This is a genomic window from Dysgonomonas sp. UBA7710 (assembly GCF_002482385.1).
GTDB lineage: Bacteria > Bacteroidota > Bacteroidia > Bacteroidales > Dysgonomonadaceae > Dysgonomonas.
On sequence record NZ_DLFW01000001.1, the window covers coordinates 1 to 57,671 of the forward strand.

51 protein-coding genes, 3 tRNA genes and 1 riboswitch (1 of these 55 running past the window's edge) are annotated in these 57,671 nt (G+C 41.0%); of the genes, 35 read left to right on the top strand and 19 right to left on the bottom strand.

Annotated features, from left to right (window positions below):
- The first annotated feature begins 247 nt into the window (after nucleotides 1-247).
- The 19 genes from B3317_RS00005 to B3317_RS00095 all read left to right on the top strand — a co-directional run bounded on the left by B3317_RS00005 (nucleotide 248) and on the right by B3317_RS00095 (nucleotide 21,114).
- On the top strand, nucleotides 248-700 hold the full coding sequence (locus B3317_RS00005) for a GNAT family N-acetyltransferase (RefSeq protein ID WP_291107033.1): 453 nt from the start codon (nucleotides 248-250) through the stop codon (nucleotides 698-700).
- Nucleotides 701-947: 247 nt separating this feature from the next.
- On the top strand, nucleotides 948-1,139 hold the full coding sequence (gene rpsU, locus B3317_RS00010) for a 30S ribosomal protein S21 (RefSeq protein WP_006800211.1): 192 nt from the start codon (nucleotides 948-950) through the stop codon (nucleotides 1,137-1,139).
- 63 nt (nucleotides 1,140-1,202) lie between these two features.
- Entirely contained in the window at nucleotides 1,203-2,090 is an 888-nt protein-coding gene (locus B3317_RS00015; RefSeq protein ID WP_291107040.1) for a tyrosine-type recombinase/integrase, read from the top strand.
- Between the two features lie 19 nt (nucleotides 2,091-2,109).
- Nucleotides 2,110-2,409 (top strand): ribosome hibernation-promoting factor, HPF/YfiA family, encoded by a 300-nt coding sequence (hpf, locus tag B3317_RS00020; RefSeq protein WP_291107043.1) that lies wholly within the window; start codon nucleotides 2,110-2,112, stop codon nucleotides 2,407-2,409.
- A 170-nt stretch (nucleotides 2,410-2,579) separates the two neighbouring features.
- Nucleotides 2,580-2,653, top strand: a tRNA-Thr gene (locus tag B3317_RS00025).
- Between the two features lie 138 nt (nucleotides 2,654-2,791).
- Nucleotides 2,792-2,863 (top strand) — tRNA-Thr (locus B3317_RS00030).
- Between the two features lie 72 nt (nucleotides 2,864-2,935).
- Nucleotides 2,936-4,123 carry an elongation factor Tu gene (tuf, locus tag B3317_RS00035; protein WP_291107046.1) on the top strand — a complete coding sequence of 396 codons (1,188 nt, stop codon included), beginning with the start codon at nucleotides 2,936-2,938 and terminating at the stop codon, nucleotides 4,121-4,123.
- 52 nt (nucleotides 4,124-4,175) lie between these two features.
- Nucleotides 4,176-4,247 (top strand) — tRNA-Trp (locus B3317_RS00040).
- A 21-nt stretch (nucleotides 4,248-4,268) separates the two neighbouring features.
- Complete coding sequence (secE, locus tag B3317_RS00045) at nucleotides 4,269-4,457, top strand: preprotein translocase subunit SecE (protein ID WP_006800207.1); 189 nt, start codon at nucleotides 4,269-4,271, stop codon at nucleotides 4,455-4,457.
- A 15-nt stretch (nucleotides 4,458-4,472) separates the two neighbouring features.
- Entirely contained in the window at nucleotides 4,473-5,018 is a 546-nt protein-coding gene (gene nusG, locus B3317_RS00050; protein ID WP_006800206.1) for a transcription termination/antitermination protein NusG, read from the top strand.
- 66 nt (nucleotides 5,019-5,084) lie between these two features.
- A complete protein-coding gene (gene rplK / locus B3317_RS00055) occupies nucleotides 5,085-5,528 on the top strand; it encodes a 50S ribosomal protein L11 (protein WP_291107051.1) in 444 nt (147 codons plus the stop codon).
- Between the two features lie 18 nt (nucleotides 5,529-5,546).
- Complete coding sequence (gene rplA, locus B3317_RS00060) at nucleotides 5,547-6,242, top strand: 50S ribosomal protein L1 (protein WP_006800204.1); 696 nt, start codon at nucleotides 5,547-5,549, stop codon at nucleotides 6,240-6,242.
- 20 nt (nucleotides 6,243-6,262) lie between these two features.
- Nucleotides 6,263-6,775 carry a 50S ribosomal protein L10 gene (gene rplJ, locus B3317_RS00065; RefSeq protein WP_291107053.1) on the top strand — a complete coding sequence of 171 codons (513 nt, stop codon included), beginning with the start codon at nucleotides 6,263-6,265 and terminating at the stop codon, nucleotides 6,773-6,775.
- Nucleotides 6,776-6,817: 42 nt separating this feature from the next.
- Nucleotides 6,818-7,192 (top strand): 50S ribosomal protein L7/L12, encoded by a 375-nt coding sequence (gene rplL, locus B3317_RS00070; protein WP_006800202.1) that lies wholly within the window; start codon nucleotides 6,818-6,820, stop codon nucleotides 7,190-7,192.
- 101 nt (nucleotides 7,193-7,293) lie between these two features.
- Entirely contained in the window at nucleotides 7,294-11,103 is a 3,810-nt protein-coding gene (rpoB, locus tag B3317_RS00075) for a DNA-directed RNA polymerase subunit beta (RefSeq protein WP_291107056.1), read from the top strand.
- A 117-nt stretch (nucleotides 11,104-11,220) separates the two neighbouring features.
- A complete protein-coding gene (rpoC, locus tag B3317_RS00080) occupies nucleotides 11,221-15,504 on the top strand; it encodes a DNA-directed RNA polymerase subunit beta' (protein WP_291107059.1) in 4,284 nt (1,427 codons plus the stop codon).
- A 388-nt stretch (nucleotides 15,505-15,892) separates the two neighbouring features.
- Nucleotides 15,893-19,078, top strand: coding sequence for a SusC/RagA family TonB-linked outer membrane protein (locus B3317_RS00085; protein ID WP_291107062.1), 3,186 nt, complete (start codon nucleotides 15,893-15,895; stop codon nucleotides 19,076-19,078).
- Between the two features lie 39 nt (nucleotides 19,079-19,117).
- Nucleotides 19,118-20,752 carry a SusD/RagB family nutrient-binding outer membrane lipoprotein gene (locus tag B3317_RS00090; RefSeq protein ID WP_291107065.1) on the top strand — a complete coding sequence of 545 codons (1,635 nt, stop codon included), beginning with the start codon at nucleotides 19,118-19,120 and terminating at the stop codon, nucleotides 20,750-20,752.
- A 224-nt stretch (nucleotides 20,753-20,976) separates the two neighbouring features.
- Nucleotides 20,977-21,114: a hypothetical protein gene (locus B3317_RS00095; RefSeq protein WP_291107067.1), complete on the top strand. Its 138-nt coding sequence runs from the start codon at nucleotides 20,977-20,979 to the stop codon at nucleotides 21,112-21,114.
- Between the two features lie 70 nt (nucleotides 21,115-21,184).
- On the opposite strand, the gene pdxB is transcribed toward B3317_RS00095, so the two are convergent.
- From pdxB to B3317_RS00110, 3 genes are all read right to left on the bottom strand, one after another.
- Complete coding sequence (gene pdxB, locus B3317_RS00100) at nucleotides 21,185-22,300, bottom strand: 4-phosphoerythronate dehydrogenase PdxB (protein ID WP_291107070.1); 1,116 nt, start codon at nucleotides 22,298-22,300, stop codon at nucleotides 21,185-21,187.
- Nucleotides 22,284-22,976 (bottom strand): ABC transporter ATP-binding protein, encoded by a 693-nt coding sequence (locus B3317_RS00105; protein ID WP_291107073.1) that lies wholly within the window; start codon nucleotides 22,974-22,976, stop codon nucleotides 22,284-22,286. Before B3317_RS00105 ends, pdxB begins: the two co-directional genes overlap by 17 nt.
- A gap of 90 nt (nucleotides 22,977-23,066) precedes the next feature.
- Entirely contained in the window at nucleotides 23,067-23,555 is a 489-nt protein-coding gene (locus tag B3317_RS00110) for a ferritin (protein WP_291107075.1), read from the bottom strand.
- A gap of 301 nt (nucleotides 23,556-23,856) precedes the next feature.
- Between B3317_RS00110 and B3317_RS00115 the strand changes: the two genes are divergently transcribed.
- From B3317_RS00115 to B3317_RS00125, 3 genes are all read left to right on the top strand, one after another.
- Nucleotides 23,857-25,581, top strand: a complete 1,725-nt coding sequence (locus B3317_RS00115) for an ABC transporter ATP-binding protein (protein WP_291107078.1) — start codon at nucleotides 23,857-23,859, stop codon at nucleotides 25,579-25,581.
- Nucleotides 25,582-25,584: 3 nt separating this feature from the next.
- Nucleotides 25,585-27,357 (top strand): ABC transporter ATP-binding protein, encoded by a 1,773-nt coding sequence (locus B3317_RS00120; RefSeq protein ID WP_291107081.1) that lies wholly within the window; start codon nucleotides 25,585-25,587, stop codon nucleotides 27,355-27,357.
- 307 nt (nucleotides 27,358-27,664) lie between these two features.
- Nucleotides 27,665-29,641 carry a KUP/HAK/KT family potassium transporter gene (locus B3317_RS00125; RefSeq protein ID WP_291107084.1) on the top strand — a complete coding sequence of 659 codons (1,977 nt, stop codon included), beginning with the start codon at nucleotides 27,665-27,667 and terminating at the stop codon, nucleotides 29,639-29,641.
- Here the strand turns inward: B3317_RS00125 and B3317_RS00130 are convergent.
- From B3317_RS00130 to B3317_RS00165, 8 genes are all read right to left on the bottom strand, one after another.
- Nucleotides 29,630-30,697, bottom strand: a complete 1,068-nt coding sequence (locus B3317_RS00130; RefSeq protein WP_291107087.1) for a M20 family metallo-hydrolase — start codon at nucleotides 30,695-30,697, stop codon at nucleotides 29,630-29,632. The two genes, B3317_RS00125 and B3317_RS00130, sit on opposite strands and share 12 nt — an antisense overlap.
- Nucleotides 30,698-30,719: 22 nt before the next feature.
- Nucleotides 30,720-31,280, bottom strand: a complete 561-nt coding sequence (locus tag B3317_RS00135) for a hypothetical protein (RefSeq protein ID WP_291107090.1) — start codon at nucleotides 31,278-31,280, stop codon at nucleotides 30,720-30,722.
- A 29-nt stretch (nucleotides 31,281-31,309) separates the two neighbouring features.
- A complete protein-coding gene (locus B3317_RS00140) occupies nucleotides 31,310-31,981 on the bottom strand; it encodes a 2-C-methyl-D-erythritol 4-phosphate cytidylyltransferase (RefSeq protein WP_291107093.1) in 672 nt (223 codons plus the stop codon).
- The gene (gene xseB / locus B3317_RS00145) at nucleotides 31,978-32,175 is read right to left on the bottom strand and encodes an exodeoxyribonuclease VII small subunit (protein WP_194224434.1); all 198 of its coding nucleotides are present in this window, start codon (nucleotides 32,173-32,175) and stop codon (nucleotides 31,978-31,980) included. Before xseB ends, B3317_RS00140 begins: the two co-directional genes overlap by 4 nt.
- Nucleotides 32,176-32,194: 19 nt before the next feature.
- Complete coding sequence (locus tag B3317_RS00150) at nucleotides 32,195-33,247, bottom strand: WG repeat-containing protein (RefSeq protein ID WP_291107099.1); 1,053 nt, start codon at nucleotides 33,245-33,247, stop codon at nucleotides 32,195-32,197.
- 25 nt (nucleotides 33,248-33,272) lie between these two features.
- Entirely contained in the window at nucleotides 33,273-34,640 is a 1,368-nt protein-coding gene (xseA, locus tag B3317_RS00155; RefSeq protein ID WP_291107102.1) for an exodeoxyribonuclease VII large subunit, read from the bottom strand.
- Nucleotides 34,637-36,058: a S8 family peptidase gene (locus tag B3317_RS00160; protein ID WP_291107105.1), complete on the bottom strand. Its 1,422-nt coding sequence runs from the start codon at nucleotides 36,056-36,058 to the stop codon at nucleotides 34,637-34,639. Before B3317_RS00160 ends, xseA begins: the two co-directional genes overlap by 4 nt.
- Before the next feature lie 332 nt (nucleotides 36,059-36,390).
- Nucleotides 36,391-36,540 carry a hypothetical protein gene (locus tag B3317_RS00165; protein WP_291107107.1) on the bottom strand — a complete coding sequence of 50 codons (150 nt, stop codon included), beginning with the start codon at nucleotides 36,538-36,540 and terminating at the stop codon, nucleotides 36,391-36,393.
- A gap of 772 nt (nucleotides 36,541-37,312) precedes the next feature.
- Here B3317_RS00165 and clpB point away from each other — a divergent pair.
- Nucleotides 37,313-39,904, top strand: coding sequence for an ATP-dependent chaperone ClpB (clpB, locus tag B3317_RS00170; protein ID WP_291107110.1), 2,592 nt, complete (start codon nucleotides 37,313-37,315; stop codon nucleotides 39,902-39,904).
- 183 nt (nucleotides 39,905-40,087) lie between these two features.
- The gene (locus B3317_RS00175) at nucleotides 40,088-42,022 is read left to right on the top strand and encodes a S9 family peptidase (protein WP_291107113.1); all 1,935 of its coding nucleotides are present in this window, start codon (nucleotides 40,088-40,090) and stop codon (nucleotides 42,020-42,022) included.
- 68 nt (nucleotides 42,023-42,090) lie between these two features.
- Here the strand turns inward: B3317_RS00175 and B3317_RS00180 are convergent, their stop codons facing one another.
- The 5 genes from B3317_RS00180 to B3317_RS00200 all read right to left on the bottom strand — a co-directional run bounded on the left by B3317_RS00180 (nucleotide 42,091) and on the right by B3317_RS00200 (nucleotide 44,652).
- The gene (locus B3317_RS00180; RefSeq protein WP_291107116.1) at nucleotides 42,091-42,315 is read right to left on the bottom strand and encodes a hypothetical protein; all 225 of its coding nucleotides are present in this window, start codon (nucleotides 42,313-42,315) and stop codon (nucleotides 42,091-42,093) included.
- Between the two features lie 28 nt (nucleotides 42,316-42,343).
- A complete protein-coding gene (locus B3317_RS00185; RefSeq protein ID WP_291107119.1) occupies nucleotides 42,344-42,592 on the bottom strand; it encodes a GlsB/YeaQ/YmgE family stress response membrane protein in 249 nt (82 codons plus the stop codon).
- A gap of 200 nt (nucleotides 42,593-42,792) precedes the next feature.
- Nucleotides 42,793-43,467, bottom strand: a complete 675-nt coding sequence (locus B3317_RS00190; RefSeq protein WP_291107122.1) for an OmpA family protein — start codon at nucleotides 43,465-43,467, stop codon at nucleotides 42,793-42,795.
- Nucleotides 43,468-43,520: 53 nt separating this feature from the next.
- Nucleotides 43,521-43,850: a hypothetical protein gene (locus B3317_RS00195; protein WP_291107125.1), complete on the bottom strand. Its 330-nt coding sequence runs from the start codon at nucleotides 43,848-43,850 to the stop codon at nucleotides 43,521-43,523.
- A gap of 145 nt (nucleotides 43,851-43,995) precedes the next feature.
- The gene (locus tag B3317_RS00200) at nucleotides 43,996-44,652 is read right to left on the bottom strand and encodes a rhomboid family intramembrane serine protease (protein ID WP_291107128.1); all 657 of its coding nucleotides are present in this window, start codon (nucleotides 44,650-44,652) and stop codon (nucleotides 43,996-43,998) included.
- A 158-nt stretch (nucleotides 44,653-44,810) separates the two neighbouring features.
- Here B3317_RS00200 and B3317_RS00205 point away from each other — a divergent pair, with 158 nt between their 5' ends.
- The 8 genes from B3317_RS00205 (at nucleotide 44,811) to pyk (ending at nucleotide 53,157) form a co-directional block, all read left to right on the top strand.
- A complete protein-coding gene (locus tag B3317_RS00205; RefSeq protein ID WP_291107131.1) occupies nucleotides 44,811-46,052 on the top strand; it encodes a carboxypeptidase-like regulatory domain-containing protein in 1,242 nt (413 codons plus the stop codon).
- Nucleotides 46,053-46,536: 484 nt separating this feature from the next.
- Nucleotides 46,537-46,636, top strand: a riboswitch (TPP riboswitch).
- Between the two features lie 79 nt (nucleotides 46,637-46,715).
- Nucleotides 46,716-47,513 carry a hydroxyethylthiazole kinase gene (gene thiM / locus B3317_RS00210; protein ID WP_291107134.1) on the top strand — a complete coding sequence of 266 codons (798 nt, stop codon included), beginning with the start codon at nucleotides 46,716-46,718 and terminating at the stop codon, nucleotides 47,511-47,513.
- A gap of 2 nt (nucleotides 47,514-47,515) precedes the next feature.
- Nucleotides 47,516-48,160, top strand: a complete 645-nt coding sequence (gene thiE, locus B3317_RS00215) for a thiamine phosphate synthase (RefSeq protein WP_291107137.1) — start codon at nucleotides 47,516-47,518, stop codon at nucleotides 48,158-48,160.
- Nucleotides 48,157-48,810 carry a thiaminase II gene (gene tenA, locus B3317_RS00220; RefSeq protein ID WP_291107140.1) on the top strand — a complete coding sequence of 218 codons (654 nt, stop codon included), beginning with the start codon at nucleotides 48,157-48,159 and terminating at the stop codon, nucleotides 48,808-48,810. The genes thiE and tenA overlap by 4 nt, the downstream gene beginning before the upstream one ends.
- A 103-nt stretch (nucleotides 48,811-48,913) precedes the next feature.
- Nucleotides 48,914-49,723, top strand: coding sequence for a bifunctional hydroxymethylpyrimidine kinase/phosphomethylpyrimidine kinase (thiD, locus tag B3317_RS00225; RefSeq protein ID WP_291107143.1), 810 nt, complete (start codon nucleotides 48,914-48,916; stop codon nucleotides 49,721-49,723).
- A 111-nt stretch (nucleotides 49,724-49,834) separates the two neighbouring features.
- Entirely contained in the window at nucleotides 49,835-51,097 is a 1,263-nt protein-coding gene (locus B3317_RS00230) for a PLP-dependent transferase (RefSeq protein WP_291107146.1), read from the top strand.
- Between the two features lie 115 nt (nucleotides 51,098-51,212).
- Entirely contained in the window at nucleotides 51,213-51,641 is a 429-nt protein-coding gene (gene aroQ / locus B3317_RS00235; protein ID WP_291107149.1) for a type II 3-dehydroquinate dehydratase, read from the top strand.
- 49 nt (nucleotides 51,642-51,690) lie between these two features.
- Entirely contained in the window at nucleotides 51,691-53,157 is a 1,467-nt protein-coding gene (gene pyk, locus B3317_RS00240; protein ID WP_291107152.1) for a pyruvate kinase, read from the top strand.
- A gap of 96 nt (nucleotides 53,158-53,253) precedes the next feature.
- Here pyk and B3317_RS00245 read toward each other — a convergent pair whose 3' ends face one another.
- The gene (locus tag B3317_RS00245; RefSeq protein WP_291107155.1) at nucleotides 53,254-53,607 is read right to left on the bottom strand and encodes a cupin domain-containing protein; all 354 of its coding nucleotides are present in this window, start codon (nucleotides 53,605-53,607) and stop codon (nucleotides 53,254-53,256) included.
- 133 nt (nucleotides 53,608-53,740) lie between these two features.
- On the opposite strand from B3317_RS00245, the gene B3317_RS00250 reads away from it, so the two are divergent.
- Nucleotides 53,741-54,385 (top strand): O-methyltransferase, encoded by a 645-nt coding sequence (locus tag B3317_RS00250; protein ID WP_291107158.1) that lies wholly within the window; start codon nucleotides 53,741-53,743, stop codon nucleotides 54,383-54,385.
- Between the two features lie 163 nt (nucleotides 54,386-54,548).
- On the opposite strand, the gene B3317_RS00255 is transcribed toward B3317_RS00250, so the two are convergent.
- Entirely contained in the window at nucleotides 54,549-55,202 is a 654-nt protein-coding gene (locus tag B3317_RS00255; RefSeq protein ID WP_291107161.1) for a hypothetical protein, read from the bottom strand.
- A 437-nt stretch (nucleotides 55,203-55,639) separates the two neighbouring features.
- On the opposite strand from B3317_RS00255, the gene rbfA reads away from it, so the two are divergent.
- Both rbfA and B3317_RS00265 read left to right on the top strand, forming a co-directional pair.
- Nucleotides 55,640-55,984, top strand: coding sequence for a 30S ribosome-binding factor RbfA (gene rbfA / locus B3317_RS00260; protein ID WP_291107164.1), 345 nt, complete (start codon nucleotides 55,640-55,642; stop codon nucleotides 55,982-55,984).
- Nucleotides 55,985-56,086: 102 nt separating this feature from the next.
- A complete protein-coding gene (locus B3317_RS00265) occupies nucleotides 56,087-57,352 on the top strand; it encodes an FtsX-like permease family protein (protein WP_291107167.1) in 1,266 nt (421 codons plus the stop codon).
- Here the strand turns inward: B3317_RS00265 and B3317_RS00270 are convergent.
- Nucleotides 57,347-57,671, bottom strand: partial view of a GNAT family N-acetyltransferase gene (locus B3317_RS00270; protein WP_291107169.1) — the 3' portion only. 161 nt of this gene lie beyond the right edge of the window; only the last 325 of its 486 coding nucleotides appear in the window; the start codon falls outside the window, past its right edge — the gene reads right to left on this strand; its stop codon occupies nucleotides 57,347-57,349. The genes B3317_RS00265 and B3317_RS00270 overlap by 6 nt on opposite strands.

Genomic DNA, 57,671 nt, shown 5'->3' on the forward strand with positions numbered 1-57,671 from the left:
ATCTCGTTTCTCAGGTTCGGGATACTTCGTTCCCTCAGGATGACAGCAGAAAATAACAGAACAAAGTAGAGAACTTAACAGCCCTGCCCCTTGGGGTGGTTGGAGGGGCCAATCAATACTTCAAAGAACTACAAGCTAACAGCTAAAGGCTAATAGCTTACTATTACATAGATAAACTATTTCAAAAAAATTAAATTTCGAGGGTTTACCCTAAAAAGGAATTATATTTGCACCCAAATTAAAATCTATGAAAAAAGATATACTTTGGAAAGTGAACCGTTTCGACGAGTTTACGATAAACGAATTATATGATATATTACATTTGCGGTGCAAGATATTCGTCGTGGAGCAAGATGCCCCTTACCTCGATCTGGACTATAAAGACCAGAAAGCTCTGCATTTGCACGGCTACGTCGATAATAAGCTGGCTGCCTATTGCCGTATATTCAAAGCAGGTGATTATTTTGACGAAGCCAGTATCGGACGTGTAATTGTAGCAGAGGAATACAGAAAATACGGTTATGGAAATGACCTGATGAAAAAAGCTATCGAATTGGAAGAGTCTGTATTCGGTGAGACAAGAATTACAATATCCGGGCAATTATATCTGAAAAAGTTCTATGAAAGCCTTGGTTTCAGGCAAACGAGTGAGATGTATCTCGAAGATGGCATACCGCATATAGAAATGAAGAAAGAATAAAATCCTTGCGAAAAATATTGGAATTTAAGATTTTATCCCTAAATTTGCAGCCCGAAAACAGAAAGGAGGTTTAATGATCTTTTGAACAGAACATAATTAGTTTATAGTCAGATACTGCTTGCAGAGCAGTGTTCAGAAGATTATTATACAAAAACCGCCTATTATAAAAACGAATGAGGAAAGCATGCCTCACTAATTAAATTGCATTAAACAAAACAAAAAATAAATAAAAAATAAAACGACAATTATGATCATTGTTCCATTAAAAGAAGGCGAAAACATTGAAAAAGCCTTGAAGAAATTTAAAAGAAAATACGAAAAAACAGGTGTAGTAAAAGAACTTAGAAGACGTCAGGAGTTCCGTAAGCCATCAGTGGTGAAAAGAGAACAAAGATTGCACGCCGTATACGTTCAGGCGATGCACCGTTCGGAAGAATAAAATACTATTGTCTTTTTCGCATAAAATTATTAACTTCGTCATTCAGGATTGAAATTCGGATAGATGATGTTACTAATCGACAAATATAGCAGATATCTCCGTTATGAAAAGAACTTCTCTTTACATACGGAGATTTCTTATTCTACAGACCTTCATCAGTTTGCCGGATTCCTGCAAGAACATTTCCCGGACGTAGATCTAAAAAGCGTAGACAGCGACATAGTCCGCATGTGGATTGTATCGCTTATGGAGGCAAAGATTGCTGCGCGGTCAGTAAACCGTAAGTTGAGTACGCTTAAATCGTTCTACAAATATTTGTTGCGGATAGGTGAAGTTCCGGCAAACCCGGTAAAGAAAATTACAGGGCCCAAAACACCAAAACCCATTCCTTCGTTTGTGAACAATGGAGATATGGAGAAAGTGTTGGAAGAATCAAACTTCGACAACACATTCGAATCTCTCCGCAACCATATGATGATCGAACTGTTTTATGTTACGGGGATTCGCCGGGCGGAGCTGATCGGACTAAAGGATACCGATGTGGATTTTAGCGCCGAAACAATACAAGTGACAGGAAAGCGAAATAAACAACGCCTTATCCCGTTCAGCGACGGAATGAAGGCAATGCTCGGACAATATCTGAAAGCAAGGAACGAAGAAATAGGGAACTTATCCGGATATTTATTTGTTAAGAATGATGGGGAGCAACTCTACCCAATGCTTGTACACAGAATTGTGACGGAGAATCTGAAGCAGATACCGACTCTTTCAAAATCGAGTCCCCACGTCCTCCGTCATTCATTTGCAACAAGCATGCTAAACAATGGTGCGGATATAAATGCGGTAAAAGAATTATTGGGACATTCAAGCCTTGCGGCTACAGAAATATACACACACACTTCGTTCGAAGAATTAAAGAAGATTTATAACAAGGCTCATCCAAGGGCCTAAAAGTAAAGGAGGAAACATTATGAATATTGCAATTCAGTCAGTGCACTTTGATGCAAGCACTCAATTAAAAGAGTTTATAGAAAAGAAATTGTCTAAACTGGATAAATTTTCTGACCTGATTGTAGACGCCGAAGTAATACTTAAAGTAGTAAAACCGGAAGTTGCGAATAACAAAGAAGCATCAGTAAAACTAAATATCAAAAGCGGAGAACTCTTTGCAAATAAGACTGCCGATTCGTTCGAAGAGGCTGTTATGCAAAACATAGAAGCCCTCGAAAAACAGATACTCAAAGTCAAGGAGAAAACGCAAGCCAAATAATAACAAACATTTATGCATCCGCTTTCTATTCAACGGATAGAGGAATATGTACCAAAAGAAAGAACTCCGGAAAAATAAATACATAAAGTATTGTTATTCTAAAAAATAATTTCTAATTTTGTCGCCGTTTCGCTATTAAAAGTCGTAATGGCGGCAAAATTTGTTGTTATGCCTCTTTAGCTCAGCTGGCCAGAGCACGTGATTTGTAATCTCGGGGTCGTTGGTTCGAATCCGACAAGAGGCTCAAGGTATAGAAAAAAGAAGTTATTGTAAACTTGAAATAGCTTAAAAGTTTATAGACAAAGCTTCCCGATTCTCTTCAATATAAGATCAACACCTTAATATATAAGGTAGATTGAAGAGAAAATTCTTTACTGTTTATGCCAATGTAGCTCAGTGGTAGAGCACTTCCTTGGTAAGGAAGAGGTCACGGGTTCAAGTCCCGTCATGGGCTCTGATTTATTTTAGTGAATTTATTCAAATAGAATTAAATATATACATTTAACTAAATAATAGAAGATTAATTATGGCAAAAGAACATTTTAACCGGGCGAAACCGCACGTAAATATCGGTACAATCGGTCACGTTGACCACGGTAAAACTACTTTGACTGCTGCTATCACTAAAGTATTGGCTGACAAAGGTCTTTCTCAAGCTCGTTCATTCGATTCAATCGATAACGCTCCTGAAGAAAAAGAACGTGGTATTACTATCAACACTTCACACGTTGAATATGAAACAGCTAACCGTCACTACGCTCACGTTGACTGTCCTGGACACGCCGACTACGTAAAGAACATGGTTACTGGTGCTGCTCAGATGGACGGTGCTATCATCGTAGTTGCTGCTACTGATGGTCCGATGCCTCAAACTCGCGAACACATCCTTCTTGCACGTCAGGTAAACGTACCAAGACTGGTTGTTTTCATGAACAAATGCGATATCGTTGAAGACGAAGAAATGCTAGAACTAGTTGAACTTGAAATGAGAGAACTTCTTTCATTCTATGAGTTCGACGGCGACAATACTCCGGTTATCCGCGGATCTGCTCTAGGTGCACTTAACGGTGTTGAGCCTTGGGTTAGCCAGGTAATGGAACTGATGAACGCTGTGGATACTTGGATTCCACTTCCTCCACGCGACGTTGATAAACCATTCTTGATGCCGGTTGAAGACGTGTTCTCTATCACAGGTCGTGGTACAGTAGCAACAGGTCGTATCGAAACTGGTAAAATCAAAACCGGTGAAGAAGTTCAGATCATCGGACTTGGTGCTGAAAATAAAAAATCAGTTGTTACAGGAGTAGAAATGTTCCGTAAGATTCTTGACGACGGACAAGCCGGAGATAACGTAGGTCTATTGCTTCGTGGTATCGACAAAGACGAAATCAAACGTGGTATGGTAATTTGCCACCCGGGTAAAATTACCCCTCACACTAACTTCAAAGCTGAGGTTTATATCCTTAAGAAAGAAGAAGGTGGACGTCACACTCCATTCCACAACAAATATCGTCCTCAGTTCTATCTGCGTACTCTTGACGTTACTGGTGAAATCACTCTTCCTGAAGGAACAGACATGGTTATGCCTGGTGACAACGTGACTATCAACGTAGAACTTATCTACCCGGTTGCTTGTAACGTAGGTCTTCGTTTCGCTATCCGCGAAGGAGGTCGTACAGTAGGTGCTGGTCAGATTACTGAAATTACTGCATAAGAAATTTCAACATAATAATAGAGTCGGTTTGCGATATAACCGACTTTAATTTACGGGCGTAGTTCAGTGGTAGAGCGTTGGTCTCCAAAACCAAATGTCGGGAGTTCGAATCTCTCCGCCCGTGCTAAAAAACTCAAGAAGAGTAATGAAAAAAATAATTAATTACATTAAAGATTCTTATAACGAGCTTGTATACAAGGTTTCTTGGCCTACTCGTGCAGAACTGACCAACAGTGCGGTGATTGTCATGATTGCTTCCATTATAATGGCATTGATCGTTTGGGGTATTGATTCTGCATTTGAGTCAATTGTCAAGTTTTTCTATAGTCTTTAATCCTTATCAAAAGCTATGACTGAAATCGAAAAAAAATGGTACGTTCTGCGTGCTGTTAGTGGAAAAGAAAATAAAGTCAAAGAGTATCTTGAAGCTGAGATAAAGAAATCAGACTTAGGAAAGTATATCTCTCAAGTTCTTATCCCTACAGAGAAGACCTATATCATGCGTAACGGAAAGAAGGTTCTGAAAGAAAGAGCTTATCTTCCCGGCTACATATTGATAGAAGCCGCCCTTATTGGGGAAGTTATCCATGAACTGCGTAACATAAATTACGTGGCCGGTTTTTTACCGAATACAACCAACCCTCAGCCATTGAGTCAGTCTGAAGTAAACAGGATACTGGGTACTATGGACGAACTGGATGAACAGGAAGTAGGCATGGATGTTCAATACATTGTCGGAGAAAATGTAAAAGTGACCAATGGTCCTTTCTCAGGATTTTCGGGAATCATTGAAGAAGTGAACACTGAGAAAAAGAAACTGAAAGTAATGGTAAAGATATTCGGACGGAAAACTCCACTCGAATTGAATTACATGCAAGTCGAAAAAGAGCAGTAAGATTGGTTACGCAACTCTGTATGCTTTAATCTTAAGTTTTAACAAAACTAAAAATTAGAAACAAAAATGGCTAAAGAAATTGCTGGACAATTAAAATTACAAATTAAAGGCGGTGCAGCAAATCCATCTCCTCCTGTAGGACCTGCTTTAGGTTCTAAAGGTATTAACATCATGGATTTCTGTAAGCAATTTAATGCCAGAACTCAAGACAAGGCAGGTAAAATATTACCAGTGGTAATTACTTACTATGTTGATAAGTCTTTTGATTTTGTTGTAAAACAACCACCGGTGGCAATCCAATTGTTGGAAGCCTCTAAGCTGAAAAGCGGATCGGCAGAACCTAATCGTAAGAAAGTGGCTGAAGTTACCTGGGATCAGGTAAAAGCTATTGCTGAAGATAAGATGGTCGACCTTAACTGTTTTACAATCGAATCAGCCATGAGAATGGTTGCTGGTACAGCAAGAAGTATGGGTATTACTGTAAAAGGGGCTTTCCCTGATGTTCAATAATTAAACTTCAATTGAGAAATGGGTAAACTTACTAAAAATCAAAAGTTAGCTTTCAGCAAGATTGAAGCAGGGAAACTATATACATTAACCGAAGCGTCAGCTCTTGTAAAAGAGGTTACGACAACTAAATTCGACGCTTCTGTCGATTTGGATGTACGCCTAGGTGTAGACCCACGTAAAGCTAACCAGATGGTGAGAGGCGTAGTGTCTCTTCCTCATGGAACAGGAAAACAAGTTAGAGTTTTGGTATTATGTTCTCCGGATGCTGAGGCTGCTGCTAAAGAAGCAGGTGCCGACTATGTTGGATTGGACGAGTATATCGAAAAAATAAAGGGTGGTTGGACTGATATTGATGTTATCATCACTCAGCCCGCTATCATGGGTAAAGTTGGTGCTCTGGGACGTGTTCTGGGACCTCGTGGTCTGATGCCTAACCCTAAGAGCGGAACTGTGACTGTAGATGTTGCAAAAGCTGTAACAGAGGTTAAATCGGGTAAGATCGACTTCAAGGTGGATAAAGCTGGTATCATCCATGCTTCTATCGGAAAAGTATCTTTTACTCCTGAGCAAATCAAAGATAACGCAAAAGAATTTATTGCTACGCTTATCAAATTGAAACCAACTGCAGCAAAAGGAACTTATGTGAAGAGTGTTTGTCTTTCAAGTACTATGAGCCCGGGTGTAAAAATAGACCCTAAATCAGTAGAAAATTAATCAAAAATTGACTGAAAATTATGAGAAAGGAAGATAAAAGCACTATCATAGAAACTATAGCAGCAACAATCAAAGGATACGATCATTTCTACCTTACCGACATTGCTACTCTTAATTCTGCTAAAACAAGCGATTTGAGAAGAGAATGTGCTAAGCAGGAGATCAAACTGATGGTTGTTAAGAACACTTTGTTGCAGAAAGCTCTGGAAAGCCTGGAAGGCGACTACTCGGAGTTGAATGCTTCATTGAAGGGAAACACTGCTATCATGTTTTCTAATTCGGCTAATGCTCCGGCTAAGCTGATTGCTAAATACAAAAAAGAAGGTATCCCTTCGCTTAAAGCAGCATATGTTCAGGAAAGTTTCTATGTGGGTTCGGAAAATCTGGGTGCACTGGAAAATATCAAGAGCAAAAACGAGCTTATCGGCGATGTTATTGCAGCCCTTCAATCCCCTGCCAAGAATGTTATTTCTGCCCTTCAATCGGGAGGAAACACTATTCATGGCGTCTTAGAAACACTATCTAAGAGATAATATTAAACAAAAGAATAATAAACAATTTTAATTTATACAAAAATGGCAGATATCAAAGCTATTGCAGAACAACTAGTAAATTTGACAGTAAAAGAAGTAAGCGAATTAGCTGAAATTCTAAAAACTGAATATGGTATTGAACCGGCCGCTGCTGCTGTTGCAGTTGCTGCAGGACCAGCTGCTGCTGCTGAAGTAGTAGAAGAAAAAACATCTTTCGATGTAATCTTGAAATCAGCAGGTGCTAACAAGCTACAAGTTGTTAAAGCTGTAAAAGAACTTACAGGACTTGGTTTGAAAGAGGCTAAAGATCTAGTAGATGGTGCTCCTGGTGAACTTAAAAAAGGAGTTACTAAAGATGAAGCTGACGCATTGAAAAAACAATTAGAAGAAGCTGGAGCCGAAGTTGAACTTAAGTAAAGATAAGTCCTGAGAAAGGATATTTGGTTAGGAACCTTCCTCGAAGAAGGTTCTTAACCTTTTTGCGTCAAAAGTAATAAGTTCAATAAAATAGGTTATCCATGTCTTCAACAACAAATCAAAGAGTCAATTTCGCTTCAATCAAAAATCCGCTTCCTTACCCGGATTTTCTTGAAGTACAGTTAAAGTCATTCCGCGACTTTCTGCAACTTGATACCCCTCCTGAAAGAAGGAAAAACGAAGGCCTATACAAAGTTTTTGCTGAAAACTTTCCTATAGCCGATACACGAAACAACTTTGTATTAGAGTTTTTGGACTACTTCATCGACCCTCCGCGCTATACCATTGATGAGTGTATAGACAGAGGATTGACATATAGTGTTCCTTTGAAAGCAAAGCTAAAACTTTATTGTACAGACCCTGACCACGAAGATTTTGATACAGTTATCCAGGATGTATATCTGGGACTGATTCCATATATGACTGAGAAAGGTACCTTTGTCATCAACGGAGCAGAACGTGTCGTAGTGTCCCAGTTGCACCGTTCACCCGGTGTGTTCTTCGGACAAACGATGCACGCCAATGGTACAAAGCTTTATTCAGCCCGTATAATTCCGTTCAAAGGTTCTTGGATCGAATTTGCTACCGACATCAATAATGTCATGTATGCATACATCGACCGTAAGAAAAAATTACCGGTAACTACATTGCTTCGCGCTATCGGGTTCGAAAGTGACAGGGACATCCTTGAAATTTTCGATCTGGCCGAAGAAGTAAAAGTTACAAAACAAAATATCAAGAAGGTACTCGGCCGTAAGCTTGCAGCCAGAATACTGAGAACATGGATGGAAGACTTCGTGGATGAAGATACCGGCGAGGTCACTTCAATCGAACGTAATGAAGTTATTCTGGAGCGCGAAACAGTTCTGGATAAAGATCATCTTGATCTGATTATAGATTCGAACATTGCTTCTATTTTATTGCATAAGGATACACAAAATATTTCAGATTTTGCCATTATCTACAATACATTGCAAAAAGACCCGAGTAACTCGGAAATAGATGCAGTCCGTCATATATACAGACAGCTCCGTAGCGCTGAGCCGGCTGATGATACCAGTGCACGCGAGGTTATCAACAACTTGTTCTTCTCCGAGAAACGCTACGACTTAGGTGAAGTGGGCCGTTACAGGCTGAACAAGAAATTGGGCTTGACAACAAGTACTGATATTCGCGTATTAACGAAAGAAGATATTATTGAAATAATCAAGTTCCTTATCGAGCTGATTAATTCAAAAGCTATCGTTGACGATATCGACCACTTGAGCAACCGTCGTGTCCGTACAGTTGGCGAGCAACTTTTCAACCAGTTTGGAGTTGGGCTTAACCGTATGGCACGTATCATTCGTGAAAGAATGAATGTACGCGACAATGAAGTGTTTACGCCGATCGACCTGATTAACGCGAAAACAATCTCATCTGTAGTAAATACATTCTTCGGAACAAATGCACTGTCTCAATTCATGGATCAAACCAATCCATTGGCCGAGATTACTCACAAACGCCGTATGTCGGCTCTGGGACCGGGTGGTCTTTCACGTGAAAGAGCTGGTTTCGAGGTGCGTGACGTTCACTATACTCACTACGGACGCCTTTGTCCTATCGAGACTCCGGAAGGTCCGAATATCGGTTTGATTTCTTCCCTTTGCGTATATGCTAAGATTAACGATCTTGGATTTATCGAAACTCCATATCGTAAAGTAGCGGACAGCAAAGTAGACTTGTCTTCTAACGGTATTGTTTATCTTGCCGCTGAAGAGGAGGAAGATAAGCTTATAGCACAGGGTAATGCTCCGTTGAATGACGATGGAACATTTATCCTTAAACGTGTAAAAGCTCGTCAGGATGCCGATTATCCGGTTATTGCCCCGGAAGAGGTGGAATTGATGGATGTATCGCCGACACAAATCGCTTCTATTGCTGCTTCATTGATTCCGTTCCTAGAACATGACGACGCCAACCGCGCACTGATGGGATCGAACATGATGCGCCAGGCTGTACCACTTATGCGTACCGAAGCCCCTATCGTGGGAACTGGTATAGAAGGACAGCTTATCCGCGACTCGCGTACACAGATTGTGGCAGAGGGTGCGGGAGAAGTAGTATATGTGGATGCAAGTACCATCAAAATTAAATATGACCGTACTGCTGACGAAGATTTTGTAAACTTCGACGATGCCGTAAAAACATATAATATACCTAAATTCAGGAAAACAAACCAGAATACAACAATTGACCTTCGTCCTATTTGCCGTAAGGGGGACAGGGTTGTTCTGGGGCAAATCCTGACAGAAGGATATTCAACCGAACAGGGTGAACTGGCTATCGGTAAGAACCTGAAAGTGGCATTCATGCCATGGAAGGGATATAATTTCGAGGATGCTATCGTACTTAACGAGCGTATCGTCCGCGAAGATATATTTACTTCTGTACACGTAGAGGAATTCGTACTCGAAGTACGTGATACCAAACGTGGAGTAGAAGAGCTGACTTCCGATATTCCTAATGTAAGCGAAGAGGCAACAAAAGACCTGGACGAAAGAGGTATTATCCGTATCGGTGCCCGTGTAAGTCCGGGAGATATCCTGATAGGTAAGATCACTCCGAAAGGAGAATCCGATCCTTCACCTGAAGAGAAACTACTCCGCGCCATCTTTGGTGATAAAGCCGGTGATGTAAAAGACGCTTCATTGAAAGCCTCTCCATCTCTGAAAGGAGTTGTTGTAGGTACAAACCTATTCTCCAAGGCATCAAAGAAAGGTAAAACAAAACTTTCGAGCAAGGCCCTGCTTCCTAAGCTGGATGAAGAATATGAAGAAAAAATAGCGAAAGTGAAATCTGTACTGGTTGACAAGCTATTGATCTTAACAGATGGTAAAACATCTCAGGGAGTAAAAGATTATCTTAATGTAGATATCATTGCCAAGGGTTCCAAATTTACGAAGAGTGCGCTGGACAATATCGATTATGAATCAATACAGGTGAGCAACTGGACAGCAGATGAGCACAAAAATGAATTAATAAAAGATGTAATCGTAAACTTCCTGCGTAAATACAAAGAACTGGATGCTGAGTTGAAACGTAAACGTTTCGACCTGACTATCGGGGATGAACTTCCTTCCGGTATTGTTCAGATTGCAAAAGTTTATGTGGCTAAGAAACGTAAAGTTCAGGTAGGTGATAAGATGGCAGGACGCCACGGTAACAAAGGTATCGTGTCGCGTATCGTTCGTCAGGAAGATATGCCTTTCTTACCGGACGGAACACCGGTTGATATTGTCTTGAATCCGCTGGGGGTGCCTTCACGTATGAACCTTGGTCAGATATTCGAAACAGTATTGGGTTGGGCCGGAAAAGAGCTTGGTGTGAAATTCGCCACTCCTATTTTCGACGGAGCAAGCCTCGACGATATGAATTCATGGACAGACAAAGCCGGAGTTCCACGTTATGGTAAAGTTCGCTTATTTGATGGCGGTACAGGAGACCAGTTCGACCAGCATGCAACAGTAGGTATTATCTATATGCTTAAACTGGGGCACATGGTTGAAGACAAGATGCACGCCCGTTCTATCGGACCTTACTCTCTTATTACGCAACAGCCTCTTGGAGGTAAAGCTCAATTCGGGGGTCAACGTTTCGGAGAAATGGAGGTTTGGGCACTTGAAGCATTCGGTGCGGCTTATATCCTGAGAGAAATCCTGACTATCAAGTCCGATGACGTTGTCGGCCGTTCCAAAGCTTATGAAGCTATTGTGAAAGGTGAGCCGATGCCACAACCGGGAATACCTGAATCCCTGAACGTATTGTTACATGAAATGCGTGGTCTGGGATTAAGCGTATCGCTTGATTAAACAATATTAGCCGTTAGCTTTTGGCTTATAGCCTTTAGCTAACGGATTCTAAATACTCTAACAAACAGCTATTGGCTAATAGCTAGTAGCTAACAGCTTTTAAAGGAAAAAAGTAATATGGCTTTTAGAAAAGAAAATAAAGTAAAGAGTAGCTTTTCAAAAATAACCGTAAGCCTTGCCTCTCCCGAAGAAATTCTGGAAGCATCGAGCGGGGAAGTTTTGAAACCCGAAACTATCAATTACCGTACATACAAACCGGAACGTGACGGGCTTTTCTGCGAACGCATATTCGGTCCTGTAAAGGATTACGAATGTCATTGCGGTAAATACAAAAGAATCCGTTATAAAGGTATCGTCTGCGACCGTTGCGGTGTTGAAGTAACAGAAAAGAAAGTTCGCCGCGAACGCACAGGTCACATCCACCTTGTAGTTCCGGTAGCTCATATCTGGTATTTCCGTTCTCTGCCTAACAAGATGGGCTATCTGTTGGGTATCCCTACTAAAAAACTGGACTCAATCATTTACTACGAACGTTATGTAGTGATTCAATCCGGAATCGCGGTAGAAGAAGGAGTAGCAGAAAAAGACCTTCTTACAGAAGATGAATACCTGAACATACTGGATAAACTTCCTAAAGAAAATCAACTGTTGGACGATACCGATCCTAACAAGTTTATTGCTAAAATGGGAGCAGAGGCCGTTTACGATTTGTTGTCGCGTATCAATCTTGATTCGTTGGCAAACAATCTGCGCCACAAAGCCAGTACAGATACATCTCAGCAACGTAAGAACGAAGCGTTGAAACAACTTCAGGTTGTAGAAGCATTCCGCGGATCGAAAGGTAAGAATAAACCGGAATGGATGATTGTTAAGATTGTTCCTGTTATTCCGCCGGAACTTCGTCCGCTTGTTCCGTTAGATGGTGGCCGTTTTGCCACATCCGACCTGAATGACCTGTATCGTCGTGTTATTATCCGTAACAACCGCCTGAAAAGGCTTATCGATATCAAAGCACCGGAAGTAATCCTGCGTAATGAGAAACGTATGCTTCAGGAAGCTGTAGATTCATTGTTCGATAACTCACGTAAGTCGAGCGCGGTTAAGACAGATGCCAACCGCCCGTTGAAATCGCTTTCCGATAGTTTGAAAGGTAAACAGGGACGTTTCCGTCAGAACTTGTTGGGTAAACGTGTTGACTATTCGGCCCGTTCGGTAATTGTCGTTGGTCCTGAATTGAAGATGCACGAGTGTGGTATTCCTCAGGATATGGCGGCCGAACTATACAAACCGTTTATTATCCGTAAACTGATCGAGCGCGGCATCGTTAAGACAGTAAAATCTGCAAAGAAAATAGTAGACCGCAAGGAGCCTGTTGTTTGGGACATCCTCGAACACGTAATGAAAGGACATCCTGTGTTGCTCAACCGTGCCCCTACTCTTCACCGTTTAGGTATTCAGGCATTCCAGCCGAAGATGATCGGAGGTAAAGCAATCCAGTTGCACCCACTATCGTGTACGGCGTTCAATGCCGACTTTGATGGTGACCAGATGGCTGTTCACTTACCATTGGGTAATGAAGCTATCCTTGAAGCGCAGATGTTGATGCTTGCATCTCACAATATCCTTAACCCTGCGAATGGCGCACCTATTACTGTACCATCTCAGGACATGGTTCTCGGATTATATTATATCACTAAGATACGCAAGGGCGCTAAAGGCGAAGGCCTTATATTCTACGGTCCGGAAGAAGCGATCATCGCTTATAATGAAGGAAAAGTAGATATTCACGCCCTCATCAAAGTATATGTAGACGATCTGGATGAAAATGGAAACGTTGCGAAACTGATGCGCGAGACTACTGTCGGCCGTGTTCTTGTTAATGAGAAAACTCCGGTAGAAGTAGGTTTCATCAATGAAGTACTTTCTAAGAAATCACTTCGTGATATCATCGGTAATGTAATCAAAATAGCCGGAGTTGCTAAAACAGCCCAGTTCCTCGACGATATAAAAGACTTAGGATATACAATGGCATTCCGTGGAGGTTTGTCGTTTAATCTTGAGGATGTAATCATACCGGAAGAAAAAGATGAACTGGTACTTCAGGGTTATGACGAGGTTGAGCAGATAATGAATAACTACAACATGGGATTCATTACCTACAACGAACGTTACAACCAGATTATCGACACATGGACTCACGTCAACTCCAGATTGTCAAACATCCTGATGAAACAATTATCGGAAGACAATCAGGGTTTCAACTCCGTATATATGATGTTAGATTCAGGAGCCCGTGGTTCGAAAGAACAGATCCGTCAGTTATCAGGTATGCGTGGATTGATGGCCAAACCTCAGAAGAGTGGAGCTGAAGGAGCTCAGATTATTGAAAATCCGATCCTTTCCAACTTTAAAGAAGGTCTGTCGGTGTTAGAGTACTTTATCTCTACCCACGGTGCGCGTAAAGGTCTTGCGGATACAGCTTTGAAAACAGCCGACGCGGGATATCTGACCCGTCGTCTGGTGGACGTTTCTCAAGATGTGATTATCAATGAAGAAGACTGTGGAACACTCCGCGGACTTGTTTGTACAGAGTTGAAAAACAACGAAGAAGTTGTCGCATCCCTTTACGAACGTATCTTGGGACGCGTATCTGTTCACGATATACAACATCCTTTGACTGGCGACCTGATTGTTAAATCAGGTGAAGAGATCAAAGAAGATGCTGCTATCAAAATTCAAAACTCTCCGATCGAAAGTGTTGAAATCCGTTCGGTACTTACTTGTGAATCTAAAAAAGGCGTTTGTGGAAAATGTTACGGACGTAACCTTGCCACAGGACGTATGGTTCAGCGGGGTGAGGCTGTCGGTGTTATCGCTGCACAATCTATCGGTGAGCCGGGTACACAGTTGACACTTCGTACGTTCCACGTTGGGGGTATCGCATCTAATATCGCTACCGAAAACAGCATTGTTGCTAAATATGACGGTGTACTGGAAATTGACGATCTGCGTATCGTAGAAGCAGTAGACGAAAGCGGTAAAAAAACACAAATTGTTGTCAGCCGTCTGGTTGAGCTTCGATTGGTTGATCCGAATACTAAAATCGTCCTTCTTACCCACAATATACCTTATGGTTCTAAACTTTACTTTAAAGATGGAGCCAAGGTGAAAAAAGACGACCTTATCTGCGAATGGGATCCGTTCAACGCGGTTATCATTTCCGAAGCCACAGGACGTATCAAGTTTGAAAATGTTATTGAAAATGTGACATACAAAGTTGAGTCGGACGAACAAACAGGCTTGAAAGAAAAGATCATCGTTGAATCACGTGATAAAACTAAAGCGCCTGAGGCTCATATTCTTGACGAGAAAGGGAATATGATGAAGATGTACAGTTTACCGTTAGGTGCTCACATTGTAAAAGATGATAATGACACTATTAAAGCCGGTGATGTACTTGTTAAGATTCCTCGCGCCGTAGGTAAAGCGGGTGATATCACGGGAGGTTTGCCTCGTGTAACAGAATTATTCGAGGCCCGTAACCCTTCCAACCCGGCTGTTGTATCTGAAATCGACGGAGAAATCTCATTCGGTAAGATCAAACGTGGTAACAGGGAGGTTATAGTTACTTCCAAACTTGGAGAAGTGAAGAAATATCTTGTTCCTCTTTCGAAACAAATCCTGGTACAGGAAAATGACTTTGTAAGAGCAGGTATGCCACTGTCGGACGGAGCAACCACTCCATCGGATATCCTGGCTATTATGGGACCAACCGCTGTTCAGGAATACATTGTAAACGAGGTACAGGATGTATATCGTCTGCAAGGTGTGAAGATCAACGATAAACACTTCGAAGTAATCGTACGTCAAATGATGCGCAAGGTAGAAGTGATCGATCCGGGTGATACCCGTTTCCTTGAACAACAGGTGATCGACAAATACGAAGTGATGGAAGAAAATGACAGGATCTGGGGTAAGAAAGTCGTACTGGATGCCGGAGATTCCGCTACATTCGAACCTGGACAGATTGTAACAGCACGTAAACTGAGGGATGAGAACTCTATGCTCAAACGTAGAGACCTTCGTCCGGTAGAAGTGCGTGATGCAATTCCGGCTACAGCTAACCAGATACTTCAGGGTATTACGCGTGCCGCTCTTCAAACTCAAAGCTTTATGTCGGCTGCTTCGTTCCAGGAAACGACAAAAGTACTGAACGATGCTGCTATCAACGCGAAAGTAGACAGGCTGGAAGGTTTGAAAGAGAATGTAATCTGCGGACACTTACTTCCTGCAGGTACAGGTCAGCGTGAGTTCGATAAGCTTGTCGTTGGTACTAAAGAAGACTTTGACAGGATTGCTGCCACAAGGAAAACTGTAGTAGACTTTGACGCCGTAGAATAATTAATTATTCTTTTATATAGTTAGAAGGAGGGGTGATGTAATGTCACTCCTCTTTTTTTGTTATCCATGCTTGAGTAAAACCTAAAAGAAAGTCAAAACGACATAGAATTATATACAATAAAATAATAACGACATATTTTGACTGTAAAATAGTCAAAATTGTTAAATATTTCACTTTTTTATAAATTTTTGTACATAATTGAAAAATTGTTGTACATTTGTCGACTATAAAAATACAATATATCATTATGGATGCTTATTTGCTATTTTAGAATCATTTTGAGATATTTTTAAGTGTTATTATTTCATAATGAGAATAATATGGCATATATAAAATCATATTGGAATAATTGAGTGTGTAGTACTAATCTAAAAAGAGTGTGTGTATATGAAAAAAAGGTTGTTATTGATTCTATCCTGCTTATTTTTAAGTATCGGATACATTGCGGCACAAACAACAAAGATCACGGGAACTGTTGTTGATGATCTGGGAGAACCCGCCATAGGCGTATCTGTGGTAGTAAAAGGTACTACTATAGGTACCGTGACTGATGTTGACGGAACGTTCTCTATTAATCTTCCCGAAGGAAAATCAACATTAGTATTCTCCTTTATAGGGATGAAAACAAAAGAAGAAGCTGCAAAAGAAGGAATGAAAGTGGTATTGGAACAAAATGCCCAAATAATGAATGAAGTTGTGGTTACAGCAATGGGGATAACAAAAGAAAAGAAAGCTCTTGGATATGCCGTTGCAGATCTTGGTGGAGATGAATTGATTAAATCCCGTGGAGGAGTATCTAATCCGATTAATGCTTTAGTGGGAAAAGTAGCAGGCTTACAAATTACAGGTTCATCGGGTAATATGGGAGGTTCTTCAAAAGTATTATTACGCGGAGTAAAATCATTAACAGGAAATAATCAGCCATTATTCGTTGTAGACGGGGTACCTATTGCAGGTCAGGATTTTAATTCAACCGATACTCAACGTGGAGCTGGAGGATACGACTATGGTAACCTTATTCAGGATTTAAATCCTGATGACATTGAGAATATATCTGTACTAAAAGGGCCCAATGCCTCAGCCTTATATGGTTCACGTGCTTCAAATGGCGTAATCATGATAACAACTAAGAAAGGCGAAATAAACAAAGGATTAGGTATCAGTGTCAATTCTGCCGTTGGATTTGAGGTAGTAAGTAAATTACCTAAAATGCAAAAAGAATATGGGGGAGGGTCTGCCTTAACTAGACAGACAATAAATGGAAAAGAATTCCTGATATTAGACTATGATTTTGATGAAAGTTGGGGACCTAAATATGATCCTAGTACCCAATATCTCTCATGGTACGATATAGCGAAATGGGAAGCCGGGGGAAAGGTTGGTGATCCTACGACTTCGGCATGGGTAGCTCCAGAACATGATATAGAAGATTTTTTTGAAACAGGAGTATCATTCACTAATAATATCTCACTATCTCAAGCGACTGATAAATCAAGTATACGTGTATCATATACTAATATGACACTGAATGGCTATATGCCAAACAGCAGCCTACAAAAGAATAGTTTCAATATTGCAGGAAGTATAACAGGTAATAAGATCTATGAATTATTCACAAATGTTACTTATCTGAATCAAGCGGCAAAAGGCCGTTCTGAAACGGGATATGGGGACAATAATGTGATGCAGAAATTTATTCAGTGGGGACAACGTCAATTGGATATGAAACAACTGAAAGAGATGTATATGTATCCGGATGGGAAACAGGCAGGATGGAACCGCTCAGCATGGGATGACCCTACTATGACCTATTCAAATAACCCATATTGGTCAAGATATAAGAATTATCAAAACGACAGCCGTGATCGCTTGTATGGAAATGTTGGTATTAAATTTACAATACTTCCTCAATTGAAAGCTCAATATAAACTTAATCTGGATTATTATAGTGATAAACAATATACCAGAAATGCAGTATATTCTCAAGAGCAATCAAAATACGTAGAAATGGCTAGACAACAACATGAGTTAAATCATGAATTCATGGTTATGTATAACGGTCATTTCAATGAGGACTTTACATTGGATATCAATGCCGGTGGAAATATTATGTATAATCGCTATGAATATGTACAAGGAGAATCTGTTGGCGGACTAGTGCTTCCTGATTTCTATAATCTTAGTAATTCTGTAAGTCAGGCTAAAGCAATAAATAGATTACAAAAGAAATCAATCAACAGTTTATTTGCCAATGCCACTTTTGGTTACAAAGGTTTTGCATATTTAGATGCTACATTACGTAACGATTGGTCTTCAACTTTACCTAAAGGAAATAATTCATACTTGTATCCATCTGTTACCGGTAGCTTTCTTTTCTCGGAGTTACTTGATCTTTCATGGTTGGATTTAGGAAAAATAAGACTAGGTTGGGCTAAAGTAGGTAATGATACTGACCCTTATAATATTTATGATACATATACATTCTATGCTTCATTCAATGACAATCCTGCTTACATAACCTCTGTGGGCAAGAAAAATCCGAATCTGAAACCAGAATCAACTTATTCTACTGAGATTGGGATTGAAGGTGTACTCTTTGGCAACCGCCTGAGTTTTGATATGACATATTATAAATCTCGCACAGAAGATAATATTATTCCGCTATCTCTTTCCGGAGCGACAGGATATACATCATACATATTAAATGCTGCTACAATAGAGAATAAAGGAGCGGAGATAAGAATCACAGGAATTCCTGTACAGACTAAAGATTTTGAATGGGAAATTACAGGTACTTTTTCTGCCAATAAGAATAAAGTAACAGAGCTTCTGGGTGATACAGAAAACGGATATCTAAGATTGACAAATGCACCATTTAAAGTAGAGGTTGGAGCACGTGTAGGAGAAGAATATGGTGTAATTATGGGTACGGATTATGTATATGATAGTAACGGCAATAAAATTGTCAACGCCAACGGAACATATAAAGCTACTGATGGTAATGTACCTTTAGGCAGTGCTTACCCCAAAACCTTGTGGGGTATAACAAATAGTTTCCGATACAAAGACTTGACATTAAGTGTGCTATTTGACGCCCAATTTGGCGGAAAATATTTTTCTACATCTAATATGTGGGGAATTTATTCAGGTATGCTTGAGGAAACTGCCGGATCGAATGAATTAGGCAATCCTAAGCGTGATCCTGTTGCTAATGGAGGAGGTATATTACTCTCAGGTGTAAATGAAGATGGCACACCTAACACCACTCGTATTTCTGCAACCCGTTGGGCTTCGTCCATATATAGCGGCCCGGCTGCGCAAAATGTTTTCAAAAGTGATTACATCAAACTAAGAGAGATAACTATCGGATACAATATTCCTTTAAGATCTACTAAATATATCAAGAATCTTAAAGTCTCTGCTTATGGCCGCAATCTGGCTATGTTTGGATTGGACAATAAAAGCTTTGACCCTGAGATGGCTACAACAAGTTCCGGAAACATACAGGGCGTTGAAGGAGGAGCTTTGCCTTCTACCGCCAACTTTGGACTTAATGTAGGATTCCAGTTCTAACATCCGATAGTTTGAATAACAATTTAATTAAGAAATAAGATGAAAAAATCAGTAATAAAAGGTTTATTGTTAGGAGCTATTCTCATGTCGGTTACATCATGTAAAGATTTAGAAGAAATAAATATTGACCCTAATAACCCTACAGAAGTTTCGACCCCGGCCATATTGTTGGGAGCGGAGAAGAAAACAATGGATTACCTATATGATACTTGGTTTAGCGGTCGGCAAAGTCTGCTTTATGCTCAATATTGGGCACAACGGAATTACACAGAAGAAGATCGCTATCAGATACGGGAAAGCGTAAATAATAGTTATTTCAATCAGTTTTATGTAACAGCTGGAAATCTTGTTAAAATAGAGCAATTAAATACAGATGAAGCAACTAAAGCCACGATGTCTGCTTATGGAAACAATAATAATCAGATTGCTGTTGCAAAAATATTCAAAGTTTGGCTGATACAAACCATGGCCGATACATGGGGAGCAATACCCTATAGTGAATCTTTTAAATTAGATGAAGGTATATATTATCCAAAATATGATGATTTGAATACATTGTATAATTCCTTAATTTCGGAGTTGGACAATGCGATCTCATTAATTAATGTTAATGAAACAGCATTTACTACAGGAGATAATATATACAGTGGTGATGCTGCCAAATGGAAGAAATTCGGTAATTCACTAAAATGTCGTTTAGCTATTCGTATCTCAAAAGTTGATGGTAATTGGAAAAACTATATAGAAGAAGCTATTGCTTCAGGAGTATTTGATAGTAATGCAGACAATGCTTTGTTTACATATTCCACATCTGCTCCAAATCAATGCTATTTTTATAAAGGCTTTTTCGATGATGCCAGAAATGACTTTTCCGTGTCCAAGCCATTGGTCGATTTATTACAAGGACAGGCTGATGTGTTGAATGAAAAAAGCCACCCATGGCCAAATGTAGTCGATCCGCGTTTACAAATATATGCAAACAGTAACAGTGAAGGCAATTATATTGGTATTCCTTATGGTGTAGCTAGTGAAGATTTATCAAGAATTACCCCTGGTATATCACAAACTCCTGATTTTATGGCAGGAAGACCTTTAGTAGTACAAGCGAATTTTGCTGTACCGCTGATGACATATCCGGAAATTTGTTTCATCTTGTCAGAATATAAAGGCTTTGCTGTAGACGAATATAAAAAAGGAGTACAAGCTTCTCTGGAATATTGGAACAGCCAAAGTGCCCGCGTTATGAGTAGCGCACCAATAACCAATGATGCTATTACGGCTTATGTAAATGCTGTAAGTAATACTGTAAATGCTGAAACATTAGCAACACAAAAGTACATACATTTGTATATGAACGGAACAGAAGCTTGGGCGGAATATCGCCGTACCGGATACCCTAACTGTTTGTTAAAACCGGGAGAGAAATCTACAGTTGCAAATATCATTGATGATAAAGGAAATGTTACAGGTACTGAAATCTTAATTTTCGAAGCTTTGTCCGATACCAAAGGAGATCTTCCTGCGCGTGTAAAATATCCGACAAACGAAAGTACGCTGAACTCTAAAGGATTTAACGATGCCGTAGCTAAACTTAGCGATGGGACAAATAACTATTACAGCAAGATGTTTTGGGATGTAAGAACAACTGCAACCCCTCATCCAGCAAACAAATAAAAAAAACATCCTAAAAATTGTAAAGCCCGGAGTTCTTATTGCCCCGGGCTTTATACTAAAAGGGGGAATTATGTCCGTTATCCCTCAACTTCAAAAGAACGGGCATCATACAAACACTATAATGCAGTGATGTATCAATCTTGGAAGAGACTGACAGCTTATCTCAAGCCAGTCTCTTTCCTTTTTTATTTTCTTTTTATCCAGCATTTATGCTCTATATTTAAATGCCTTTAGATATAATCCGCTTTTCGGAAGCAAGCATCCTTGCCATTCCTACTGACTCCATCAATCAGACGGAAGCTGTATTTTTAGAATCGGTTATACCGTATACTTCATCCACTCCGGAGATTGTGAAAGCATAATTGATAAGCGAGGTCAAAACATCCTTTGCAAAACCCCAGGTTTGAGATTCGGGTGAAATCGTGTATCTCTTTATTCATGTTTGAATTCCAGATCTCTCAAGATATCTCTTTCATTTCCCGAAGCATTTATAACCGTATAGGCAAAGTATTCGCGTCGCAGCGGATATCCATTTCTCAATCCTTTAAAAGTATCGGGAGAAGCCTTTAACGAGGCGAAATCATCTAATGGATTATAAGTATCCAGTATTGCTTCATAAATCCGATTCTCACTTTTAGAGTATCGGTTCATATCTATTACAGGACTTACAGGTACTGGCTCTTTAACCAACGAAACAGGTTGTTTATCCAATCCGTAAAAATCGGCAATCGACTCCAGCGACATACGCGTCGCGTTCGCTTTGCCGTCGGCAGAATAACCTGCTATATGGGGGGTGGCTATATCTACCAGATCGAGATATTCCAGATCGATCCGGGGTTCGTTTTCCCAACAGTCTATAATGGCACCCGATATCTTATTCTCCTTTATTGCATCCTTTATGGCTGAAGTATCTATTATCCCTCCACGTGCCGAATTGATTATTACAGGCTTCCTTCTCAATAGGGAGAAGAATTCCTTATCTGCCAGATGATAAGTTTTATATTTACCTTCTTTTATCAGAGGTGTATGGAACGTAATTATATCCGCCTCATTCATTATGGTTTGCAGGCTGACAAAATCGCTGTTTTTTTCCTGATCCTGCCTTGGAGGGTCATTCAGCAGAACTTTCATCCCTAATATTTCACAGGCTTTTGCGACCTTCTTCCCTACATTACCCACTCCGACAATGCCTATTGTTTTATCTCTTAAGTCAAAACCTTTTTTCCGGGCAATTGTAATAAGGGAAGACACCACATACTGCATCACTGAACCGGAATTACACCCGGGAGCATTTTTCCATATAATACCATGCGCATCACAATACGCTGTATCTATATGGTCATAACCGATAGTAGCGGAGCAAATCAGCTTTACATTACTATCTTTCAATATGCTTTCGCCAAAATGGGTCACTGTACGGACAATCAATGTGTCTGCATCTTTTATCGTATCTTGTGTAAACGCAGATCCATCAAGATAAGTTACATCTCCAAAATGCTCAACGATTCCTTTCAGATACGGTATATTTTTATCAGCTATGATTTTCATTTGTTAATTTATGAAACATATTTTCTATCGAGTCTATTTCCGCTATTTCGTGGTCTGCAATTAATTTCCCTTTATCCAATAAGATAAATTTGGAACAGATATCTTTTACTTCATGCAGAATATGTGTCGAAAATAGCACCACCTTATTTATAGATAAATTTATAAGCAGATTATTCAGACTTTCGCGTTGATTAGGATCTAGTCCGTTGGTTGCCTCGTCCAGAATCAGGAATAAAGGGTCGTTAACCAAAGCCTGCGCAATTCCTACCCGTTGCCTGTTCCCTTTCGACAAGTCTTTTATTTTCTTCTTGTACTCCTTTTGCAGGCCTGTTTGTTCTATCACTTCCGAAATGCGCTCTTTACCTGCATCGTATATTCCGGCCACATAACTGAGGTATTCCTTTACATACATATCCTCATATAAAGGGTTATCTTCGGAAAGATAGCCTGTTTGCCGCTTTATTTCCAGGGCATTCTCAAAAAGGTCTTTCCCGGAAAATCTTATCTGCCCGCTATCCGGCCGGATGATTCCGGACAGAATTTTCATCAGGGTAGACTTCCCGGCTCCGTTAACACCCAGCAGTCCGATAATTTCCCCTTTATTCATAGAGAAACTGATATCCGACAATGCTGGCTGATCGCCATAACTCTTCGATATATGTTCTATTTGTATCAAATACTTCTGTTTTAATAATTAAGGGTATAAAAATAACAAATCTCCCTGACATTAATCAGGGAGATCCGCTTTATTAGTATTTTAAATCTATTATGATCTTGATCTCAGTTCTTTATCAAGTGTATAGATACCGAATCCGTTATCTTTGATCATTTTCAGAGCATCGATATATCCCTGTGCTGTAGATTCTTCTTCTACCTGCTCGTTTACAAACCATTGCAGCATGCTTTCTGTGGCATAGTCCTTTTCTTCCCGGGCTATAGTAACCAGATTGTTAATCATGGCGGTTACTTTCTGCTCATGTACCAGAGTATCTTCAAAGGCTGCCAACGGAGATTGCCATGACTGAGCAACTTTTGCTATTGGTTTTAAGTCCACTTTACCACCTCTTTCAATCACATAATTGAAGAGTTTCATTGCATGCTCCTGCTCTTCGTCAAACTGGTTTTTGAACCAATGGGCGAAACCGGGCTTACCATCTGCTGCAAAATGGGCAGACATAGATAGATAAAGGTAAGCAGACCAGAATTCTGCATTTATTTGCGCATTTAATGCGGCTTCTAATTTTTTACTTAACATAATAATGATATTTTTGATGATAGTTATTGTTCTGAACAATTTAGATACAATATTACAAATATAATATTAACTCATCAAAAAATATAGATATTTGTTAACAGGATATTGATAATAACTATAAAGTTTGCAGCCTCAAATACTATAATAACTATAGATAAATTTATTTCAAAAAAATATTAAAAACAATCGACAATGTTTATCGTTTAATTAAATGTATTATCCAAGAGTTAAAAACTTATCGGTAAATACATTTATCTTTGTACGCATTTATACAAAACTGAACTGAGCCAATAGAATATAAATGAAGAAATACTGGCAAATACTAAAGAAATACTCGCTCAGCCTTGTTATCAGCCCTTTTCTTGTACTGATAACGGTAATGAGCGAAACCATACAGCCTTTATATATGGCTGAGATAATCGACAATGGTGTAATGCCAAAGGATTTATCGGTAATAACCGGTGTCGGCATCAAGATGGTGGCAGTGTCTCTGGTAGGATTGATAGTCAGCATCATTAACGTATATGTATCGTCCCGTGCATCCATCGGATTTGGTACGGACCTGAGGTCGGGCCTATTCAACAAAATACAGCAGCTTTCATTTACCGAAATAGACCGTTTCAATTCGGCATCATTAATCACCCGCCTTACCAACGATATTTCACGTATCCAGCAGGTAATACTGATGGGAATGCGGCTGATGCTGCGCTCTCCGCTGATGCTTGTAATGGCTATATTCTTTGTAATCAAGATCAATACCGATTTAGCCTTGATACTTATCGGAGCAGTGCCTGTTCTGGGTATCAGCGTATTTCTTATTCTCCGTAAAGGTTTTCCGTTGTTTATGAAGGTACAGCAAAAAGTCGATAACCTGAATGCCGTAGTAAGGGAAAACCTGATTAATATCCGTGTGGTGAAATCTTTTGTCAGAGAAGATTTTGAAGCTAAAAAGTTTACCCGTAGCAGCGAAGACCTGCGGGATATGGTTGTCAGGGCATCTAATATCGTTGTTACGATGTTCCCTGTCATGCAACTGATAATGAATGTATCTACCATCGTCATCCTTTGGGTAGGCGGGGGAAAGGTTATATCCGGCGAATTGAAAGTGGGAGAACTGATCTCATTCGTGAATTATCTGGTGCAAATATTGATGGCTCTGATGCTGCTTTCGATGGTAATAATGGGTATCGCCCGTGCATCAGCCTCATCGCAACGCATACTTGAGGTGCTGAATACCGACCCGTCACTATCCGATACAGAAACAGGCTTACTCAATAAACACAAGGTCACTAAGGGAGAAATCACATTCCGCAATGTCTATTTCCGTTACAGCGGGGGAGAGAACGATGTCCTTAAAGACATCAGCTTCCATGCCCGCCAGGGAGAAACCATAGCAGTGGTAGGAGCAACAGGTGCGGCAAAAAGTTCAATGCTCCAGCTTATTCCCCGGTTATACGACACCACAGGGGGCGAAGTTTTGATAGACGGGATAAACGTGAAAGATTATAGTCTGGATGAACTCCACTCGGAGATAGGTATGGTATTGCAAAAGAACGAATTGTTTACAGGTACTATTATAGATAATCTCCGTTGGGGAAAACCCGACGCTACAACAGAAGAGGTGGAGGAAGCAGCTAAAGCGGCACAAGCCCACGACTTCATTATGTCCTTCACTGACGGATACAATACACTGTTGGGGAGGGGTGGCATAAATGTGTCAGGCGGGCAAAAACAACGGATTTGTATAGCGCGCGCCCTGTTACGCAAGCCTAAGATACTCATTCTCGACGATAGTACCAGTGCTGTGGACTCGGAGACCGAGCAAAAGATCCGCCACAACCTTGACAACCTGCTCCACGACACAACTGTGTTTATCATCACACAACGTATAAATACGATGCAGTCTGCCGACAGGGTTATCGTACTCGAAGACGGGGAAATAGATGCCATCGGCAAACCATCCGAACTGATAGAGAGATCGAAGGTATATAAGGAAATATATAATTCACAGCAAATAGCATTCTAAGATATGGCACACGGAGACCACTACAAGCATACAGGTAAGCCAACCGAGGGAAGGAAAACATTCCTGCGGCTAATGTCATATCTTACCTGCGATAAGAAACTGCTCTCGGTGATCGGCTTTCTTATTATTGTCAGCATAGTATCCAGCCTGTTGGGTTCATATATGCTTCGCCCCATCATCAACGACTATATTCTGCCGGGTAATTTCGACGGACTTATAAAAATACTTCTCGTATTGGCCGGAATTTATCTGGCAGGGGTCATAGCTACTTATATCCAGTACATTCTTCTGAATAAAATAGGGCAGAATACAGTGACCCGCATGCGTACCGATTTGTTCAAAAAGATGGAACAGTTACCTGTCAAGTATTTCGACACTCATCAGCATGGCGACCTGATGAGCCGCTATACGAACGATATAGACCAGATAAGCACGGCGCTTACCGACAGCTTGTCCGATATGCTTTCCAGCGCGCTGATGCTAATCGGGATTTTTACCCTGATGATATACATCAGCCCGATATTAACGCTGGTGACCCTGATTACCGTTCCGCTTATGTTTATCAGTGCTAAACTGATCGTAAAACGCAGCCGCAAGTACTTCAAGGCTCAACAAGAGACACTGGGTGAGGTAAACGGATACATTGAAGAAATGATAAGCGGGCAAAAGGTCATTAAAGTATTCGGACACGAAAAAAAGGTAGAAACCGACTTCGATGTAATCAATCAGAGCCTGAGAGGTAAATCCGAAAAAGCCCAGTTCTATTCGGGTATGATGATGCCCGTAATGCAGAACCTGAACACGCTGAACTATGTCATTATTACCATTGTGGGAGCGTTACTTGCCATATTCAGAGGCTTCGACGTGGGGGGACTTGCCGCATTCCTGCAATACTCGCGCCAGTTCGGGCGGCCGATAAACGAGCTTGCGAGTCTATACAACAGCATACAGGCTGCGATAGCAGGGGCTGAACGTATCTTTCAGGTAATAGACGAAGAGCCTGAACAAGCCGATACACCCGGTGCCATCAGCCTCCGTAATGTAAAAGGCGATCTGGAAATGAAAGACGTCTACTTCGGCTACAAACCTGAAAAACTTATTCTGAAGGGAGTATCCCTCCATGCTACTCCGGGGACTAAGATTGCATTGGTAGGCGAAACCGGAGCCGGCAAAACCACAATACTCAACATGCTGCCACGCTTCTTCGATATCAAGTCGGGAGAAATAACCATAGACGGCAATTCCACCCGAAATATCAGGCGTGAAGACCTTCGCAGATCAATGGCCATTGTTTTGCAGGATACTCATTTATTCACAGGTACTGTGCGCGAGAATATCCGCTTCGGGCGGCTCGGTGCAACTGATGAAGAAGTAGTCCGGGCCGCGAAATTGACTGCTGCACATTCCTTTATCAAACGTTTGCCGCAAGGTTATGATACTGTGCTTGAAAATGACGGGGCAAACCTTAGTCAGGGACAACGCCAATTGCTCAATATCGCACGCGCGGCTGTTGCCGACTCTCCAATCCTTCTGCTCGACGAAGCTACGAGTAATATAGATACGCGTAGCGAACTGCTTATACAGAAAGGGCTAGATCAACTGATGGAAGGACGTACCAGCCTGATTATAGCCCACCGACTGTCTACAGTCATGAATGCGGATAAGATTCTTGTAATGGATCATGGACAAATCATAGAGCAAGGCAGCCATAAAGAATTACTGGACATGAAAGGAAAATATTATTCTTTATATCAGGAACAATTCGAAGAATTTTAATTTTTCTATTATTCATTTGTTCTGCTAATACAAGGCTATTAAACAGGAACTAATAACCGTAATCCGTCTACATACTAAACGAATCTTCTATCCAACTCTGAAGCGCCTGTGCTCAAGCCAAAACTTTCGGGCTTCAGAACTGTTAATAACTCTGTGGTTTACCTGCCCACAAAACAGTACAAAGTTCTTAAATCAGTTGAATAGAGATAAATAGGCAATCTATGATCCGTAAGAAAAATTAACCGTATATAATACTTTTATACAGAATTATCTTGTACTTTTGGGGCAATTTTCAATATGAGAATGCATGAAAGAAAATCATAAAGTCCCGTTTAGTGCCCTGGGTGTCGTACTTGCCATCGGTATCGTATTTGGCGATATAGGTACATCTCCCTTGTATGTAATGAGGGCTATACTGAATGCCCTGCCTGCCGGACAACTTACACGTCCCGACTATATTCTGGGTGCTGTGTCCTGTGTTATCTGGACGCTGACTATCCAGACCACTCTTAAATATGTCATCATCACCCTGCGTGCCGATAATAAAGGTGAAGGTGGAATACTTTCTTTATATGCACTCGTACGTCAGAAATACCGTTGGGCGTATGTCCTAGCCGGATTAGGAGCGGCGACACTACTTGCCGATGGAATTATTACTCCGGCGATGACCGTTATGTCGGCCGTGGAAGGGTTGAATACAATTGCCCCGCATATTCCTGTTATACCTGTCACTATAGCTATAGTCCTCATACTGTTTCTCGTTCAGCCCTTTGGTACAGGTTCCCTTGGTAAATACTTCGGTCCGCTGATGATAACATGGTTTACCATGATGGCAGTTATGGGAATGAGCCAGCTTGTCACCGATGTCACTGTATTGAGAGCATTCAACCCGATGTATGCGATTAATTTCCTTATTGCCGTTCCGCAAACAATGATTATACTGGGTGCGGTATTCCTTTGTACCACAGGTGCAGAAGCTCTCTATTCCGACCTGGGGCATTGCGGTCTGAAGAATATCCGCGTATCGTGGATATATGTGAAGATAGCGCTTATACTCAACTATCTGGGACAGGCAGCATGGATTATCAACAGCCATGGTAAGGTAACCCACGACATCAACCCGTTCTTCGCCATGATGCCCGAATGGTTTGGTCTCATCGGAGTGATGATGGCTACAATCGCCGCCATTATTGCCAGCCAGGCACTTATCAGCGGTTCGTTCACCGTTATCAGTGAGGCTATCTCCCTTAACATCTGGCCAAATGTAAAAATTCAATATCCGGCTAATATAAAAGGACAACTCTATATCCCTTCCATCAATCATATGATGATGGTGCTGTGTATCATTATCATTCTTACCATGCAATCCTCTATGAAACTGGAAGCGGCTTATGGGCTTGCTATTACCCTGAGCATGCTGATGACAAGTGTGCTGCTATTCCTTTACTTTATGAAGAATAACAGGCCTTTGTGGTTCAGTATTCCATTGACTTTATTCTTCGTCGTTATTGAGTTCAGCTTCTTCCTTGCCAATATGCAGAAGTTTGCCCACGGTGGTTTTGTGCCTATTGTTATAGCAAGTATATTACTTCTGTTCATGTATTCATGGTACAACGGACGCAGGATAAAACGCCACTATACAGTCTACGATCAGGTGGACGAGCAATATATCAACCAGATTATCCGTATCAGTAAGGATGAAACCGTACCCAAAGCGGCAACACATCTGGTATATATAGTAAAAGCCAATAACAAGAACTTCCTTGAGAGCAAAATAGCATACTCTCTATTTAAAGGAACCCCTAAGCGCGCCGACACTTACTGGTTTGTCCGTATCAAGAGAACGGATGAGCCTTACGAATTCAGCTATGAAACAACGGTGTATGTCCCGAAGAAAGTATTCCGTATCAATATCAGAGCCGGATTTAAGTTGGGTATCCACACCGATAAGTATGTGACACTGATAGCTAATGAGCTAGAGCGCCACGGGCTTGTCGACCTTACTACCCGCTACCCGTCTATGCAAGAAGGAATCGATAAGAGAGGCGATTTCAAATATATGGTAGTAGACCGTATATTTCGCAATGTGCATATGAATCCGTCGCGTCAGATCGTACTCGCCTGCTATAATCTGGTCAAGAAGCTTACTACTTCCGACACCCAGATGTATGATATAGACCCATCACTGGCCGTTGTCGAAACAGTACCGCTAAGGCAGGTCGATCATACCGAGGAGCAGCTGAAAGAATTACTGAAGCAATCGGCGGAAGAATCAGATTCGTAGACCGTCGAGCAGTTTCACATACAACTCCATACTTTCCCGTATCTCACTGAGCAGGATATACTCGTTTGCAGTATGCGAACGTGCCGAATCTCCCGGCCCCATCTTCAGAGTAGGGAACGGCATAAATGTTTGGTCCGATAAGGTAGGCGAGCCATACGGTTCTTTCCCTATCATTATCGCACGTTGGACAAACGGATTTTCCAATGCGATACGGGACGAATTAAGACGATACGAACGTGGCTTCACTTCGCATCCAGTCTGCCTGTCTATCAGCTTGAACAGTTCTTCGTTACTATATAACTCGTTGCTACGGACATCCACAACAAAGTCACATTTATCGGGAACTACGTTGTGTTGAGTTCCTGCATTAATCATCGACACGGTCATTTTTACAGGGCCCAGCAGATCGCTGACCTCGGGAAATTGATATGTCCTGAACCACTCTATATCTTTCAACGCCTTGTAGATGGCATTCTCTCCTTCGTTGCGGGCAGCATGACCCGCCTTTCCATATGCAGTGCAATCAAGTACCAGAAGTCCTTTTTCGGCAATAGCAGGATTCATCTGTGTAGGCTCTCCCACAATGCCGAATTCTATTTTGGGAAGGAGGGGAACTACAGCTTCGGCTCCATCTTTTCCAGAGACCTCTTCTTCACATGAGGCCAGGAATATAAGGTTATAATCCTGTTTCTTAGCAGTCAGGATAAAGAATGTATGCAACAGGGAAACAAAACTTGCTCCGGCGTCGTTACTCCCCAGCCCGAATAATGTATCATCATCCACCTCAGGTGTAAAAGGGTCTTTAGTCCATCCCGATACAGGGCGCACGGTATCCATATGCGAATTGAGCAGGATAGTCGGCTTGGCCTCATCAAAGTCTTTCGACTGTATCCAAAGATTGTTACCTTTCCGCTGTGGTTCATAACCCGCCTTACGCATACAAGTGGCTATGACTTCCGCCACATTATGCTCCTCCCTGCTGAAAGAGGGTGTTTTAATCATTTCTTTCAGTAGGTCTACTGCATTGTAGTATAGCGCGTCGATATCGTGTTCCATAATGGTCTTTATTTTTTAATCTTTATTGTTTGAATAGTTCAGGATATAATTCCTTGGATATACAATGCACCTGATGCTTGATATCATCATCCACAATCGTATTCCAATCAAGTGACTCAAAAATCTTTTCCAACGCCATACAAACCTGAAAATCATCTTCCGACACTTTGTATGCCAACCCCGCTTTCGTTCCCGATACAGATAGTTCGAAACTGTTGGGTAAGACCCATATATGTACTTTGTAGCCGGAAATGATGATATGTTGAGGCTGTTCCAGATCGGGATATTGGTTGATAGTCATTCTCAGTTTATCCAGATCGTCGAAAGAGTAGGAGACTGTAGGATCGAATGGGATACATCCTTCTTCAAGTTTATTAAGCGTTACACCCAATTGAAAAAGCTTTTCCCCAAGGTCTTTTCTATCCGCATATCTGAAATAGGCGCAAAAAGAGTCACCTTCGCAATTATGTCCTCCTCTTGAACGCATGTAATGGAAGTATTGCAGCCGGCTACCCCAACGCTTGATTTCTTCACGTGTATTGTTCTGAAAAATACGGTCTTCTGCTATTTTGTCTAAATTCACAGCCTATTTATTTAAATTAAAAAACAAAACTATTCACCTCTCACTATCAACTCCCCTATTTTCAGATCCAGCGGAGTTGTTATCTTTATATTCGTCACTTCTCCTTTCACCAGATGCACATCTATCCCCATAGCCTCTACTACCGACGCATCATCGGTAAATGTATCTTTGAATTCCGTTTCATATGCCTTTTTCAATATATCCGTATGAAAAACCTGCGGGGTCTGTACCAGCCTGATTCCGGAACGGTCTATTATCCTGCTCTTCGTACCGTCAATCATCTCCCGAAGGCTGTCTGTAGAATCTATCACCGGGATAACAGCATGATATCTTTTAGCTGCATCGAAACACCGCGCAATCATTTCTTTAGAAGCAAACGGCCTCACCCCGTCCTGTATAGCCACTATTCCTCCATTTATCAATCCTAATCCGTTCTTCACCGAATGAAAGCGGGTCTCACCTCCCATAGCAATTGTATGCGGTATTCCGAAGTGGTAATTAGCACATAATTCCTTCCAGTACACATGGTGAGAATAGGGTAGCACAAGAATAATATCAATATTGCTATCGTAAGAGTGAAAAGCCTCGATAGTACGCATCAAAACAGGTTTACCCGCAACCGGGATAAACTGTTTGGGCAGATCGCTTCCCATACGCAGGCCCTTGCCGCCAGCAACGATAATGACACTTCTATTGCTCATTCTATTTTATCCAGTATTTTTTGTATTTCAATGTTGGTCTTTTGCAATTTGTCTTTGCAAAACTTGATAAGTGTAGCTGCCTTTTTTACTTCCTCTAGGAGCACATCCACATCAAGTTCTTCATTTTCGATGCGGTACATAATGTCTTGTAGCTCCTGCATCGCTTCTCCGTATGTTTGTTCTTTCTTTGCCATATCCTTTAATTATTTTATTCTATACCAATGCTCTAATCAGCATAAATATCAATGCTGCCGCAGCAAGCCCCAGAAACCCTAACTTTACATAATCGAAAATATTGTAACTTCTCTTCAAAGCAATATTTATCTCACCGTTTTTATCAATAAAATAGGCATTACGCCCTTTTTGCATAACCAATGCCAGCCCTTCGGAATAGCTGTAAACCGTTTCGAATGCAAAAGGTACAACCGCTTTATTCTCGTTGTTTATAAATCCCCAGACATTCCCCATACGTGCAGCCGCACGCTCTTCCGAAAAATTACGCAGGTCGTCATATATAAAAGGGATAACGGTATTGCCCTGCTTGTCGATGCATCCATACTTACCGTCTTTTCCTACCGCAAGGAGTTCTTCGGAAAATTCGACAGCCATATCGTCGTAGATGAAAGGGATAACTTCGCGGCCGTCTTTGTCCAATACTCCCCATTTATTCTCCTTCGAAATGCAGATAAGGCCTTCTTTAAACAGGCCGCTGCCTTTACAATCATATACAAAAGGAATAACCTCATTGCCTGATCGGTCGATATATCCGCCATGTCCGTCTTTACAGGCGTAAGCAAGGCCATTGTTGAAATCCATCACTTCTTCATAGATGCCAAAAGCTATGACTTCATTACCCTGCTTATCTATAACTCCGGCTTTACCATCCTTAAACACACCGCAAAGGCCTTCCGAAAACCAGTTTACACCGTCATACAAATATGGGATGACCAGTTTCCCTTGCTTATCTATAAAGCCCCATTTGCCATTTTCAGACACTCCGGCCAGACCGTCGGCAAAGGCATCGGCATTTTCATATTCGATAGGAATAGCTACATTTCCTGCCTTATCTATAAAACCGTTTTTTTTGTCTTTCTGTACCATTGCCAAGCCATCAAAGTAACTGTACGCCATTTCATAAATGCAGGGGACCGCCAGTTCTCCGTATTTGTTTATAAATCCTGTACCCGACTTGCGTATTATATGTGCCATTCCGTCCATAAAGCTGAAAGCATAAGAATAAGAAATCGGTTTTTTATCTGTGTTCATAGTATTTTTTTAAGAGTATATGACTTCATTTTACAATAGATTCTATTTTTCCATCCGGGAAAAAAGTCGTAATCTCATCACCCTTTCTTAGTATCCCGCTTTGTTTTACAATCTTCCCGTCTTTCATTGTCAGAGTATAGCCCTTTTTTAATATATTTTCGGGTGAGGATAAATGTAACTGTTTATCCAACGTTTCCAACTTATTCAATTCTTCCTTATATTGCTGTTGTATACTTCTTTTCAAACTATCCTCCAGCAAGGAAAATTTGCTTTGGTTATCTTTCAATAATTGTAAGGACTTCCTCTTCAAATTATCTTCGAGGAATGCGAACTTGTTCTGATTTTCGCGTTGTATCCGCACCATACCTTTTGCCAATACATTTCTGGCAGAAGAAAGTACAGTTTCCTGTTCTCTATACCAGCCCTTCAGGATAAATGAGTTTTTAGTTTCGAATACACTCAGGCGCACAGTTTCATCTTGTAGCCGTTGCGAAACCAAAGATACTATATCCTGAGATATTTCTGTCAACTCCATTGCTGTTTCTGTCAGGTTGCCGATCAGGAATTCAGCTACTGCCGTCGGTGTTTTTGCCCGGGTATGTGCTACAACATCCAGAACGGTTTCGTCCCGTTCGTGTCCTATCCCCGTGATAACAGGCAGTGGAAATTGGGCGCAACTGGCAGCTAAGAGATAAGAATCGAAACTGCTAAGATCGGATGTAGCTCCCCCTCCCCTTATAATAACGACAGCATCGAAGCAATCCTGATATTCGTATATACGCTCCAGTGCTGAAATAATAGAATCCTCAGACCTGTCACCCTGCATGATGGCCGGAAAAAGTTTTGTATAGAATACAAATCCAAAAGCATTCTTATGCAGCTGATCGAGAAAGTCCTCATAACCCGCTGCCGTAGGAGAAGAAATAATGGCGATGCGATTCATCGGAAGAGGTAATTCCAGTTCCTTGTTAAGATAAAGGACTCCGTCTTCTTCTAGTTGCTTGAGAATGGCAGCACGGTTCAGGGCCTGATCGCCTAAGGTATAGCTGGGGTCGATATCGTGAACCGTAAGGCTGAACCCATATAATTCATGAAACTCGATACTCACCTGTACCAGTACTTTGAGGCCCGAAGAAAAAGTCTGTTTAGTAGAATTTTCGAAATAAGCCCTTAACAGATGGAAGGTATTCGCCCATATCATGCCCCGGGCTTTGGCCACAAGCGTTTTGCCGATACGGTCTTTTTCTATAAATTCCAGATAGCAATGGCCGTTCTGATTAACCCGTACGTCACTCATCTCCGCCCTGATCCAAACCATTTCGGGGAGAGTGTCGTTAAGTACTCCTTTTATAAGGTTGTTCAGTTCATATAGCGAGATAGCCTGATTGTTCATCTCTTTTTCTTTGAAGCTTCTTTAACCTGACTTGCTGCTTTTTCTTTCTTTTCCACTAAAGATTGGGCCAGGGACATTGCCTTGTTCATGTCGGGCAAGCCGTATCCGTAATCCTGATCGGGAGTTTCGAAATTGTCGGACGATTCGCGTACAATACTTACTATTTCGCGGTTAGTCAATGTCGGAAATGCCTGCCACAGACAAGTAACCATCCCGCACATGATAGGAGATGAAAATGAGGTGCCTGCCTTGAAGCTTACACGTCCATTATCATCAATAGTTGCCGCCCCTAGCCCTAATGCCATCACATCAGGCTTTATCCGGAGGTCGGCGGTCAGACCACGCGAACTGAAACCGACAATGCTTGAATCCTGTTGTATAGCGCCCACAGTGAGCACATTCACCGCATCAGAGGGTGGGGTTATCTTTCTCCATTCCGAATCGCCGGAGTTACCTGCACTGATTACCACCAGCATCCCTTTCTGAGAGGCCTTATCTGCCGCCCGTGAAATAAGAGCCGTTTTGCCATCGAGGTCTTTATGTGTATAGCTTTTTGCAGGCTTATCATAGTTGTTATATCCTAACGATGTATTTACTACATCTACCCCCACGCTATCGGCATATTCTATAGCTGTAGCCCAATAATCTTCTTCTATTGGAAATTCACTGCGGGAGTCTTCCGAGCCAAACAGCCAGAAACTGGCTTCGGGCGCAGTGCCTACAAATTGCATCGGCTTGTTCGTGCCTATACAAGATAATACATTTAGTCCGTGCTGATTAGCATTGTTAAACAGGTCTTCATTTTCATACACAAAGCCTTTATACCCTTTTATATCCAGATTATTGAGCATTTCTATCTGGGGTAAGTGATTAAACCCGGCGTCGATAACGGCTATAGTCATGCCTTTACCTTTATATCCGGCATTATGCAGAACCTGCCCGTTGTTCATCTCTATATTTGTACCCGATTTTGAATAATAATTGCCAAACGCGACTGTTTCTTTTGCCGCATAATTTATGATACTATCTGTTTTCACTTCACCTTTTGGCTTTCCTTTCCATACAAAGAGAGCATCGGATACGAAAGGGAGTTCTTTATATTTTTCTACCAGTGTACTGTCATTACAATGGACGGCTACTGTTCCCATCCACTTACTTTTGGCTACGATAACTCCTCCCACATTTTCTATGGCTTTGAGATATTCCGATGAAATTGGAAGATCGGAAGTGTCTATCGCAAACCCTTGTCTATGACGACGTTCGATCGCTTTGGGAGAAAGGAATTCTTCGGGCTTATCTATTGTATAGGGTGTCTGTCCTTTATCTTTGAGTGTCAGCCGGAATTTGTAGTTGTAATCCTGCGCAAACAGAGCCGAAACCGATATGAGCAGGGCGCAAAGTAATGTTACCTTTTTCATGTTGTTATTTGTTTTATACAAAAGTAAAGATAATAGTTGTTAGTCGTTTATTTTAGTTGTAATTATTAGAGTTTACAATAATACCAATTATTCGTTAAAAGCCATACTGATGAATAAAAAAGTTGGATTTTTAGTTACAAGTTACGAGTCGGCTGATGCACGTATGGCTAAAGCCTGAAGAGCCTTTGTCTTGTCGTCAACATCGCGATCCCGGCCTCGTCCCGCAGGCGGAACCAAATACAAGCCGGCTGGCGCCTTAGAAAAAATCCAATAACCAATTAATAAAAATAACATGGAGTAANNTTACTCCATGTTATTTTTATTAAGGGCTTTTATTTATGAGATCTGCCCAAATAATAAGATAATAGCAGCGACCCTGCCTGCAAGGCAACTAATACCCAAAAGGCATTTTGCCTTCTGTTTTTTCGTTTCAAAGCTTTAAGTTCTTTCGCTTCTTTATCATTTAGTTCAAAATCTTCCATAATCCTCAGGTTTTTATAAATCGGTTGTTAATATAATTCGCTTATTTTATAGAAACAATCGAATGTCTGATTTTGATTAAAAACAGCGTGAATTTTTCTTTAATTAAGAATTTACGGGTGTAAATAAAGAAGCGAATCAGTAGCTTTTTCAAAGGAAGTTTATCTATATAATAAGAGCTGTTAGCCGGAGTTCTTTGACGTATTGACAGGCCCCCTCAATCCCCCAAGGGGAGGCTGCAGAGAGGGTAAAAAGTAATAGGTAGAAAAAGTGTTACCTTTGTTACCTTTTAACAGTTACGGGTTGCAGACGCTTTATTTTGTTTCACGCAAAGACGCAAAGTTTTTATATCTTACCAGTTGTTGACTGTAAATAGTGTTACCTTTTAACAAGTAGTGAGTAGTAAGTTCTAAGTAAAGTGGTAAGTCAGGTTTTTTACATTACGAACTGATGACTGCTAACTGTTTACTGTTAACTGATACTTCTGTTACCTTTGTTACTTTTTATCGTCATAGCGTCTTGGCGTGCGTTATTTTTATCGCCGGGTAAATGAAGTTACCGAGATTTTTTTAGAAAAGTAACAGGATAAGAAATGTGTAAAGTTTGTCAACTTTTAGTAACCTTCACGAATGCAAGACCGGAAACGATCAGTTACCAACGAATAATTAATTATTATCTGACATTTTGTCAAAAATACGAACTTGGCAAATATTTTGAACAAGTATAAACAGACAATAGTTATATAAAATACAAGCAAACAGAAAAACTAAACATATGAATTTCAATAATTTTACAATCAAATCTCAGGAGGCGATACAAAAAGCCATTGAGATTACAAAAGACAAAGGGCAACAGTCTATTGAACCGGCTCACATACTTATGGGAGTAATAATGACCGGGGAGAATGTTGTGAATTTTCTTTTCCAGAAACTGGGGGCCAATCCCGGTCATTTGACGAATATATTGAGTAAGGAAGTCGATTCTTTCCCGAAGGTTTCGGGAGGAGGTGAAGCGTTTCTCAGCCGCGAAAGTAATGCTGTACTGGAAAAAGCTGCCGAATATGCAAAGAAGATGGGAGACCAGTATGTTTCCCTCGAGCATATATTATTAGGTGTATTATCAGGCAAGAGCACGGCGGCGCAGATGCTCAAGGATGCAGGCGTATCCGAAAAAGAATTGCAACTGGCAATCAATGAACTACGTAAAGGTACGAATGTAACCAGCCAGACTGCCGAAGATACTTATCAATCTCTGGAAAAATATGCTATAAACCTGACTCAAAGAGCCAAAGACGGAAAGCTGGACCCTGTTATCGGCCGCGATGATGAGATACGTCGTGTATTGCAGATACTTAGCCGCCGCACCAAGAACAATCCCATACTGATAGGTGAACCGGGTACGGGTAAAACCGCTATTGCCGAGGGGCTTGCACATCGTATTGTACGGGGTGATGTTCCTGAGAACCTGAAAAGCAAACAGATTTACTCACTGGATATGGGTGCACTCATTGCAGGAGCAAAATATAAGGGTGAATTCGAAGAACGGCTGAAATCTGTAGTGAATGAAGTTACCAAGTCGGAAGGAGAGATTATCTTGTTTATCGACGAGATACATACATTGGTAGGTGCAGGGAAAAGTGAGGGAGCCATGGATGCTGCCAATATCTTAAAGCCGGCGTTGGCAAGAGGTGAGTTACGTTCGATAGGGGCTACGACCTTAGATGAATATCAGAAATATTTTGAAAAGGACAAGGCATTGGAACGCCGTTTCCAAACTGTAATGGTGGATGAACCGAGTGAGGCCGACGCAATCTCCATCCTGCGGGGACTGAAAGAAAAATATGAAAACCACCATAAGGTGCGTATCAAAGACGAGGCTATTATTGCTGCCGTGCAACTGTCGAGCCGTTATATATCCGACCGCTTTTTGCCCGACAAGGCTATCGACCTGATGGATGAGGCTGCGGCAAAACTGCGTATGGAAGTAGATTCCGTACCGGAAGAACTGGACGAAAAGAGCCGCCGTATCAAACAACTCGAAATCGAACGAGAAGCTATACGCCGCGAGAATGACAAGTTGAAAGAACAAGAGCTATCGAAAGAAATAAGCAGGCTGAAAGATGAAGAAAAAGACCTGAAAGCCAAATGGCAATCGGAAAGAGAAGTCATCAATAAGATTCAGCAGAATAAGATAGAAATAGAGAATACCAAATTCGAAGCAGAAAAAGCCGAGCGCGAAGGCGATTACGGAAAGGTTGCCGAACTCCGTTACGGTAAATTGAAAGAATTGGAAGATGGTATCGGCAAACTGCAAGGACAACTGCATGAAATGCAGGGAAATCAGGCAATGATAAAAGAAGAAGTAGACTCTTACGATATTGCCGATGTGGTTTCCCGCTGGACAGGCATCCCTGTCAACAAGATGCTGCAAAGCGAACGGGAGAAATTACTGAATCTCGAAGTGGAGTTGCACAGGCGTGTTGTGGGGCAGGATGAAGCTATTTCTGCCGTATCAAATGCGATACGCCGCAGCCGGGCAGGACTGCAAGACCCCAAACGTCCCATAGGCTCGTTTATATTTCTGGGTACGACAGGTGTCGGTAAGACCGAGCTGGCGAAAGCCCTCGCCGAATTTCTGTTCGATGACGAGAATATGATGACCCGTATCGACATGAGCGAGTATCAGGAAAAATTCAGTGCTACCCGGCTTATCGGGGCACCTCCGGGATATGTCGGTTATGACGAAGGGGGGCAATTGACAGAAGCCATTCGCCGTAAGCCGTATTCGGTAGTATTGTTCGACGAAATAGAAAAGGCGCATCCCGATGTTTTCAATATCTTATTGCAGGTATTGGACGACGGACGCCTGACCGATAATAAAGGCCGTGTGGTAAACTTCAAAAATACAATCATTATCATGACGTCCAATATGGGATCTCCATTGATTCGTGAAAACTTCGCGGGAATAACACCAAAGAACCACGACGAAGTAGTAGAGAAAACCAAACGCGAAGTGTTGGATATGCTGAAAGTGAATATGCGTCCCGAATTCCTGAACCGTATCGACGAGACGGTTATGTTTGAACCATTAAATCTGGCACAGATAGAACAGGTTGTCCGCATGCAACTCGAAGGCGTGGTGAAAATGCTGAAAGGCAACGGGGTAAAACTGGAATTTACAGAAGAAGCTATTGCCGGGATCGCACAAATGGGTTACGATCCTGAGTTCGGGGCACGTCCTGTTAAGCGTGTTATCCAACGAACTGTCCTGGATACATTATCGAGGCAACTGCTCGCCGGAACAGTAGACAGGGAGAATCCCATCATAATAGATATGAAGGATGGGGAGTTGAGTTTTAAGAACTAAAGATGTGGATATAAGAAATCCGGTCGATCAGCCAATCAACCGGATTTCTCCCATTTTTGGGGAAATATATTGATTGCCTGAAAATCTATCGGAGTAACTTCTTTAAATAAAAAAAGTATTCTTGTGATTTTTTAATACATTTGTACGACAAGTACTTATAGTAGTAATAAAACCATTTTAACTATGAAAAGGAAATCACTCTCATTAAGCATCATCGTTTTATTCTGTTTAACACTTGGACTGGCAACCTCATGCAACAAGGCTCCGGTAGCTGCTCCGGTCTTACCACTGGAAGATTTTTTCAGGAATCCCGAAAAATCTTCTTATCAGATCTCTCCCGACGGAAAATACTATTCTTATACCGCTCCTTACCAAAAGAGGATGAATATCTATGTGCAGAAAATAGGACAAGATTCAGCGATAAGAATTACCTCGGAAACAGAGAGGGATATTGCCGGATATTTGTGGGGTAATAATAATCGCATCCTGTTCCTGAAAGATACCGGAGGTGACGAAAACTATCAGCTCTATGGCGTAAATATAGATGGCAGTAACCCTCTGCCACTCACTGCATTCGAAAAAGTGCGTACTCAAATCATTGATGACCTGCCTGAGATAGACAGTGAAGTCATTATCGGGCTGAATAAAAGAAACCCTCAGATATTTGATCCTTACCGTTTGAATATTGAGACCGGAGAGTTGACAATGCTTGCCGAAAATCCGGGAAATATTCAGGGATGGATGACTGACCATGATGGCAAATTACGTGTTGCCATGGCCCTTGACGGTGTGAATCAGAGCCTTCTGTACAGGGATAAAGAAGAGGATGCTTTCAAAGTCCTTATAACCACCAGTTTCAAAGAAACCCTCGATCCTTATTTCTTTACATCTGATAATCAGAAACTGTATGCAACATCGAATATAGGCAGAGATAAGGATGCATTGATTATATTCGATCCTCAGACAATGAAAGAAGATGAAAAGCTCTATGAAAATGATAAATACGATATATCGGGAGCGTCATATTCCCTAAAGGACAAGAAGTTGCAGTTGGTTGCATATCAGGGGCATGATGGCATAAAACGTCATTTCTTCGATGATAAATTGAAAGGCATATATGATAAGATTTCCTCTAAGGTAGCAAACAGACCGTTTGGCATTAACAGCAAAAACAAGGATGAGAATATGCTTATTGTCCGCACGTACAATGACAAGACACCGGGAGCTTATTATGTCTATGATGTGGAAAAAGACGTATTGACACATATCGCCGATATTTACCCGTGGCTGGATGAAAACAACATGGCGACAATGAACTGTGTTACATATAAAACACGTGATGGTCTGGAAATAGAAGGATACCTGACACTGCCGAAAGGATATACCCTGGAGACTGCGAAGAACCTGCCTGTAGTAGTTAATCCGCATGGAGGGCCTTGGGCCCGAGACGGATGGGGATTCAATCCTGAGATACAGTTTCTGGCAAACAGGGGGTATGCCGTGTTCCAGATGAATTTCCGGGGTTCTACCGGATTCGGTAAAAAATTCTGGGAAATATCATTTAAGCAATGGGGGAAAACAATGCAGGACGACATTACGGACGGTGTGGAATGGCTGAAAGCAAAAGGGATAGCCAATCCTGATAAAATAGCCATATACGGAGGAAGCTATGGTGGATACGCTACTTTAGCCGGCCTTACATTCACCCCTGACCTCTACACTTGCGGAGTGGACTATGTAGGTGTATCGAACCTGTTTACATTCCTGAATACGATACCTCCATACTGGAAACCGATGTTGGATATGATGTATGAAATGGTAGGTGATCCAAAGAAAGACAGCCTTCTGCTTGCCGGATCTTCTCCGGTATTTCATGTAGATAATATAAAAGCTCCACTATTTATAGCGCAGGGTGCAAACGATCCACGTGTAAATAAAGACGAATCGGACCAGATGGTGGAGGCTCTGAAAAAACGAGGAATAGAAACCGAATACATGGTAAAGGATAATGAAGGTCACGGATTTCATAACGAGGAAAACAGATTTGACTTCTATCGTGCTATGGAGAAGTTCTTGGGAGAACACTTGAAAGAGAAACAGGAGACAGAGGCGAAATAATGTCTTTTATATATAATAAGAATGGGTAACGATTAAGTTACCCATTCTTATATTTTCTTATCTGCGTATTATTTACTCTCTTTTCCGTTATTTAATTCATATTCAACGCGGTCTTTGATATATTCTACCTGATTCTTGCCTACATCGGCAACATTTTTCAGGTTCCGTTTTGCTTTGCTGGCGAATTTGTTCATATCGTCGCAAAATCCGTCTAATTTACCTTGCTTATACAGTCTGCTTACTGCGTAAATTGCTGCTGCCCCCAGGGCTGCTCCTATCAATACTTTCTTCATAATTATTCTATTTTATCAATTAGTAATTCTATTCTTTCTTCCGGCTAAATAGGGATATTATCCAAAGCAGCACAATCGCACCGATTGTAGACATTACGAGATTACCTATAATACCATTTACTCCCAGACCAAGCAACGTAAATATCCATCCGCCGAGCAATCCTCCGACTACTCCGACTATAAGGTTAAGGATAAGACCGAAGCCACTACCTTTCATTATCTTACCGGCTATAAATCCGGCTAATATACCGATTATGATTGACCATATAAATCCCATAATTTCTTATATTTACTTGTTAATATTGTGAAGTTTGAAATCTCCTGTAGTTCGCAGCTTTTATCAAAGCAATCATTTATATAACATCCGGAATGTTAAAAAAGTTCTCTGTTATTCTCAGCAGATAGAAAATCAGGCAATATAAAAAAGAAGGCTATTCTTGTGAACAGCCCTCTTCCTTATTTATAATTTCAACGCTTTTATTTCCCTTGTTCGGCGTCTTTAATCATCTTCTCATTAGGAAGGATGTAGATTTCAACGCGACGGTTTTGGCTTCTTCCCGCAACAGTGCTATTGTCAGCAACAGGCTGAGTAGAACCGAAGCCTTGGGATACCATACGGCTACCTGAAACTCCTTTAGATTGAAGGAAGTTGTAAACCGATTGTGCACGTTTTTCAGACAGTGGATTGTTTATGGCATCACTACCGGTATTATCGGTATGACCGTATATCTGGACATCTGTATCAGGGTTGTTTTTCAAGGATGTTGCAAAACTTGTCAATGCGCTTTGAGAAGCAGAATTCAGTGTGCTAGAGTTGGTAGCAAACAAAATTCCTGATTCGAAAGTAACTTTGATAGCTTGTCCGTCATTGATAGACTCAACCTGTGCTCCATTAATTTGTTCCAATTCTTTCTTTTGTTTTTCCATTTTGTTCCCGATAACAGCACCTGCAGTACCTCCGACTACAGCTCCGATACCTGCGCCCCATGCAGCACCTTTACCGCCACCGATAATGGCTCCGATGCCTGCACCAAGAGCTCCGCCTGCACCTGCTCCGATACCACCGCCTTTTACTGTATCACTAGCTCCACAGCTAGAAAATATAACTGCGCAACTCATAAATATTGCTGCAAGAATTGAAAACTGTTTCATAATTGATAAAATTTAAATAATTATTTGTATACTTTTTGTTTGTGATATTTTCTTTATTCAAATATTCCTATTGAATCGCAATAAGCTAGTTCTCCCTGTATGATAAAGGCTATTTCATCTTCTGCGAAATTATTCACTTTATCCTTCTTTGTATATTTCAGGACATAAGCTACAATTTCATCTTCATCGATATCGACTACCGAATCTTCATCGGTTTCATCATTCATAAATCCTTTTTCATCATAGAAGTCATACACAATATCGATGATATAATTTATCTCATCGTTCGTATATTTTCCTTTCATTTCCTGTGGAAGATAGTTCTGTATAAACTTTACCGCATCATCCTCGTCGTACTGTATAAGGTCTTTCTCGTTGCTCATTATTATTGCTTTTTACTTACAAAATATATGTATAATTTAATAACAAAGTAATAAGTGCTATGTTCAATGAACGAAATAGTTTTTACAGGCTAAGACATTTTGATTTGTCATTCCGTTTGTGTTAAAAAACGTAGCAAATGTACAATTATTTCTTTCTTAAAACAAGATATGCCAGAACAATCAGCGGAATTATCATTATTCCGATATATAATGTATTGATCTGAAGTATTACCGGTGCAAAAACAACAGCCAGAATAAGTCCTGCGGCCGCACCTCCAAGATGCGCGTCATGTCCGATATTCCCTTGTCTAGTCTGCATCCCGTATATGGAATATCCGAGATAGAGTATCCCGAAAATCCATCCTTTCATGGGAAGAATAAACATCACACCAAGTGTCATATCCGGAAACAGGGCAATAGCTGCGAATAATACTCCTACAACCCCTCCCGAAGCGCCGATGGCGCTATAATAATATTCTTTACGGTGAACCCACAAAGACAACAAGCCTCCTCCTATGATGGATAAGAAGTAAATTGTCAGATATTGCCAGATGCCCAGAGATTGTATGATTACACCGGAGAAGAAATACAGGGTCATCATATTAAAAATGAGATGTATATAATCGCCATGTAATGTTGCTGAAGTCAATAAACGGTCCCACTGCTTCGATTTTCCCAATATAGCTCCCACCTGGAATTTATATCTGTCGAAGAAGGCCATGTCATTAAACCCCTTTATACTGGTAAGTACTGTGAGCACTATGATAATGATGGGTAGTATATCCGCAATATTGAATGCCATGTATCGTCAATTTTAAATATTCTGAGCAAAGGTATAAAAAAGAGCATATAGTTGTTGATTTTGATTCCGAAAGATATAAATTTGATTTTTGTCGCAGAATACCTCAATAAATACTGCTTAGTAACGTTTATCAGATAACAACCTAAATTGCGAAATCGATGAAAAGAGTTATCATACTTCCCCTCTTATTTCTATGTATATATACCTTTGCCCAAACACCTATCAATGGTATTGTTGTGGATAAGGATACAAAGAAGCCTGTTCCGGACGTTATTGTCCAATACGGAGCCTCATCGAAAGAATATGCATATACCAATGCCGGCGGACGATTTTCTATACCCGAGAACAGTGAGGATGTCATCTATTTTCAATGTATCGGCTACAAATCCAGATCATTATTGAAGTCTGTACTGCGGCAACAGCCAACTGTTGTGATGGAACTCAATCCGGTCTCCCTCAATCCGGTTGTTATCAGTCCGTATGATGCCGATATGTTGCTGGAAGAAGTAATGCTCAATACCAAAAGGAATCTGGTCACAGACCACTCCATCGGATACCTGTTACATTTTCTGCAAACAAAGACTACCGACACCCTCCAAAACGAGATATACCTCAAATACACAACCACTCTGGATGAAAAAATATTGAAGAAGTCCTTAAAAAAGGAACGGATACCTTATACATATAATATCGTTGACATCAGGCGGCTGCAAAAATCCGTAACTCCTACGTCCGAGCTGTACGGAGCCGAATATCACGCTTCGCACCTGCTCTCATTCGGTAAAAGTATTAATAATGAAACAACAAGGACATATACATCCGACAGCTCTCTCATCATACTGAATATAGAACCTCTGGCCGGGAAAGAAGGCTGGGCGAATGGAGAGGTACGGATCAATAAAAGCGATATGACTATTAAGTCGATGGAGATAGAATCGGTCGATTCTATTCTGGCCTCGCAACCTGCAAAAAGATATCTGGGAAACATGGTCCGGATATTGAGGAAAGTAGGGCGTTTCGAATTTGCTAAAGCCAGCAATGGTAAATATTACATGAAAGAATGCTACACCTATTATAAATTCAGGGCGGTGAACGAATTTGGACGTGAAGAAGAAATAGTTTACCACTGTGATGTTAATTGTATAGGCACTGTTGATGAAATAAAAATAAAGAGAAGGAAATTGAGCGGGTACTGCCAGGAACTGTTTTATTTTCCTGATTCTACTCAGGATGACTTCTGGACTTTCAATCATAATTCCAATTCCGGTTGGAATAATTACAGTTTTACCGGAGAACTCTCTTTAGGTGACAACTCGCCTAGAAAAGCAAAGGGTGTATCGTACTATTTGGGGAAGTCCGTTATACTGATACCATTAGCAGCTTTGCTAATCTTTATATAGGCCTGTAAATAAAAAGAAAAACAAAAGGTAACAGATATATCAGTTAACAGTCAACAGTTAGCAGTCAACAGTATTTCATGCAGAGATGCTAAGACGCAAAAGGTAACAAAGGTAACAGATATATCAGCTTTTAGCTGATAGCTATTAGCCGTTAGCCGAAGCTATCGCACAAGAGACTTTACAGTCATCAGTCAACAACTGGTAAGATATAAAACCTTTGCGTCTTAGCGTGAAACAAAATAAAATGCGAGCAACTTGTAACTCTATTTAAAAAAGGTAACAAAGGTAACATCTATGTCAGTCAACAGTTAACAGTTAGTAGTCAACATCTTGTATCTCGTATCTCGTTTACTCGTATCTCGTAACTGCTTTAATCAATACTTCAAAGAGCCCAAGCTAACAGCTAAAGGCTAATAGCTTACTATATAGATAAACTTCTTTGAGAATACGACTTGTTTCTCCAATAATTTTCGTTAAGTTTGCATGTCACTGTTAGGGGTGTTCTTTTTTTGAAAGAGCTGAGATTAAACCCTTGAACCTGATATGCTGTAATGGGCATCGTAGGAAAACGGTCGTATTTTAGATTAGCAGTTAATAACAAATATATATCTATAAGCCGTTTCGTACTATTCGAAGCGGCTTTTTATTTTAATATTTCCGGATATGATTGATATTCAAAAATTAGTGAGGGATTTAAATACTGTCAGAAGTAAATCCCCTTTGATTCATAACATCACAAATTATGTGGTGATGAACAATACAGCTAACGGCCTGCTGGCTATAGGTGCGTCTCCTGTTATGGCGCATTCGCTCGAAGAAGTTGCCGAAATGGCAAGTATAGCATCTGCTTTAGTAATAAATATCGGAACTCTTGAGCCTGAATGGGTGAAGGCTATGCTGATAGCAGGAAAGACAGCGTTAAAAAACAATGCTCCCATTGTTTTCGATCCGGTAGGCGCGGGTGCGACTACATACAGGACTCTTGTATGTAAACAGATAATTGAAGAGTGTAAACCTTCGGTTATACGGGGGAACGCCTCTGAAATAATGGCTTTATGGAATGCCAATGTACAGACTAAAGGTGTTGACAGTACCGATTCTTCGGATTCTGCGCTCGATTCGGCTAAGGCTCTGGCCCGGCAAACAGGTGCGGTAGTCGTTGTCAGTGGACAGACAGATTATATTACCGATGGAGAGAATACCCGCACCGTAGAAAATGGTAATCCGATGATGGCCCGTGTTACGGGGATGGGTTGTACGGCTACGGCGGTTGTCGCGGCCTTTGCCGCAATCAATGGCGATATGCTGGAAGCTGCTACACATGGTATGGCTGTTATGGGTGTTGCCGGAGAAATTGCCGCCTGTAAGTCTTCCGGAAACGGAAGTTTGCAGGTCAATTTTTTGGATGAGCTTTACAATCTTGATGAGGCTGCCATAAGGAATAATATAAAGCAATCGTAATTATGTTGTCATTCGATTTGAGCCTGTATCTGGTTACCGACCGTTCGCTTTCACTTGGTCGGCCGTTGGAGACGGTTGTTGAGGAAGCTGTCAAAGGTGGGGTGACGATGGTGCAACTGAGGGAAAAGGATGCTTCTACACAGGATTTTTATAATATGGCGATGAGATTGAAGTCAATATTGAAACCTTGCAATGTACCTCTTATTATAAATGACCGGCTGGATATTGCTTTGGCCTGCGATGCTGAAGGTTTGCACATAGGACAGAAGGACATGCCATATACCGTTGCCCGTAAACTGCTGGGCAAAGATAAGATTATCGGCCTGTCAGTGGAAAGTGTCGAAGATGCAATCGAAGCCAATAATCTGGACGTAGATTATATCGGGATTTCTCCCGTTTTCAGTACGCTAACCAAAACCGATACCGCGACAGCTTTGGGTCTGGAAGGAATACGTGAAATAACCCGCATATCCGGACATCCCGGTGTGGGAATAGGAGGCATCAACCAGACGAATGCGCAGGATATAATACAGGCAGGCGCGAATGGAATATCGGTAGTGTCGGCTATTATGTCGGCTCCTGATCCGCGGCAATCAGCCCGTCAGCTAAAAGAAATCGTAAACAGATCAAAAAATACAAAGTTATGAAATGGAGTAAACAGGCATGGGATGAAGCTAAACCCATATACGAAAAAATATTAGAGCAACCCTTTATTCGGGGATTGATAGATGGCACACTGGATAATGAAAAATTCATATTCTATATCCAACAGGATGCGCTATATTTGGCTGAATATGGAAAAGTATTGACCGGGTTGGCCTCAAAGCTTAGTCGTCCCGAACATATCGAAGCATTTATTCATTTTGCCGGAGATAGTATAGCTGTAGAAAAAGCACTGCACGAAAGCTTCGTCAGTAAAATATCTTCCACATCCAAACCGGTGCCTTCTCCGGGTTGTTTGCTATATACTTCATTCCTTTTGAGGCAACTGGCAAATGCTCCTGTGGAAGTAATTGCCGCGGCTGTATTACCTTGCTTCCGGATTTACAAAGAAGTGGGGGATTATATTCTCGAACACCAGACTATGGGCGGGAATCCATATCAGAAATGGATAGATACATATGGCGGGGAAGAATTCGAACAGTCGGTAAAAACCGCTATTTCCATTTGTGACGAACTCGCGGATAGATGTACCCCGGAACAACAGCAGGCGATGACCGATGCGTATGTAATGTGCTCCAGAATGGAATGGATATTCTGGGACAGTGCATGGCGATTGGAGAAATGGCCTGTATAGGTCTCCTGTGATATAAGTAAATATAATATAAATGTAATATGTAGAATACAGAACTAAATACACTGATTAAGTCTCCCCTTAGGGGAGGTTGGAGGGACTCATTATGAAACACTATAAAATTGCGCTTACCATTGCGGGAAGTGATCCCAGCGGAGGAGCAGGGATACAGGCCGACCTGAAAACATTTTCGGCTTGCGGTTGCTACGGGGCAACGGTGATTGTGGCTGTAGTAGATGAAAATACAATAGGTGTAACGGATGTGCATCCGATTCCGGTGCCGTTTGTGACAGGACAAATTAAATCGGTTCTGGATGACATCGGGGCGGACGCGATAAAGATAGGAATGCTGCATTCTTCGGAACTCATACTCGCAGTGAAGGATACATTATCACGGTACAGTATGAAGAATATTGTTCTCGATCCCGTAATGGTTGCCACATCGGGCGATAAGCTTTTGCTGGACGAGGCGATTGAAACATTGAAGAGCGAACTCATACCTTTTGTCAGGGTTATCACCCCGAATATTCCCGAAGCTGAAATCTTATTGGGGAAAAAGATCAGGAGTCAGGAGGAGTTGCCAAAAGTTATTAGAGACCTTTCCTTTGGGAACAGGGTGTCCGTGTTGCTGAAAGCCGGGCATCTGACCGGGGACAAACTGACCGATGTCTTCTACAATGCTGAAACCAATGAAATAATAGAACTTAGTTCGCAACGTATCCATACAAAGAATACGCATGGAACGGGCTGTACATTCTCTTCTGCCATAGCTGCGTTCCTGGCCCGGGGATTGTCCCTGACCGATGCGGTAAAGCAGGCAAAAGATTATATGAATAAGGCGATCGCCGCCGGAGCCGGTTATGAAATAGGGAAGGGGCACGGGCCTGTCCATCATTTCTTTGATTTTTGGGAGTAGGAAGTGTCTGCCATATTTATGGTATTTGAGATTATATTTCATCATATTGTAATGAATATTCCATAAGTCTTTTTTACCTTTGGACTTTAATTTTTCAAATGTCATAAACTAATGGCTCAGAACGACTCTCAAAACAAGAAATTTTCTACCCGCATTATCAGCGAAAAGTTTAACAAACAGGATGTACACGGGGCTATAGCGATGCCTGTATACCGTAATGCAGCCTTCGAGTTTTCCGATTCGGAAAGTATTGCTGCTGCATTTCAGTATAAAGAAGAAGTGGCATCCCATACCTACACCCGGATAACGAACCCCTCGGTCGAGAATCTTGAACGTAAGATGAAAGCGGCCTCCGGCGCTGAAAATGTAATGGTGGTGGCCTCCGGTATGGCAGCCATATCCAACACTTTTCTAACGATAGCCTATGCAGGAAGTAACATTGTTACTTCGCCGCATCTGTTCGGCAATACTTTCTCGTTATTCAAATTTACACTTGCTGCTTTTGGTGTTGAAGTACGTTTTGTGAATACCGATAATATTGAAGAAATAGTGTCAGCTATTGATGAAAATACCTGTGCCTTCTTCTGCGAACTGATAACGAATCCACATTTGGAAATAGCCAATCTCCCCGAAATATCGAAGGTGCTGAAGGTCCGTAATGTGCCAATGATTGTAGATACGACTATTATTCCGTGGTGTGGCTTCGATGCCCGCAAAGCGGGGGTGGATATAGAAGTGGTATCGACTACAAAATATATATCCGGAGGTGCTACTACTATCGGCGGAGCCATCCTTGACTACGGTACATTCAACTGGGCACACAATAAACGGTTGGCTGCCGTAGCTCATAAAGACGGTATGTCACAGTTCTCTTTTAAACTAAAGCGTGAGATAGCCCGTAATATAGGTGCGGCGATGGACCCTGAGGCTGCTTACTTGCAGGCTTTGGGGATGGAGTCACTGCAATTGCGCTACGAAAGGGTATCTGCTTCTGCATACGAGCTGGCTCAGTTCCTTTCCGGCCAAAAGGAAGTAGTAAAAGTGGGCTATCCGAAGCTGGAGAGTTCACCATATAAGAAAATATCGGATGATCTGTTTAGCGGAAATCCGGGAGCAATGCTTACTTTCAGCCTGGAAAGCAAAGAAGCGTGCTATAAATTTATGGACACGCTGCAAATTATCCGCCGTGCAACAAACCTGTTTGACAACAAAACATTGATAATTCATCCCGAATCTACTATTTACGGTACGTTTTCGCCGGAACTGAAAGAAGTGATGGGGATAGAAAATAATCTGATGCGTTTGTCTGTCGGTTTGGAAGACGTTTCAGACTTACAAACTGATATTATACAGGCGTTGAAGGTTTTGAAGTAATGATTGTAATTTTACGTTAATTGTAAAATATTAGTCACTTGTTTCAAAGAAAAGTAGTACTTTTGTCCTCTAAACAAATAAAATAGCTGAATTCGGCGCTAAATAGCTGATAAAAATGAAGATACAGATAATAAACGGGCCAAATTTGAATTTGTTGGGTAAAAGGGAACCGGATGTTTACGGGAATACTTCATTCGAAACATACTTTTCTCAATTACAACAAACCTGTACGGACTGCGAACTGTCATATTTTCAATCGAATCACGAAGGGGCGCTGATCGATAAAATACATGAGGCAGGCTTTTCATTTGACGGAATCATATTGAATGCGGGAGCTTATACGCATACATCCGTTGCCCTTCATGATGCTATCAAGGCTGTGAACACTCCGGTAGTGGAAGTGCATATATCCAATATCCACACACGGGAAGAATTCCGGCACAAATCAATGATTGCGGCAGCATGCAAAGGATCGATAGTCGGCTTGGGGCTATTTTCATACGAACTTGCAATAGACTTTTTTCGAAAGGTAAAAAAGGCCTGAGAAGATTAGAACAAAAAAAGAACTATATACATTTAATTAAATTGCATTTATGACTCAGAAGAAAACGAAAATTGTAGCTACAATTTCAGACATGCGTTGTGATGTTGATTTCATCAAGTCGTTGTACGACGCGGGAATCAACGTTGTTAGAATGAATTCAGCCCACATGACAGAAGAAGGCTTTATTCAAGTAATGACAAATGTACGCGCAGTATCTCCTTACATTGGTATCATGATGGATACTAAAGGTCCGGAAATACGTACAGCTAAAAATGCGTCGGGAGAAAAGATCATTGTAAAAACAGGCGATAAAGTTAAAGTTGTCGGAGATTTGGATTTCCTTTCTACTCAAGAGCAAATCGGTGTTTCTTATCCAAGTATCGTACAGGATGTGCCTGTAGGTAGCACGCTTCTCGTTGATGATGGTGAAACTGCAATGAAAGTGATAGATAAAACAGCTGATTACCTTCTTTGCGAAATCCAGAATGATGGAACTATCGGCAACCGCAAGAGTGTAAACATACCGGGTGTCAGCGTAAACCTTCCTTCTATCACAGCAAAAGATAAAAGAAGTATCGAAATCGCTATCGAAAATAAAGCCGACTTTATCGCTCACTCATTTGTGAGAAACAAACAAGACGTTTTGGATGTACAAAAAATCCTTGACGAGTATAACAGCCCGATCAAGATTATCGCTAAAATCGAAAATCAGGAAGGTGTTGACAATATCGACGAAATCTTCGAAACAGCATACGGTGTGATGGTTGCGCGTGGTGACCTTGGTATCGAAGTACCACAGGAAAAAATTCCGGCAATCCAGCGTTTGCTTATCCGTAAGTCTATCGAATATAAGAAACCGGTTATCGTAGCTACTCAGATGTTGCACACAATGATCGAGAATCCACGTCCTACACGTGCCGAAGTAACAGACATCGCCAATGCGGTATACTACGGAACGGATGCAGTGATGTTGAGCGGTGAAACTGCTTACGGTAAATATCCTTTGGAAGCTGTTCGTACAATGGCTCAGATCTGTGCTACTACAGAGCAATCTAAACTGGACGAGAAAGTTATTCCTGTTCCGTTTAAGGATGAGGAATATGATACTACATCATTCCTGGCAAAACAAGCTGTAAAAGCTGCGACTCAGTTGGGTCTGGCTGCTATTATCACAGATAGCTATACCGGCCGTACAGCCCGTACGATCGCTGCATTCCGCAGTAAATGTCCTGTTTATGCTGTTTGCTGCAGCAACGAAGTTGCCCGTCAACTTTCAGTATGTTACGGAATACAGGCAAGTTATCAGGAATCGACCGGATTTACAACTCACCAGCATAAACAATATTTCCTGAAGGCTCTTAACTCTATGTTAGACAAAGGACTGGTTAAGAAAGAAGATCAGGTTGCTTACCTTAGCGGTTCATTCGGAGAAGGTAAAGGAACTTCTTTCCTTGAAATCAATGGTGTTGGCCGTGTAGTAGATGCAGGCGATGCTTTCGAAGTACCGGTAGATTAAGGTTGAAAGTTGTAAGTGATGAATTTGAATGATACGTTTTAATTTGTCGCTTTTCCAGAATAAAAAAGGATGCTTGGAAAGCATCCTTTTTATGTTTTATTCTACATCCGTTCTGTCGTTAGTCGTATCATTGTCCGGTTGCGATACAAGTATAAAATCGATTGGCCCCGATGTTTCATTTGCAATATAATGCTTCATCATAGGCTCTATCAGAATACCTTGCTGATCTTTTACGGTTACTCTTTTTCCGTCTACGTAAAAGATTGCCGAGCCTTTCAGTACAAAGAAGAATTGCCGTGAGGAAGTATGGAAGTGCAAAGTCTCCCGGGTTCCGGCAGGCATGGTTTCAATTTTCACCGATAAAGAATCCCTGTTCATGAGAATCCAACTACTACATCTGTCGCCCCAGAAATAATGAGGCGCTGAATTTTTATCTATCACTCTGCTCATAATTCTATAGATTTTAAAGGTGTAATGTCTTAAAATTAAGAAATATATTGGAAAGTATCGTTGTTTTCTGAAAATAATTGCGAAATGATTATCTTTAGCCTGTGTTAGATTATCCAATTTATTGTAATAAACAATGTCATTAGACAAAAACGAAGCCATTGAAAATTATATTCTCTCCCATATAGATGATGAAGGGGATTTGTTGAAACAACTTAATCGGGATGCACATGTAAACCTCTTGAAGCCGCGTATGTTGTCGGGGCATTTACAAGGCAGGATGTTGAATATGTTTTGCCGGATGGTGCAGCCTAAATATATACTGGAAATAGGCACATATACAGCTTATGCAACCCTTTGTATGGCTGAGGGCGCAGCCGATGATGCAGAGATTCATACCATAGAGGTAAACGACGAACTGGAAGATTTCATCGTGAAATATCTTCATAAGACAAAGTTGAAAGATAAGATACATCTGCATATAGGTGATGCAATGGAAATTATACCCAAAATAGACCGCATATTCGATATGGTGTTTATAGATGCCAATAAGCGTCATTATATAGAATATTATAATCTCATCTTCGATAAAGTACGTCCGGGTGGGCTTATTATAGCCGATAATACCCTGTGGGACGGGCATGTGTTGGATACTCCGAAGCCCTCAGATAAACAGACTATCGGAATACAGGCTTTTAATGATATGCTTGCTGAAGATGAAAGGGTGGAGAAAGTTATCCTGCCTGTACGGGATGGGTTGACATTGATCTGGAAAAAATAAATCATATATCAAATGATAATTTAAAGCTTATCTATAGGATAAAGCTAGTATCTGCCAGTTCCTTTACCCTTTCAGATTTGTAATCCGAAAGTAATAAATTATCGGATTGCTCTACAGTCAACAGAGCTAAATCTGAAGGGAGAGGACAAAAATATAAAAGTTATTATCTTTTAATATCCTCTAATTTCTTCTTTATTTCCTCATTTTCTTTTTTCAAGTCTATTACATACAAAGTCAGCTCTTCTATCTTCTGTAATAGTTTAGCCTGCATCGCCCCAACACTGATACCATTTTCTATTACTTCTTTTTCGGAAGGAACATCTGGTAAATGTTGTTTTTCTTTGATATACCTTTCTACTTCCGATAGAGTAGGAAGTCTATAATCTGGAGCAAAAACGAAATCTGACCAGCCAGTAGCTTCTATTTTTACTTCTTTGGAGCGGATAGTACCATTAACACTAAGTAAAGCGGTCGGATTTGTCGTCCCTATTCCAACATAGCCACTGTTATTTATAGTAAATCTGGGAGTCCCTGCCGTAAAGAATTTTATACCTCCATACGAACTTAGCCATAGAGTATACCCTCCTGTAGTTCTCCATGAATCATGTCCCCATCTTAACGCATAATGATCCATTGCTTGGTCATCATAAGTGAATCCGTCTCCGGGCCTGGCTGTGAAGAACTTACTTGCGACAAGGTTAATATTCCCTCCTATAGAAAGACTACCTGTTGAACTATTATTTCCTGTCGAATTCCATTGAGCATGAGTAATAATTGTATATAATACAAAAAATGAGAAGACTAAATATTTTTTCATAATATTAAATAAATGGTTTATTGCATAAAGATAATTAATTTAAACATACTCGCACCATAGGCTTTTTACAATCTGAAAACCTCAATGACAAATAGCGAATCCGATAAAATAAATAAGACTTTATCTATGTAATTAGAGCTGATAGCCTTTTGCTATTAGTAAATAGTTCTTTGAAGTAATGAGGAAATTTATAGATTGAAAAAGTGACAGGGAAATATATAAAAAGTGTTAGTTTTGTCGAGTTTTAGCAAGTAATTGATTGAAAGTATTGAGCGCTAAGCTGTAAAAGGTACATTTATGTTAATTAAAAATATACTACTTTTACATACACTACGCTCCTGTGACCGTTGGTTATTACCTTTTTTTCTAAAATACCCATAGCTCATAACCTATAACTTATAACTAAATTCCTACCTTTGTACCCAAAATAATATAACATGGATACTACCAGACAGCAAAAAATAAACCGCCTTATTCAAAAGGAACTAAGTGAAATATTCAGGAAGCAGACGCAGCAGATGCGAGGTGTACTCGTTTCTGTGAGTACAGTGCGTGTCAGCCCCGATCTGGGATTGGCAAAAGTATATCTGAGCATTTTTCCGTCCGAACAGGCGAAAGAGCTGCTCGCTAATATTAAGACGAATGTAAAGGCTTTGCGTTTCGATTTAGGCCAGAAGGTAGGCAAGCAATTGCGTGTAATACCCGAATTGAGCTTTTATCTGGACGATTCGCTCGATTATCTGGAGAATATAGATAAACTGCTGAACTCAGATAATAAGTAAAAGAAAGAATTTAATGCAACATCCCTTAATCGAAACCGACTATTGTTGTTGCAGATAAAAAGTAGTAAATAGGTTTGCGACCTTAAAAAGGAAGAATAGAACTTGAACCTTTCGTTTCACATAGCCCGGCGTTATCTTTTCGCCAAAAAGTCACATAATGCCATCAATATTATATCCATGATATCGGTGTTCGGGATAGCTTTGGCTACAGCGGCTCTGGTTTGTGTCCTTTCTGTATTTAACGGATTCACCGGGGTTGTGTCCCGGACATTCAGCGCATTTGATCCCGAACTGCAAATTACCCCTGCGCAGGGAAAGGTGTTCGATCCGGACAATCCTCAGATCGGGGAAGTGAAAAAGATAACTGAAATAGCATTTACATCCGAATCACTCGAAGAAAACGCCCTGTTGAAGAACGGGGAACGTCAGGAGCCTATCATACTAAAAGGGGTATCGAAGAAATTCGAAGATCTCGCGGATATAGATAAACTTATTATAGACGGCCGTTTCTTATTGCGGGAAGATGCTTCCGGTACGGCTGAAAACGCGGAGTCTGATTCGCTGACCGAGTGGCATATAGATAACGGTGTAGTGGGAGCAGGCCTGGCTATGTTTCTCGGAGTACGTGCCAACTTTGTCAATCCCGTGGAGATTTATGTGCCTAAAAGGGATGTAAGGGTCAATCCGGCTAATCCATCTACGGCGTTTGATCGTTCCAGTGTGTTTGTCAGCGGGGTATTTGCTTTGAATCAGGCAAAGTATGACGATCAGATGATGATTGTATCCATAGACCTTGCGCGCGAACTGTTAAGGTATGAAACTGAAGTGTCTTCTATTGATATAAAGTTGAAAAATGTGGCGGAAGCAGATAAGGTTCAGGCGAAGATAAAGTCCATCTTAGGCGATCATTACCTTGTTAAAAACCGTTTTGAACAACAGGAGGATCTGTTTCGTATGGTAAGCATAGAGAAATGGGTTACTTTCCTTATACTGGCTATAATACTGGTGATTGCAGTTTTTAATATTGTAGGTTCATTGACGATACTTATTATAGAAAAGAATGAAGATATCAGGATTCTGAAAAACTTAGGGGCTGATAATAAGCTTATACTGAAAATTTTTCTGTTCGAAGGATGTCTGATAACCCTCGTAGGTACTATTGCAGGGATAATACTGGGTCTTATAATATGCCTGTTGCAGCAACATTTCGGGTTGTTACAACTTGGCTCTACCCCGGGGACGTTTGTTATGGATGCTTATCCGGTAGTGGTGGAACCATTGGATGTCTTGCTCATATTTGTCACAGTAAGTCTAATCAGCCTTCTTGCGGTGATTTATCCTGTGAATAATCTGCGCAAACGTTTATAATATCAGTTGCCAAAATTCCACGTCGATCAATTTCCCGAATTTTATTCCCGATTCCTTAAAATTTCCGATCAGTTCGAAATTGAATTTCCGGTGTAGTTTCCGGCTTTCGGGATTTGGCAGCGATATGACACCTATCAGGGAATGGAGGTTTATCTTGCGTGCCCTGTCTATCAGTTCCTGATAAAGGATACTGCCGATTCCACCTCCGGTTGCTTTATGGTCGAGATATACGCTGGTTTCCAGAGTTATATCGTATGCCGCCCGTTCGCGCCAGTTGCTGAGATACGCATAGCCGATAACAATGCCGTCTTGTTCGTAG

Excerpts from the sequence above, each read along its gene's own strand:
- B3317_RS00005 (WP_291107033.1), top strand. The coding sequence starts at position 248 with ATGAAAAAAGATATACTTTGGAAAGTGAACCGTTTCGACGAGTTTACG.
- rpsU (WP_006800211.1), top strand. The coding sequence starts at position 948 with ATGATCATTGTTCCATTAAAAGAAGGCGAAAACATTGAAAAAGCCTTG.
- B3317_RS00015 (WP_291107040.1), top strand. The coding sequence starts at position 1,203 with ATGATGTTACTAATCGACAAATATAGCAGATATCTCCGTTATGAAAAG.
- hpf (WP_291107043.1), top strand. The coding sequence starts at position 2,110 with ATGAATATTGCAATTCAGTCAGTGCACTTTGATGCAAGCACTCAATTA.
- tuf (WP_291107046.1), top strand. The coding sequence starts at position 2,936 with ATGGCAAAAGAACATTTTAACCGGGCGAAACCGCACGTAAATATCGGT.
- secE (WP_006800207.1), top strand. The coding sequence starts at position 4,269 with ATGAAAAAAATAATTAATTACATTAAAGATTCTTATAACGAGCTTGTA.
- nusG (WP_006800206.1), top strand. The coding sequence starts at position 4,473 with ATGACTGAAATCGAAAAAAAATGGTACGTTCTGCGTGCTGTTAGTGGA.
- rplK (WP_291107051.1), top strand. The coding sequence starts at position 5,085 with ATGGCTAAAGAAATTGCTGGACAATTAAAATTACAAATTAAAGGCGGT.
- rplA (WP_006800204.1), top strand. The coding sequence starts at position 5,547 with ATGGGTAAACTTACTAAAAATCAAAAGTTAGCTTTCAGCAAGATTGAA.
- rplJ (WP_291107053.1), top strand. The coding sequence starts at position 6,263 with ATGAGAAAGGAAGATAAAAGCACTATCATAGAAACTATAGCAGCAACA.
- rplL (WP_006800202.1), top strand. The coding sequence starts at position 6,818 with ATGGCAGATATCAAAGCTATTGCAGAACAACTAGTAAATTTGACAGTA.
- rpoB (WP_291107056.1), top strand. The coding sequence starts at position 7,294 with ATGTCTTCAACAACAAATCAAAGAGTCAATTTCGCTTCAATCAAAAAT.
- rpoC (WP_291107059.1), top strand. The coding sequence starts at position 11,221 with ATGGCTTTTAGAAAAGAAAATAAAGTAAAGAGTAGCTTTTCAAAAATA.
- B3317_RS00085 (WP_291107062.1), top strand. The coding sequence starts at position 15,893 with ATGAAAAAAAGGTTGTTATTGATTCTATCCTGCTTATTTTTAAGTATC.
- B3317_RS00090 (WP_291107065.1), top strand. The coding sequence starts at position 19,118 with ATGAAAAAATCAGTAATAAAAGGTTTATTGTTAGGAGCTATTCTCATG.
- B3317_RS00095 (WP_291107067.1), top strand. The coding sequence starts at position 20,977 with ATGCCTTTAGATATAATCCGCTTTTCGGAAGCAAGCATCCTTGCCATT.
- pdxB (WP_291107070.1), bottom strand. The coding sequence starts at position 22,300 with ATGAAAATCATAGCTGATAAAAATATACCGTATCTGAAAGGAATCGTT.
- B3317_RS00110 (WP_291107075.1), bottom strand. The coding sequence starts at position 23,555 with ATGTTAAGTAAAAAATTAGAAGCCGCATTAAATGCGCAAATAAATGCA.
- B3317_RS00115 (WP_291107078.1), top strand. The coding sequence starts at position 23,857 with ATGAAGAAATACTGGCAAATACTAAAGAAATACTCGCTCAGCCTTGTT.
- B3317_RS00120 (WP_291107081.1), top strand. The coding sequence starts at position 25,585 with ATGGCACACGGAGACCACTACAAGCATACAGGTAAGCCAACCGAGGGA.
- B3317_RS00125 (WP_291107084.1), top strand. The coding sequence starts at position 27,665 with ATGAAAGAAAATCATAAAGTCCCGTTTAGTGCCCTGGGTGTCGTACTT.
- B3317_RS00130 (WP_291107087.1), bottom strand. The coding sequence starts at position 30,697 with ATGGAACACGATATCGACGCGCTATACTACAATGCAGTAGACCTACTG.
- B3317_RS00140 (WP_291107093.1), bottom strand. The coding sequence starts at position 31,981 with ATGAGCAATAGAAGTGTCATTATCGTTGCTGGCGGCAAGGGCCTGCGT.
- xseB (WP_194224434.1), bottom strand. The coding sequence starts at position 32,175 with ATGGCAAAGAAAGAACAAACATACGGAGAAGCGATGCAGGAGCTACAA.
- B3317_RS00150 (WP_291107099.1), bottom strand. The coding sequence starts at position 33,247 with ATGAACACAGATAAAAAACCGATTTCTTATTCTTATGCTTTCAGCTTT.
- xseA (WP_291107102.1), bottom strand. The coding sequence starts at position 34,640 with ATGAACAATCAGGCTATCTCGCTATATGAACTGAACAACCTTATAAAA.
- B3317_RS00160 (WP_291107105.1), bottom strand. The coding sequence starts at position 36,058 with ATGAAAAAGGTAACATTACTTTGCGCCCTGCTCATATCGGTTTCGGCT.
- B3317_RS00165 (WP_291107107.1), bottom strand. The coding sequence starts at position 36,540 with ATGGAAGATTTTGAACTAAATGATAAAGAAGCGAAAGAACTTAAAGCT.
- clpB (WP_291107110.1), top strand. The coding sequence starts at position 37,313 with ATGAATTTCAATAATTTTACAATCAAATCTCAGGAGGCGATACAAAAA.
- B3317_RS00175 (WP_291107113.1), top strand. The coding sequence starts at position 40,088 with ATGAAAAGGAAATCACTCTCATTAAGCATCATCGTTTTATTCTGTTTA.
- B3317_RS00180 (WP_291107116.1), bottom strand. The coding sequence starts at position 42,315 with ATGAAGAAAGTATTGATAGGAGCAGCCCTGGGGGCAGCAGCAATTTAC.
- B3317_RS00185 (WP_291107119.1), bottom strand. The coding sequence starts at position 42,592 with ATGGGATTTATATGGTCAATCATAATCGGTATATTAGCCGGATTTATA.
- B3317_RS00190 (WP_291107122.1), bottom strand. The coding sequence starts at position 43,467 with ATGAAACAGTTTTCAATTCTTGCAGCAATATTTATGAGTTGCGCAGTT.
- B3317_RS00195 (WP_291107125.1), bottom strand. The coding sequence starts at position 43,850 with ATGAGCAACGAGAAAGACCTTATACAGTACGACGAGGATGATGCGGTA.
- B3317_RS00200 (WP_291107128.1), bottom strand. The coding sequence starts at position 44,652 with ATGGCATTCAATATTGCGGATATACTACCCATCATTATCATAGTGCTC.
- B3317_RS00205 (WP_291107131.1), top strand. The coding sequence starts at position 44,811 with ATGAAAAGAGTTATCATACTTCCCCTCTTATTTCTATGTATATATACC.
- thiM (WP_291107134.1), top strand. The coding sequence starts at position 46,716 with ATGATTGATATTCAAAAATTAGTGAGGGATTTAAATACTGTCAGAAGT.
- thiE (WP_291107137.1), top strand. The coding sequence starts at position 47,516 with ATGTTGTCATTCGATTTGAGCCTGTATCTGGTTACCGACCGTTCGCTT.
- tenA (WP_291107140.1), top strand. The coding sequence starts at position 48,157 with ATGAAATGGAGTAAACAGGCATGGGATGAAGCTAAACCCATATACGAA.
- thiD (WP_291107143.1), top strand. The coding sequence starts at position 48,914 with ATGAAACACTATAAAATTGCGCTTACCATTGCGGGAAGTGATCCCAGC.
- B3317_RS00230 (WP_291107146.1), top strand. The coding sequence starts at position 49,835 with ATGGCTCAGAACGACTCTCAAAACAAGAAATTTTCTACCCGCATTATC.
- aroQ (WP_291107149.1), top strand. The coding sequence starts at position 51,213 with ATGAAGATACAGATAATAAACGGGCCAAATTTGAATTTGTTGGGTAAA.
- pyk (WP_291107152.1), top strand. The coding sequence starts at position 51,691 with ATGACTCAGAAGAAAACGAAAATTGTAGCTACAATTTCAGACATGCGT.
- B3317_RS00245 (WP_291107155.1), bottom strand. The coding sequence starts at position 53,607 with ATGAGCAGAGTGATAGATAAAAATTCAGCGCCTCATTATTTCTGGGGC.
- B3317_RS00250 (WP_291107158.1), top strand. The coding sequence starts at position 53,741 with ATGTCATTAGACAAAAACGAAGCCATTGAAAATTATATTCTCTCCCAT.
- B3317_RS00255 (WP_291107161.1), bottom strand. The coding sequence starts at position 55,202 with ATGAAAAAATATTTAGTCTTCTCATTTTTTGTATTATATACAATTATT.
- rbfA (WP_291107164.1), top strand. The coding sequence starts at position 55,640 with ATGGATACTACCAGACAGCAAAAAATAAACCGCCTTATTCAAAAGGAA.